Source organism: Streptomyces sp. NPDC001515, from assembly GCF_053597115.1.
Genome location: NZ_JBSFHN010000005.1, coordinates 110,613 through 168,283 on the forward strand (window position 1 = coordinate 110,613; position 57,671 = coordinate 168,283).

Sequence of the window (57,671 nt, forward strand, 5' to 3'; positions counted from 1 at the left end):
CCGATGCGTCCGCCCTGTTCGGCGATCCACACGTCGCGGGTCTTGTCGGCGTTGACACCGTCGTCGACGTGGCCGAACAGGACGCGGTCGAGCGGAAGCCCTTCCTCGCGGAAAATGGCGACGGCGTTCTCGGCGTCGATCGCGAGGTGGGTGAGGACGGGAACGCCCGTGGTGAGGGCGGCGCGGGCGGCGGCGCGGTAGATGCGCTTGTCCAGGTCGGTCATCCGACCGCCCCGGCTCACCCCGACCTTGATGACTCCGGCGCGGCTGCCGGTGTTCCCGATGCCGACGCCGGTCTCGTGGACGAACTGCCGTGTCAGGTAGTCCACATCGGCCCGCGCGAAGTGCGGCAGGGCGGTGTCGCCGCCGACGAAGCCGGTGCAGGCGACGATGTGGACGCCGGTCTTCGCGGACAGGGACCTGTAGTAGTCGATGTCGCGGCCGTTGCAGATGCCGGTGGCGTCGACGAAGGTGCCGCCGCCGTTCTCGTGGAAGGCGCGGAGCTTCGGCACGGTCTCGGCGTACCGCTCCTCGGGGGTCTTCCACCACTGTGTGTCCAGCTCGGAGCCGGGCATCCCGTAGCCGATGTGCTCGTGGACGGCCACGAACCCGAGTTCCTCGGCCGGGACCGCCCCGAGGACGGTGTTCACTCTCGACACTGCACTCACCTTTGAACGAAGGGACTTGAGGGGGTACGGGGAGCCGGGCTCAGCGCACGGACAGCAGGTCGCGCGGGTTGTCCACGAGAATCCGCCGGATGTCCTCCTCGCCGAGACCGTGCGTCCTCAGGAGCGGGAGGAACGCGGTCAGCACCTGGCTGTAGGGAAGGTCGTTGCCGGTGTGGCCCTTGGCGACCCCGGTGGCGCCGGCCGACAGCAGGAGGCGGCCGCCGTGTCCGTCGCGTACGAGGGCGGCGACCAGCGCGGCGCGAGCGGCGTCGTCGATGTGGTCGTCGTCCTCGGTGCCGACGTGGTCGAGCGCGACGTACGCGCCCGCGCGGGCGACCGCCTCGGGGGCGCCGGCGGCGACGGCGTCGCGGCGGTCGAGTCCGGCGACGGCGATCCGGCCGGCCGGCAGCCCCTCGTCCAGGGCGATGGCGAGGTCGTGGAGGGCGTCGCTCCCGAAGCGGACGGAGAGTGCGGCGCCGGTGGCGGAGGCGGTGCGCGCGGCACCGCGCAGCAGGCTCTCGTCGGTCGCGGTGGTGCCCGTGCGGGTCGCGGCGGTGGCGACGAGCCCGGCGGCGGCGCGGCGCTCGACCCGGGGGACGACCATGCCGTCGGTGATCTCGGCGGTGAACAGGGCCGCGAACTTCTCGGCGGGCCAGGGGGTCGGGGGGTTGGTCTGGGGGGTGAGGAAGTAGCCCCCGAGCATCTCCTCGGGGCCCTGGCCGGTGGAGGCGACGAGGTGGACGCCGGTGGTCCGGGACAGGGCCTCGTAGAGCGGGAGGTCCCGGCCGTGGAACATCCCGGTGCTGTCGACGACGGTGCCGCCGCCGTGTTCGCGGAAGTCCGTGAGCTTGGCGGCCAGGGTCTCGAAGATCTCGGCGCGGTCGATCGTGATGTCGAAGGCGTACTCCGCGCCCGGCACCACCGACAGCAGTGCCTCGTGGACCGCGACGACGCCCAGCTCCTCGGCGGCCACCGGTCCCAGGACGGTGTTGACGGTGTTGGTCTTGAGGCTCATGCCTGCCCTCACAAGTACGGGTGGGGTGCGTCGCACCTTGTGGCAGTCACCGTAGCTATTCGCTTTACACGGCGTCAATGAAACAGACACCAGGAAAAAATAATCACCCGACAGTGCATTGAGCTGCTGCGACGTCACGTCGCCACCCGCGCAGGGGGCCGCACGGGCGGCGCAGAGGGCAGGTCGCGGGCGTGCGTCAGAAGCGGTCGGCCGGATTCGGTCGACCGCGATCCACGGTGCGGCTCCTCGCGCTCGGGGCGCTACGGGAGGAGGGATCGGTGACGTGGGCGGCGAGGCGCGGGTGCGGGCCCGGCCGCCGGGGGGCGTCGGGCAGTCGTGAGCGGGACGCTCAGTTCAGCAGGGCGGTCCAGCTCGCGGTGAGTTCGCCGAGCATCTGCTCGCGCGTCAGCTTCCAGTCGGCCCGGTCCCAGTGCTGGGCGACGAAGTCGAGCTGCGCCATGGCCAGGACACCCCGGAAGTGCCGCTGGTGCGGCTCCAGCCGGCCGGCCTCGGTCAGCCCGTCCTCGATGTCGCCGACGGCCTCCTCCAGCCAGCGCTCCACGAGGTCGGTGAGGTCGGGGTCGACCACCGCCGCGTCCCGGCCGATTCGGATGATGGGCCGGATCGCCGGCCAGCTGTCGGCGGTCCGGCGCAGCCAGGCCGCGATCGCCTCCGGGGACCCGTCGGCGACGGTGGCCACCAGCCCGAGCGCGGTCGAGCCGTGCTCGGGCGAACCGACGCGCTGGAGCGTCTCGTTGAGCTGTTCGTCGATGAGCGCCTGCATCAGTTCGCTGCGCGAGGAGAAGTAGGCGTAGAACGTGGCGCGCGTGGTGCCCGCCGCGGTCGCGATGTCGTCGACGGTGGTGGCGGCGTACCCCTTCGTCGTGAAGAGTTCGAGGCCGGATTCCAGCAGCAGCCTGCGGGTCATCCGCTTCTGGGCCTCACGAAGGTTCGCCATGCACGGATCCTAACGCGCCGTCGCCCGCCGGCCGTACGCGCCGACTGCCCGGCACACAGGGCGTCGTCTCTCCTGACGTGGCGCACGGCAGCGGACGGCGGGGCGGCGGCTCACACCAGGTCGACGTCCAGCCGTTCGCGCAGGCCGGCGAGGGTGATGCCGTACGTCTCCAGGACCCTGACCCCGTCCGGGCCGGGCTCGAAGACCCCGTGGTCGGTGTAGACGCGGCTGACGCAGCCGGCCCCGGTCAGCGGGCAGGTGCAGGCGGGGACGAGCTTCGGCGCACCCTCGCGGGTGAAGAGCCGCATCATCACCAGCACCTCGCGCGCGCCCACGGCGAGGTCCATGGCGCCGCCGACGGCCGGAATCGCGTCGGGGTCCCCGGTGTGCCAGTTGGCGAGGTCGCCGCGGGCGGAGACCTCGAAGGCACCGAGGACGCAGACGTCCAGATGGCCGCCGCGCATCATCGCGAAGGAGTCGGCGTGGTGGAAGTAGGCCGCGCCGGGCCGTTCGGTGACCGGGACCTTCCCGGCGTTGGTGAGGTCCGGGTCGACGGCGTCGCCGGTCGCGGCGGGGCCCATGCCGAGCATGCCGTTCTCGGTGTGCAGCACGATGCCCGCCTCCGGCGGGAGGTGTTCGGCGATGCGGGTCGGCTGCCCGATGCCGAGGTTCACGTACGAGCCGGGCGCGATGTCCCGGGCGATGCGCGCGGCGAGTTCGTCGGTGCCCAGGGGCCCCCGGTCCGGGTGCTCGACGGGCAGGGCCCCGGTCGTGGTGGGCGTGGCGGTCATCAGCGGGCTCCCCGCACGGTCAGTCGCCGGGGTTCCGCCCGGACGAGTCGGTCGACGTAGATTCCCGGCGTGACCACGGTCTCGGGATCGATGGCCCCGACGGGCACGATCTCGGCGACCTGGGCGACGACCATGGTGGCGGCGGTGGCCATGACCGGGCCGAAGTTGCGGGCGGTCCTGCGGTACACGAGGTTGCCCAGGGTGTCGGCGCGGTGTGCCTGGATCAGCGCCACATCGCCCTTGATCGGGTACTCCAGGACGTGGACGCGCCCGTCGATCTCCCGGGTCTCCTTGCCCTCCCCCAGCGGGGTGCCGGCACCGACCGGGCAGTAGAAGGCACCGATCCCGGCCCCCTGGGCCCGCATCCGTTCGGCGAGGGTGCCCTGCGGAACGACGTCGAGCTCGACCCGTCCGGCGCGGTAGAGCCCGTCGAAGACATGGGAGTCGCTCTGCCGGGGGAAGGAACAGACGACCTTGCGGACCCGGCCCGCCGCGAGCAGCGCGGCCAGGCCCGCGTCGCCGTTGCCGGCGTTGTTGGAGACCACGGTGAGATCGCGGGCGCCCTGCCGGATCAGGGCGTCGATGAGGTCGAACGGCATGCCGGCCAGACCGAATCCGCCCACCAGGACCGTGGCACCGTCCTCGATGCCCGCGACGGCCTCGTCGGTGCTCTCGGCGAGGGTCGTGATCATGCCGCGACCTCCTGGTGACCGGCCGGCACCCGGGATGCGGCCGGGACGGAGAGGGGCGGGGCGGTGCGCGCGGTGCGCACCCCGGCGCTCGCGCCGGGGCCGCTGTCGGCGGGAGGGGTAGCGGAAACCATGGTGTCGTCCTCGGATCGCGGGGAGAGGGGGCGGGAGAGTCCGGCGCGCCCCGCCGGAGCGGGCCCAGCCTGCGACGGACCGCCTTGCGGAACAGGTAGATTCTGGAGAGCAGAACGCGTCTCCGGGGTGTGCGCGGGCCCGCCCGGCCCGCGGCCGGGGCCCGTCCGGTGCGAGGAGGCCCCGTGGACAAGCCGCTGAAAACGCCCCCGCCGTACCCGATCGCGAGCGTCGACCACGCGCTCAGGGCCGCGACGATGCTCCAGCTGGAGGGGGCGGCGACCGTCTCGCAGATCGCCGAGCGATTGGGCGTGGCCCGCTCCACCGCCCATCGGATCCTGGCGATGCTGGTCTACCGGGATTTCGCGGTGCGCGACGAGAGCCGGGTCTACCGGGCGGGCCCGGTCCTGGAACTGGCGGCGCACTCGCAGTCTCAGGTCTCCCGGCTGCGCGCGGCGGCCCTGCCCCATCTGCACCGGCTGGTGAGCCTGCTGGACGAGACGGCGAACCTGACGATCCGGACCGGGGACACGGCCCGTTTCATCGCCAGCGTGGAGAGCCGGCAGGCGCTGCGGGTGGGCTCGCGCGAGGGCATGGTGTTCGCCGCACACCGCACGACGGCCGGGCTCCTGCTGCTCGCCGCGCTGGACGACGACGAGCTGGCGGAGCTGTACGCGGAGACGCGCTACCGGGACCGCCCGGCGGACCGGCCGGACCTGGCGCGCCTCCGGCCGGAGCTGCGCCGCGTCGCCCGTACCGGCTTCGCCGTGAACCAGGAGCGCTCCGAACGCGGGCTGGTCGCCGTGGGCGTGCCCGTGCACGGCGAGGACGGCACCCCGCAGGCGGGCCTCTCGGTCTCGCTGCCCAGCGTGCGCTACGACGCGCACGATCTTCCGTCGCTCGTCGCGACGCTCGGCGCGGCGGCGCGCGCCATGGAGGCGGATCTGCGCACGGCGCAGTGATCGGCGCGGCGTTACCCCCGGGGCCGCCGCGCACACGTCCGCCGGCCCGGGCGGGGTGGAGTCGAAGGGGCCCGTCGGCATCACCGCGCTCGTCCTCGGCCTTCTCGGCTCCGTCGTGCCGGCGGTCTTCCCGCACGATGGCCTGACGCCGAGGTCATTCACCAGATGCCACGAACATTTCATTGACACAGTGTATGGCGAAGTGTCATTGTCCACGACACCGCGCCGGATCCGAGCCGTGTCTCCACCCCCGACCACGAGCACGACACCGGGCGCGCACGACGAGCGACGCGCGACGCGCGACGCTCCCCTCTCCCCCCTCCCCTCGCTACGGCCGTCGGCCGGAGCCCGTCCCGCCCGGTGGCGGGGCACCCACCCCTTCCCAGCCAGGGAGAAAGCAATGACGCTCAACAACGGGACGACGGTGTCCCACGGCCCAACCGCGGGGGCCGCCCGGAGACCGGGCTACGCGGGAACGCTGGCTGCCACCAGCTGTGCGGTGTTCGTGGCGCAGGTCGCCAACGCGCTGCCGGCCTCGCTCAACGGCCTGTTCCAGGAGGACCTGAACACCCACGGCTCCCAGCTGACCTGGATCACCTCGGCCTTCATGATCGCCGTGGTATGCTTCGAGTTCACGTTCGGCGTGCTCGGCGACCGCTACGGCCGCAAACGGCTGATCGCGGCCGGCGCCGCCCTCGTGGTCGTCGGCAGCTCCGTGGCCGCCCTGGCCCCGACCGTCCAGGTCCTCTGGGTGGGCGCCGCGCTCAACGGCCTCGGCGCCGGAGCGCTGTTCCCCGGCTCGCTCACCATGCTCGTCTCGGTCACCCGTACCGCCCGGGAGCGGGCCCAGGCCGTCGCGCTGTGGACCGGCTTCCTCTCGGCGGGCGCGGCCCTGTCCCCCCTGCTCGGCGGGATGTTCGCGGAGGTCGGCTCCTGGCGCGGCTCCTTCTGGGTCCTCGTCGGCCTCGCCGTCGTGAGCATGGTGCTCACACTCGCCCTGACGGCCGAATCGCGCGCGCCGGAGGGGCGCTCGCTGGACATACCGGGCCAGATCACGTTCGCCATCGGTCTGATCCTGGTGCTGTACGCGGCCGTCGAGGGCCCCGAGTCGGGCTGGACGACCCTGCCCGTCCTGCTGTCCGGAATGATCGGGCTGGTGGTCCTGGCGGGGTTCGTCCTGGTCGAGGTGGGCGCGCAGTCGCCGATCTTCGACCTGAGCCTGTTCCGCAACCGGGCCTTCACGGTCTCGTCCCTGGTCGCCGTGATCGGCATGCTCGCCTTCCTCGGCGCGTGCTTCGCGACCAGCATGTGGCTCGGCCCGGTCCAGCACCAGGACCCGCTGCGCGTCGCGGTCCCGTTCCTGCTGCTCCAGGGACCCGCGTTCGTGCTGATCCCGATCGTCTCGCGGCTGCTGCACCGGGTGGCCCCGACCTGGCTGCTGACGTCGGGCTTCGTCCTGATGTCCGTCGGCTGCTTCCTGTGCGCCGGCCTCGATGTGACGGACCCCGCGCTGACCGCGTTCGTCGTCCCGGACCTGTTGATCGGCATCGGCTTCGCGCTCTGCGTCAGCTCGGTGACCGCGGTGGCCCTGGACAGCGTGGAACCGCCCCTGGCGGGCATGGCGAGCGCGACCACCAACATGCTGCGCGACCTGGGCTTCGCACTCGGCCCCGTGGTCGTCGGCGCGGTCGCCCTGAGCAAGGCCGGTTCGGCGTTCACGTCGAAGCTGAGCGGTGCGGAGCTGCCCGCCGGGCAGCTCGGCGCGGCGCGCGGGATCGCCGCCGAGGGCGGCCCGATCGCGGTGAACAGCCTGCCGCCCGGCGCCCCCGGTTCGGCCGCGCACGACCTCGCGCTCGACGCCCTCGGCAGCGGCTTCGGCACCGCGTTCCTCGTCTGCGGTGCGGCGGCGGCGGTCGCCGCGGTCCTGACGTTCGTCGGGATGATCGGGCTCACGCACCGCACGGCGTGGGAGGGGACGGACGGCGAGCGGCCGGCCGCCGCCCCCTCACCGGCCGCCGTGTGACGGCCCGGCACCGGGTCCGGCGCCACCGGGTGCGCGGTGCCGGCCCGGTGCGGGGCGCCTCGTCTAGCGGCGGCGCCGCTGCGCCGCCGGGTCGCACTTGGCCTTGAGGGCCGCGAAGAAGACCGGCAGCTTGTCCACCATGGACCCGGGGACCGGGGTCGTCTGGACCGTGCCCCGGTTCACGTCCTGGAGGACGAGCGTGAACCCGCCGTTCTCCTCGACGAGTTCGGCGGCGTAGAGCAGCCGGCCGGCCGGGGCGTCCGCGTCGGCGTACGCCCCGGCCTCGTTCAGGGTCTCCGTCACGGCCGCCCTCCGCGTCCCTCCCCGGCCCCGGCCGAGGAGGCCGGGACCCGGGTGTCGTGGAGCCAGGCGGTCCACTCCTCGGTCGCCCGCTCCTCGTCGGCGTCCTCGGCGAACAGGTGGTGGCCCAGCCAGATCGGTACGTTCCAGCTGCTGCCGTTGAAGAAGCGGTACAGGGCGTCCGGACCGCGCAGCCCGAGGAAGTCGGGCCCCGTCCAGTCCACGACCGCCTCGACGGGCCCGCTCCCCGGGCCGGGGGCCAGGAGCGGGAAGCGGTCGCCCACCACGGCACCGTCGGGAACGCCCAGGCGCCGGCGCAGCGCGGCGAAGTCCTCCGGGTCGGCGGTGGGCGCGGGGCACTGGGCGCGGACGTACACGGCGCGGCGGCCGGCGAAGTGCGTGAGGTACTCCGCCAGGGCGTGCTGGTGGAAGTCGACGTACTTCTCGGCGACGTCCGTCTTGGCGTCCCACTGCCACGCCTCGTCGACGACGCCCGTGTGCACCCAGTGGATGCCCATGCGCAGATGGCTCGTGCCGTCGCCGGCCGGTTCCACGCGGTAGGTGAGGGTGTTGGAGAAGCCGCCCTCCTGGGTCGCCTTCACGGCGAGGTGGCGCGGCGGCTCCCAGGCCAGGACGGTGGCGTCGCCCCGGGTGACCCGGCCGCCGACGCGGGGCTCGATCTCCATCGGGTAGAGCCAGCCGAGGTTGCCGGGGCCGGTGGCGACCGCTTCCCAGACCTGGTCGGGCGGGGCGGGCAGCCGCTGTTCCCGGCGGACCTGGAACTCTCGGGCCATGGTCGGTTTCTCCTTCTCGTCGTCCGGCCGCCGGCGCACCGGCGGCCGTGGGGTCAGTAGGACAGCGGGAGGGCGGTGAGCCGCCGTTGCAGCGGGTTGTCCCGCCACTCCAGCTCCGCCCCTTCGGCGAGGCGGAGTCCGGGCAGCCGGCGCACCAGCGTGCCGAGGGCGATCTCGGCCTGGAGCCGGGCGAGCGGGGCGCCGAGGCAGAAGTGCGGGCCGTGGCCGAAGCTCAGGTGGCGGTGGCCGGGCCGGGTCAGGTCGAGCCGGTCGGGGTCCGCGAATGCCTCCGGGTCCCGGTTGGTCGCGCCCAGGACCAGGTAGACGAGTTCGCCCTGGCGCAGGGTCCGTCCGCCGATCTCCAGGTCCTCGGCGACGACCCGGACGATGGACTGGGTCACCGTGTCGTAGCGGATCAGTTCGTCGACGGCGCCGCGGATCAGCCCGGGGTCGGCGCGGAGCCGGGCCAGCTGGTCCGGGTGGCGGAGCAGGGCCAGCATCCCGTTGCTGATCACATGGGTGGTGGTCTCGTCCCCGGCGGTGATCAGGACGAAGCAGGTGGCGAGCAGTTCGGAGTCGGTGAGCCGGTCGTCCTGGGCCTGGGTGGCGACCAGGGCGCTGATCAGGTCGTTCCCGGGGGTCCGACGGCGCCGGCGGACGAGCCCGGCGAGATACTCCTCGTACTCCTTGATCGCCGTCTCGGACTTGTCGATGTCCTCGCTGAGCCGGCCGAAGCGGCGGAACCATCCCTTGACGCGGGGCCGGTCCTCGTCGGGGATGCCGAAGAGCTCGCAGACGACGGACATCGGCAGCGGGGAGGCGACGGCCTCGATCAGCTCCATGGCCGCTCCGGCGGCGCCGGCCCCGACGGCCTCGTCGACGAGTTGGTCCACGATCCGCTGGACTCCGTCGCGCAGGGCCTCGACGCGCCGGGCGGTGAAGGCCCGGTTGGCGAGTCTGCGCAGCCGGGCGTGGTCGGGCGGGTCGGTGTTGCTCATCACCCGGCCGAGCCGGTCGGTGAGCCGGCTGAACGCCTTGAGGTCGCCGCCGAGCGCCTCGTACGCGCGGGTCATCCTGTCCCGGTCGTTGGAGAGCCGCAGATCGCCGAGCGCCCTCTCCACATCGGCGTGCCGGGTGAGGTACCAGATGCCCTGGGCGCTGCGGTGGACGGGGTCCTCGCGGCGCATGCGGGCGTAGACGGGGTACGGGTCGCGGCGTGCCGCGGGGGCGAGCAGGGCCGCGGCGAGATCGCCGGGCCGGCCGGGGCCCGCGGTGGCGCGGGCCCCGGCCGCCGTGTCGGTGGTGGTCACCGCCGGGCTTCCATCGCGTCGGCGAGGCTCCGGGGCCGCATGTCGGTCCAGGACTCCTCGATGTGGGCGAGGCAGGCGGCGTGGGTGTCGGGGCCGTGGACGGCGGTCCAGCCGGCCGGTACGTCCGCGAACTGCGGCCAGAGCGAGTGCTGGTTCTCGTCGTTGACGAGCACGAGGAAGGTGCCGTCCTGGTCGTCGAAGGGGTTGGTCATGGGTCAGTCCTCCTGGTGGGCGGGGGTGGTGTCACCGGCGCGGCCGGTGGTGAGGGTGTCCGGTGCCGCGGGCGCGGCTCCGGTGGCTTCGGCGATGCGGGCGGCGAGGACCGGCCCGATCTGGGCGAGTGAGCCCGGCCGGGTCATGTGGTCGTGCCGGGTGGTGACCTCGTGGGACTCGATCCGGCCGGTGAGGTACGGGGCCCAGTGCTCCGGCCGGGCGTCGTTGGCCTCGCGGTCGATCGTGGAGTTGAAGAGCAGCAGGTCGCCGTGGTGCGTGCCGGGGACGAAGTCCACCGCCAGCTTCGAGTTGTTGATCATGATGTCGACGATCACCGCGACCTGCCGCTCGTTCAGCCCGGCCAGCGCGCTGCCGCGCCGGTCGAGGACTTCGGCGACCTCGGCGTAGGTGATCTCGCGGTCGCCCAGTTCGGCCGGGTCGACATCCAGCACCCCGACGAGCACGTCCCGCACGGTGGGCACCGGCTCGTCCGCGAGGCCCGCGTCCCTTACGGGGTAGGCGTCGAGGATGGCCAGCAGCGCCGTCCGCTCGCCGCGCGCGTGGAGTTCGCAGGCGAGCGCGTGGGCGATGAGCCCGCCGGCGGACCAGCCGAGCAGCAGGTAGGGGCCCTGCGGCTGGACCTTCTGGATGTGGTCGGCGTAGTCGGCGGCCATCTCCTCGTACGAGGCGGGCAGTTGCTCGGGCCGGCCGAGGCCGCGTGCCTGGAGGGCGTAGACCGGGTGCTGCGGGCCGAGGTGGTTGAGCAGTCCGCTGTACGACCAGCTGATGCCGCCGCCCGGGTGGACGCAGAACAGCGGGGTTCCCGTCCCGGTGGTGCGCAGCGGCAGCAGGACGTCGAGCGCGTCGTCCGGGTTGTTCATGGCCAGGCGTTCGGTGAGTCCGGCCACGGTCGGCGCCTCGAAGAGCATGCGCAGTCCCAGCTCCAGGCCGAGGGTCTCGCGGACCCGGGCGGCCAGCCGGGCGGCCAGCAGCGAGTGGCCGCCCAGGTCGAAGAAGCCGTCGTCGATGCCGACGTGCTCGCGGCCCAGGACTTCGGCGAACAGCCCGCAGAGCACTTGTTCCTGCGGGGTGCGCGGGCCGCGTCCTGCGCCCGCGGACCCGTACTCGGGAGCGGGCAGGGCCGCCCGGTCGAGCTTGCCGTTGGCCGTCAGGGGCAGCGCGTCCACGGTGACGAAGGCCGCCGGGACCATGTAGTCGGGCAGGTCGCGGCGGAGCCGGCCGGCCAGTTCGGCCGGTTCGGGCGCACTGCCGGGGGCCGCGACCAGGTAGGCGACGAGCCGCTTGTCGCCGGGCCGGTCCTCCCGGGCGACGACGGCCGCCTGGGCGACTCCGGGGCAGCCCGTCAGGACGGCCTCGATCTCGCCGGGTTCGATCCGCTGGCCGCGCAGCTTGACCTGGTGGTCGGCGCGGCCGGCGAACTCCAGGGTGCCGTCGGGGCGCCACCAGGCGAGGTCGCCGGTGCGGTACATCCGGCTCCCCTCCGGTCCGTACGGGTCGGCGGTGAAGCGCTCGGCCGTCAGTCCGGGCCGGCCGAGGTAGCCGCGGGCCACCCCCGTACCGGCGAGGTACAGCTCGCCGACCATGCCCACCGGCAGCGGTCGCAGCCGGTCGTCGAGGACGTAGGCGCGCATGTTGGCCATCGGTCCGCCGATCGGCACGGTGGCGGCGTTCTCGGGCAGGTCGTCGACGAGGTGGCGGGCGGCCAGGGTGGTGGCCTCGGTGGGTCCGTAGCCGTTGACCACCTGGATGCCGGGGCAGGCGGCGCGGACCCGGGCGACGGCGGCCGGGGAGACGACGTCGCCACCGGTCCACACCTCGCGCACCCCGGCGAGCAGCCCCGGGCGTTCCTCGGCGACGAGCCGGAAGAGCCCGGCGGTCAGCCAGAGTCCGGTGACCCCGCCCTCGGCGAGGGTGTGCTGGAGCAGGTCGAGATCGAGCTGCTCGGGCGGGGCGACGACGATCCGGCCGCCGTTCAGCAGCGGCACCCACAGCTCGTACGTCGACAGGTCGAAGGCCGTCGGGGAGTGCATCAGCACCCGCTCGTGGCCGCCGCCCCGCCATTCGGGAGTGAGGGCGAGACCGACGACGTCCTGGTGGGTGACGGCCACGCCCTTGGGCCGGCCGGTCGAGCCGGAGGTGTACATGATGTACGCCACCTGCTCGGGGACGCACGGCACATCGGCGGCCTCCCCGCCACCGTCCCCGGACTGCTCCAGGGCGGAGAGCACCTCCCGGGTGAGGACCAGGGCGGCTCCGCTCTCCCGCATGATCAGGTCGACGCGGGAGGCGGGGAAGCGCGCGTCGAGCGGTACGTAGGCGCCGCCCGCCCGGAGGATCGCCAGGATCGCCACGACGAGGTCCGCCGAGCGGTCCAGCAGGACGGCGACCGGGGTCTCGGGCCGCACCCCCTGCCGGACGAGCGCACCGGCCAGCCGGCCGGACCGCCGGTCCAGTTCGGCGTAGCTGAGCACGGTGTCGCCCGCCGTCACCGCGACCGCGTCCGGTGTGGCCCGGACCTGACGGGCGAACAGCTCGGTCACCGAGGCGTGCGGCAGGGGCGCGGCCGTGTCGTTGAACGCGTGCAGCAGCCGGTGGCGTTCGTCTCGGGACAGCAGGTCGATCGAGCCGATCGGCAGGTCCGGGTCGGTCACGGCGGCGCGCAGCAGCCGGACCCAGCGGGCGAACAGCGTCTCGACGGTTTCCGGGTCGTACAGATCGGTGGCGTACTCGACCGCGCCGAGGAGTCCGGCTGCGGCGCCGTCCGCGTGGAACCGCTCGGCCAGGCTGAAGGTCAGATCGACGCGGGCGGTGCCGGTGGGCGCCTCCACATGACCGGTCTCCAGCCCCGGCAGGGCGAAGTCGCCGAGCGGGGCGTTCTGGAGGGCCAGCATGATCTGGAACAGCGGGTGGTGGGCGAGCGAGCGCGCCGGGTTGGCGACCTCGACCAGGTACTCGAAGGGCACGTCCTGGTGGTCGTAGGCGGCGAGCGCCTTCTGCCGGACCCGTCCGAGCAGTTCGGCGAAGCCGGGGTCGCCCGCCGTGTCGGTGCGCAGCACCAGGGTGTTGACGAAGAAGCCGACGAGTTCGTCCAGGGCCTGGTCGGTGCGGCCGGCGATGGGGCTGCCGATCGGGATGTCCGTTCCGGCGCCGAGCCGGGTGAGCAGGGCGGCCAGACCGGCCTGGAGGACCATGAACATGCTGGCTCCGCGCGCGGTGGCCAGCTCGCGCAGCGCCTGGTGGAGTTCGGCGTCGATGCCGACCACGACCCGGCTGCCGCGCTGGGAGGCGACCGGCGGCCTGGGCCGGTCGGCCGCCGCCAGCACCTGCTGCGGGAGCCCCGTCAGCTCCTCCTTCCAGTAGGCGAGCTGGCGGGCGAAGAGGCTGTCCGGATCGTCGGTGTCGCCGAGCAGGTCGCGCTGCCAGCCGGTGTAGTCGGCGTACTGCACGGGCAGCGGGGTCCAGCCCGGCTCATCGCCCCGGCGGCGCGCCGCGTAGGCCGTCGCGAGGTCGGCGGAGAGGGGGCCCATGGACCAGCCGTCGGCGGCGATGTGGTGCACGACGACGAGGAGGACGTGCCGGTCGGGGGCGAGCGCGTACAGCTCGGCCCGTACGGGCGGTTCACCGGCCAGGTCGAAGCCGCGGCGGGCGGTCTCGGCCAGCCGCGCGGCCAGGGCGCTCTCCTCGATGCCGGTCACCGGGAGGGCGGGCCGGGCCCGGTCGGCGCTCAGCACGATCTGGTACGGCACGCCGTCGGTCTCGCGGAACACGGTCCGCAGGCTCTCGTGCCGGGCGACGACGTCGCCGAGCGCGGCGTGCAGGGCCGCACGGTCGAGTTCACCGGTCAGGGTCAGCGCCAGCGGCATGTTGTACGTGGCGCTCGGCCCGTCCATGCGGTGCAGGAACCACAGCCGGCGCTGCGCGAAGGACAGCTCGACCCGGGCGGGGCGCGGCCGGGCGGTCAGTGCGGGCCGTGCGGTGCCGGAGCCGTCGAGGCGGGCGGCGAGCGCGGCCACGGTCGGTGCCTCGAACAGGGTGCGGACCTCCAGCTCCGCACCGAGCGTCGCCCGCACCCGGGCGGCGAGACGGGTGGCGAGCAGGGAGTGCCCGCCGAGGTCGAAGAAGCTGTCGTCGACCCCGACCCGGGCCAGGCCGAGCACGTCGGCGAAGAGGGCGGCCAGGAGCTGTTCCTGCGGGGTGCGCGGGGCCCGCCCGGCGACGGCCGGGCCGAGGTCCGGGGCGGGCAGCGCGCGCCGGTCGAGCTTGCCGCTGGCCGTCAGCGGCAGCGCGTCCAGCGCCACGAACGCGGACGGGACGAGGTAGTCGGGCAGCCGTCCGCCCAGCCATTCCCGGAGGTCCCCGAGGAGTGCCCCGGTGCCCCTGGCGGCGGTGGGCCGGTTGGTGAGCGAGGCGACCGGGCGGGCGGCGCCGACGGTCCGGTACGGCTCGACGGGGGCGCCGCGCTCGGTTCCGGGACCGACGAGGACCACGTCCAGGGCGTCGGGCACGGTGGCCGACCAGGTGACGGAGACCCGGCGGCCGTGGGCGAGGCCCAGAGTGTGGAACTCCTCCGGGTCGGGGAGGCCGCCCTCCTCGGGGGCGTGCAGCCGCTCGACGAGTGCGGTCAGCGGGGTGTCGCCGGCGTGCAGGTCCCGGGCGAGTGCGGCTTCCCGGGCGACGCGGCCGTTGGGGACACCGGTGATCCGCAGGGTGCCGGCCGGTTCGGCGGCGAGCAGGTCCCGCAGTTCGGCGGTGCCGCCGATGTGCCGCCCCCAGACCAGCTCGGTGGTGCCCGCAGGGTCCTCGGCCGGGGCGGCGGGGGTCTTGCGCAGGGTCACGTCGTAGCGGTAGCGGGTCAGTTCGTTGTGGTGGTGGCCGCGCTTGATCTCGATGTCCACGGCCGCGATGTCCGCGCCCCGGTCGCGCAGGACGGTGAAGAGGTCGGGGTCGACCAGGAGTTCCTTCTCGACCCGGACGGTCTGTTCGACCGCGCGGCGTACCTCCGCGAGACCGGTGGCGTCGTCGGCCCGGTGCAGGTGGACGGCGGTGGCCAGGGAGCGCAGGAGACGCAGGTTGCGGACGTCGCCGACGAAGAGGGCGCCACCGGGGGCCAGGAGCCCCATGAGCCGTTCGACGACGTCCACGAGGTAGTCGGCGGACGGGAAGTACTGCACCACCGAGTTGATGACGATGGTGTCGAAGCGGCCTGCGGGCAGTCCCTCGGTGTCGTGTGCCGGGCGGGTCTGGAGGTGGACACGGTCCGCCAGGTCCGCCCGCCCGGCGACCTGCGCGGTGAGCGCGTCGATCGCGGTGGCGGAGAAGTCGGTGGCCCAGTAGGACGCGCAGTGCGGCGCGATCTGCGAGAGCAGGAGTCCGGTGCCGACCCCGACCTCCAGGACCCGGCGCGGGTTCAGCTCCAGGATGCGGGCCACGGTGGCGTCCCGCCATTCCCGCATCTGCTCGACGGGGATCGGGCCGCCGTCGTAACTGCTGTTCCAGCCCACGAAGTTCTGCCCGAACGCCGCCTCCTCGGGGGCGATGGGCAGGGCGTCGTAGATGTCCTGCCACTCGCCCACGTGGTCGGCTTCCACGGCGTCGTCCCGGTCGGTGTCCCGGTACGGGACGACATAGCCGACGAGCCGGTCGTCCTGGGCGAGGACGACGGCGCGGTCGACGGCGGGGTGGTCGGTGAGCGCGGCCTCGATCTCGCCGGGCTCGACGCGGAAGCCGCGCACCTTGACCTGGTCGTCGGCGCGGCCGGCGTACTCCAGCTCACCGGAGGCGAGCCAGCGCACCAGGTCTCCGGTGCGGTACATCCGCTCGCCGTGGGCGAAGGGGCTGGCGACGAACCGTCCGGCGGTGAGGCCGGGCCGGTTCAGATAGCCGCGCGCCAGACCGGCGCCCGCGACGTACAGCTCGCCGGCGACGCCCGGCGGTACCGGCCGGAGCCGGTCGTCCAGGACGTACACCCGGGCGTTGGCGATCGGACGGCCGATGGGCGGGACGCCGGAGCCGGGGGCGAGCGGGTCGCTCATGGTCGCGCAGACGGTGGTCTCCGTCGGCCCGTACGCGTTGATCATGCGCCGGCCGCCCGCCCAGCGGTCCACCAGCTCCGGCGGGCACGCCTCACCGGCGACCACGAGGGTGGACACGGTCACCGAGCCGTCGGGCACGGCGGCCAGGACGGACGGGGGCACCGTCGCGTGGGTGACCCGCAGGCCGGGATCGGTCAGCGCGGACAGCGGTTCGGCGGCCGGAGGCAGCACGAGGGCGGCGCCGCTCAGCAGGGCGGTGCAGATCTCGGAGACCGAGGCGTCGAAGCTGGGCGAGGCGAACTGGAGGACCCGGCTGCCGGGTTCGATCGCGAAGCGCTCGATCTGCGCGGAGACGAGGCTCGCCACGCCGCTGTGGCTGACGACGACGCCCTTGGGACGGCCGGTGGAGCCGGAGGTGTAGATCACGTACGCCGGGTGCCGCACATCGAGAGCCACCCGAGGAGCGCTCGTCGGCCACTCCCCCGCGTCCACCACCGACGGATCGTCCACCACCAGCACCGGCCGCGCGTCCTCCAGCATGTACGCGATCCGCGCCTTCGGATACGACGGATCGACCGGCAGATACGCCGCCCCCGCCTTCAGCACACCCAACACCGCGACCACCGACTCCACCGAACGCGGCAACGCCACCGCCACCACCCGCTCGGGACCCACCCCACGAGCCATCAACGCATGCGCGAACCGGTTCGCCCACGCGTCCAACTCCCGATACGTCAACTCCCTCCCGTCACCCACCAACGCGACCGCATCGGGCGTCGCCGCCACCTGCGCGGCGAAGGCGTGCGGGACGGGGACGGACGCCACCTCGCGGGCGGTCGCGTTGCCGCGTTCCAGCAACTGGTGCCACTCCTCGGCGTCGAGGAGGTCGATGCGCCCGATGGGCCGGGCGGGGTCGGCGGTGACCGCTTCCAGGAGCAGGACCCAGCGCCGGACCAGGGCCTCGACGGTCGTGCGGTCGAACAGGTCGGTGGCGTACTCCACCGCGCCGGCGATTCCCGCGGGCGTGCCGTCCGGGGCGAACCGCTCGGCCAGGCTGAAGCCGAGGTCGAACTTGGCTGTGCGGGTCGCCACCGCGCGGGTGTCCACGTCCAGTCCGGGCAGCGAGAACCGGCCCATCGGGGCGTTCTGCACGGCGAGGACGGTCTGGAACAGCGGGTGGTGCGAGAGCGACCGCGAGGGGTTGAGCACCTCGACCAGGTGCTCGAAGGGCACGTCCTGGTGGGCGTACGCGGACAGGGCCGTCTCCCGCACCCGGCCCAGGAGTTCGGCGAAGCTCGGATCGCCGCTGGTGTCGGTGCGCAGCACCAGCGTGTTCACGAAGAACCCGACCAGATCGTCGAGCGCCTCATCGGTACGACCCGCGATCGGACTCCCGATCGGAATGTCCGTCCCCGCACCCAGCCGCGTGTACAACGCGGCCAACGCCGCCTGGAGCACCATGAACAGACTCGCGCCCGAACGCCGCGCCACGCCCGCGAGCGCGGCGTGCAGCTCCGGGGTCAGTTCGAGCCCGACGTGGTCGCCGTGCCGGCCCGCGACGGCCGGGCGGGGCCGGTCGGTGGGCAATGGGAGCAGATCGGGAAGACCGGCGAGCTGGTGCTTCCAGTAGCCGAGCTGTTCGGCGAAGCGGCTCTCCGGGGCGGCGGGGTCACCGAGGAGTTCGCGCTGCCACAGGGTGTAGTCGGCGTACTGGACGGGCAGCCGGGACCAGTCGGGGTCCCGGTGCTCGCAGCGGGCGGCGTACGCCTCCGCGAGGTCGCGGGCGAGGGGCCCGGTGGACCAGCCGTCGCCGGCGATGTGGTGCATCACCAGGAGCAGGACGTGCTCGTCGGGCGCGAGGGCGAACAGTTCGGCCCGCAGCGGCAGGTCCGTGGACAGGTCGAAGGGCCGCTGGGCGGACTCGGCCAGCCGCTCGGGCAGTTCGGCGGACGTGGTCGCGGTCCGCGTGAGCGGGGGCCGGGCCCCGGCCGGGTCCAGGACGCGCTGGCACGGGACGCCGTCGCGTTCCCGGAACACCGTCCGCAGGCTCTCGTGCCGGGCCACCACATCGGCCAGTGCCCCCTCCAGGGCGTCCCGGTCGAGCGTTCCGGTGAGCTGGAGGGAGAGCGGGATGTGGTAGGTCGCGCCCTCCCCGTCCATGCGGTGCAGGAACCAGAGGCGGCGCTGCGCGAAGGAGAGCGGCACCGCGTCGGGCCGCTGCCGCACGGTCAGCGCCGGGCGGGCGCGGCCGGCCTCCGAGAGCGCCCGTGCCAGGCCCGCCACCGTGGGCGTCCGGAACAGGGCGCGCAGCCCCAGCTCCACGCCGAGCGCCGAACGCACCCGTGCGACCAGCCGGGTGGCGAGCAGGGAGTGCCCGCCCAGCTCGAAGAAGTCCTCGTCCACCCCGGCCCGGGGCAGCCCCAGCACCTCCGCGAACAACGCGCACAGGATCTGCTCCTGCGGCGTACGCGGAGCCCGGCCCACCCCCACCGCGGCGGCCTCCGGAGCCGGCAGCGCCGCCCGGTCCAGCTTCCCGTTCGGCGTCAACGGCAGCACGTCCAGCACCACGAACGCGGACGGGACGAGGTAGTCGGGGAGCCGGTCGCGCAGGTGCGCGGCCAGGTCCTCGGGGCTCACGGCGGTTCCGGGGCGGGGCACGGCGTAACCGATGAGCCGGTCGTCCCGGGCGAGGACGGCGGCGCGGGCGACGTCGGGGTGTTCGGCCAGCGCGGCCTCGATCTCGCCGAGTTCGACGCGGAAGCCGCGCACCTTGACCTGGTCGTCGGCGCGGCCGAGGTACTCCAGCTCGCCGTCGGTCCGGCGGCGCACCACGTCCCCGGTGCGGTACATCCGCTCGCCGTGGGCGAAGGGGCTGGCGACGAACCGTCCGGCGGTGAGGCCGGGCCGGTTCAGATAGCCGCGCGCCAGGCCGGGCCCGGCGACGTACAGCTCGCCGGCGACGCCCGGCGGGACGACGCGCAGCCGGGCGTCCAGGACGTGGACGCGGAATCCGGCGACGGCCCGGCCGATGGGCGGGACGCCGGAGCCGGGGGCGAGCGGGTCGCTCATGGTCGCGCAGACGGTGGTCTCCGTCGGCCCGTACGCGTTGATCATGCGCCGGCCGTCGGCCCACCGCGCGACCAGCTCGGGCGGGCACGCCTCACCGGCGACCACGAGGGTGCCGACGGTGAGGTCGGCGCTTTCCAGGGCCGCCAGGGCGGAGGGCGGGAGGGTCACATGGGTGACGTCCAGCCGGCGGTCGGTCAGCGCCTCCAGCGGGTCGGCGGCCGGTGCGAGGACCAGGGCGGCTCCGGTGAGCACGGCGCTGCACAGGTCCCAGAAGGACGCGTCGAAGCTGGGCGAGGCGAACTGGAGGACCCGGCTGCCGGGTTCGACGCCGAGCCGTTCCGCCTGGGCGGCCACCAGGCCGGACACGCCGCTGTGGCTGACGACGACGCCCTTGGGACGGCCGGTGGAACCGGAGGTGTAGATCACGTACGCCGGGTGCCGCACATCGAGAGCCACCCGAGGAGCGCTCGTCGGCCACTCCCCCGCGTCCACCACCGACGGATCGTCCACCACCAGCACCGGCCGCGCGTCCTCCAGCATGTACGCGATCCGCGCCTTCGGATACGACGGATCGACCGGCAGATACGCCGCCCCTGCCTTCAGCACACCCAACACCGCGACCACCGACTCCACCGAACGCGGCAACGCCACCGCCACCACCCGCTCGGGACCCACCCCACGAGCCATCAACGCATGCGCGAACCGGTTCGCCCACGCGTCCAACTCCCGATACGTCAACTCCCTCTCGTCACCCACCAACGCGACCGCATCGGGCGTCGCCGCCACCTGCGCGGCGAGCAGGGTCGGCAGGGTGTCGCCGGCCGTCGTGGGGGCCGGGGCGGGCAGCAGGTCCCGCCGCTCCGCGTCGGTGAGCAGATCCACCTCGCTGATCGGCAGGTCCGGGTCGGCGGCGACGGCGGCGAGCAGCCGGGTCCAGCGGCCGACCAGGGCCTCGACCGTGGCCGGGTCGAACAGGTCGGTGCTGTATTCCACGGCGCCGCTGATCCCGGCGGGGGCGCCGTCGGGGCCGTGTTCCTCCGCGAGGCCGAAGGTCAGGTCGAGCCGTGCGGTCTCGGTGGGGAGCGGGACTCCCGACACCCGCAGTCCGGGGAGGGCGAAGTCGCCGCCGGGGGCGTTCTGCACGACCAGTCCGGTCTGCACGAGCGGGTGGTGCGAGAGCGACCGCGAGGGGTTGAGCACCTCGACCAGGTGCTCGAAGGGCACGTCCTGGTGGGTGTACGCGGACAGGGCCGTCTCCCGCACCCGGCCCAGGAGTTCGGCGAAGGTGGGGTCGCCGCTGGTGTCGGTGCGCAGCACCAGCGTGTTCACGAAGAACCCGACCAGATCGTCGAGCGCCTCGTCGGTACGCCCCGCGATCGGACTCCCGATCGGAATGTCCGTCCCCGCACCCAGCCGCGTGTACAACGCGGCCAACGCCGCCTGGAGCACCATGAACAGACTCGCGCCCGAACGCCGCGCGAGCCGGGCGAGGGAGGCGTGCAGTCCGGCGTCGATGCGCAGTTCCCGCAGGCCGCCGCCGTAGGACATCACGGCCGGGCGGGGCCGGTCGGCGGGCAGCTGGAGCTGCTCGGGGAGCCCGGCCAGCGTCTCCTTCCAGTACGCGACCTGGCGGGCGAAGAGGCTGTCGGGGTCGTTCTCGTCGCCCAGGATCTCGTGCTGCCACAGGGTGTAGTCGGCGTACGTGACGGGCAGCGGCGGCCAGGCGGGGACGCCGCCGCGCCGCCGGGTGGTGTAGGCGGTGGCGAGGTCGCGGGCGAGCGGGCCCATGGACCAGCCGTCGCCGACGATGTGGTGCATCACCAGGAGCAGGACGTGCTCGTCCGGGGCGAGAGCGAGGAGCTCCGCGCGCAGCGGGACGTCGGAGGAGAGGTCGAAGCCGCGCACCGCCGCCTCGCGCAGCAGGGCCGGCACCTCGGCCTCGCCCGCCGGGCGGACGGTCAGCGGGACGGCGGCCTCGGCCGGGTCCAGCACCCGCTGGTGCGGGATGCCGGCGACCTGCGGGAAGACCGTGCGCAGCGTCTCGTGCCGGGCGACCACGTCAGCGAGCGCGGCGCTCAGCGCGGCCCGGTCGAGGTCGCCGGAGAGCCGCAGGGCGAGCGGCATGTGGTACGTGGCGCTGGGGGCGCCGAACTGCTGGAGGAACCAGAGCCTGCGCTGGGCGAACGACAGCGGCATCGGTTCGCGGCGGGGACGCGGGACCAGGGCCTGCCGCGCGGTGGCGGCGTCACGGAGTCCGGCGGCGAGCCCGGCGGGTGTCGGCGTACGGAACAGCGCCCGCAGGTCCAGCTCGACGCCGAGGGCGGCGCGGACCCGGGAGACGAGCCGGGTGGCGAGCAGGGAGTGCCCGCCCAGCTCGAAGAAGTCCTCGTCCACCCCGGCCCGGGGCAGCCCCAGCACCTCCGCGAACAACGCGCACAGGATCTGCTCCTGCGGCGTACGCGGAGCCCGGCCCACCCCCACCGCGGCGGCCTCCGGAGCCGGCAGCGCCGCCCGGTCCAGCTTCCCGTTCGGCGTCAACGGCAACGCCTCCAGCACCACGAACGCGGACGGGACCATGTAGTCGGGGAGCAGGGTCCGCAGATGGGCGGCGAGCACGGGGGCCGTGGCCGGTTCCTGGGCCGACGGCACGACGTAGGCGACGATCCTGGTCTCGTTCCGCTCCTCGCGGGCGAGTACGGCGGCCTGGGCGACGCCCGGGTGTGCGGTCAGCTCGGCCTCGATCTCGCCGGGTTCGATGCGGAAGCCGCGCACCTTGACCTGGTGGTCGACGCGGCCGGCGAACTCCAGCTCGCCGTCGGCGCGCCAGCGGACCAGGTCGCCGGTGCGGTACATCAGCGCGCCGGGCGGGCCGTACGGGTCGGCGACGAAGCGGGAGGCGGTGAGGCCGGGCCGGTTCAGATAGCCGCGCGCCAGGCCGGCGCCCGCGAGATACAGCTCTCCCAGGACACCGGGGGCCACCGGTCGCAGCGCCGCGTCCAGCACATAGGTGCGGCAGTTGTCGACGGGGCGGCCGATCGGGACCGGCTGCGGGCAGTCGGCCGGGTCGTCCGGCAGTGCGTAGGCGGTGATCACATGGGTCTCGGCGGGACCGTAGTGGTTGTGCAGGGCGCGGTGGCCCGGCCGGCGGTCCTGGAGCCGGCGCAGGGCTCCGCCCAGCCGCATCGCCTCGCCGGCCTGGGCGACGACCCTCAGGTGCGGCAGGTCGAGACCGGCCTCGTCGGCCGCCTCGGCGACGGCCTCGATCACCAGGTCGGGCGCGAACAGCTCCCCGACCTCGTGCCGGTCCAGCCAGTGGGCGAACAGTTCGGCGCTGCGCCGCTGCTCCTCGGTCGGCACGACAAGGGTCTTGCCGTACAGCAGCGCGGACAGGGTCTCCTGCACGGAGACGTCGAAGCTGATCGCGGTGAACTGCGCGGTGCGGGTGCCGGGTGCGCCGCCGATGGTGCGGTGGTGCCAGTCGAGCAGGTTCAGCAGACCGGAGGCGGGCATCACCACGGCCTTGGGGCGGCCGGTGGAGCCCGATGTGTAGATGACGTACGCCGGGTGGCGCGGGTCGACGGCGGTGTCCGGGTCGTGGTCCGGCAGGTCCTCCTCGGGGAGCACGTCCGCCGGGTCGTCCAGGACGACGGCGGGCCGGGCGTCGTCGAGCATGTACGCGATGCGGGCGGCCGGATAGCCGGGGTCGACCGGGAGGTACGCGGCGCCCGTCTTGAGGACAGCGAGCACGGCGACGACGAGTTCGGCGGAGCGCGGCAGCCGCAGGGCGACGAGCCGCTCCGGGCCGACACCGCGCGCGATCAGCGCGTGGGCGAGGCGGTTGGCCCGGCGGTTCAGTTCGCGGTACGTGAGGACGGTGTCCTCGAAGACGACCGCCGGGGCGTCCGGGGTCTCCCGGACCCGGGCCGCGAACAGGCCGGGCAGGGAGCCGGAGGGCACCGGGCACGCGGTGTCGTTGCGCGTGACCAGCAGGTCGTGGCGTTCCTCCGGAGTGAGCACGTCGATCCGGCTCAGCGGGCGGTCCGGGTCGGCGGCGACCTCGGCGAGGAGCCGCAGCCAGCGGGCAACGAGGGTCTCGACCGTGGCGGGGTCGAACAGGTCGGTGCTGAATTCGACGCGTCCGGTGATGCCCTCGGCCGTGCCGCCGCCGGAGCGCTCCAGCAGGTGGAAGCCCAGGTCGAACATGGCCGTGGGGGTCCGGACGAGCAGGACCTCGGAGCGCAGGCCGGGCAGGGCGAACGCGGTGCGGGGCACGTTCTGCAGGGCGAGCAGCACCTGGAACAGCGGCTGGCGGGCGAGCGACCGGGACGGGTTGAGGGCTTCGACGACGTGCTCGAAGGGCAGGTCCTGATGGGCGTAGGCCCCGAGCGCGTCCTCCCGGACCCGGACCAGCAGGTCGGCGAAGGTCGGGTCGCCGCTGGTGTCGGTGCGCAGCACCAGCGTGTTCACGAAGAAGCCGACGAGATCGTCCAGGGCCTCGTCGGTGCGTCCGGCGATCAGGCTGCCGACGGGGATGTCGCTGCCGGCGCCGAGCTTGGACAGCAGGGCGGCCAGGGCGGCCTGGAGGACCATGTAGACGCTGGACCCGTGGGCGCGGCCCAGCCGTACGAGCGCCGCGTGCAGTTCCGCGTCCAGTTCGACGGGGAGCTGTCCGCCCCGGTGGGTGGGGACCGCGGGGCGGGCCCGGTCGGCCGGCAGCGGGATCTGCTCGGGCAGCCCGGTGAGTTTCCGCGTCCAGTAGGCGGTCTGGCGGCGGGACTCGCTGTCGGGGTCGTCGCGGTCCCCGAGGATCCGGTCGTGCCACAGGGTGTAGTCGGCGTACTGCACGGGCAGCGGCGCCCGGTCCGGCTCCGCGCCCCGGCGGCGCGCCTCGTAGGCGGTGGCCAGATCGGCGGCGAGCGGGGCCAGGGACCAGCCGTCCCCGGCGATGTGGTGGAGCACCAGGAGCAGGACGTGCTCGTCGGGGGCGAGGGCGAACAGCTCGGCGCGCAGCGGGGGTTCGGTGGCGAGGTCGAAGCCGCGGGCGGCGGCGCCGGCCAGCAGCGCGGGCAGCGCGTCCTCGTCGGCCGGGGTGACCGGCAGTACCGGCCGTACCGCTCCGGCGTCCAGCACCCACTGGTAGGGGGTGCCGTCGGAGGCGGGGAAGACGGTGCGCAGGGTCTCGTGCCGGTCGACGAGGTCGCCCAGGGCCTCGGTCAGGGCCGCGTGGTCCAGGGGACCGGAAAGCCGCCAGGCGAGCGGCATGGTGTAGACGGAGTGGGTGTCCTCCAGTTGCCGCAGGAACCACAGGCGGCGCTGCGCGGCGGACAGGGGCAGCCGTTCGGGTCGGGTGGCGGGGGCGAGGGCGGGGCGGGCCTGCCCGGCGGCGTCGAGACCGGCGGCCAGCCCGGCGACGGTCGGGGTGCGGAACAGCGTGTGCAGGGCCAGTTCGACGCCCAGCGTGGTGCGGACCCGGGCGACCAGGCGGGTGGCGAGCAGGGAGTGCCCGCCCAGGTCGAAGAAGTCGTCGTCCACGCCGACCCGGGGCAGCCCCAGGACTTCGGCGAACAGCCCGGCCAGCACGTGTTCCTGGGGGGTACGCGGCTCACGGCCGGCCCCGGTGGCGGCGGCGTCGGGTTCGGGCAGGGCGCGCCGGTCGAGTTTGCCGTTGGCGTTCAGCGGCAGCGTGTCGAGGGGGACGAAGGCGGCGGGCACCATGTAGTCCGGCAGCCGCTCGCGCAGATGGGCCCGCAGCTCCTCGGGGCGGAGTTCGGCGCCCGGCGCGGGCACCGGGTAGGCGACGAGGCGGGGGTCGTGCCCCCGGTCCTCGCGGACGACGACGGCGGCCCTGCGGACCTTCGGATGCTCGGTGAGCGCGGCCTCGATCTCGCCGAGTTCGATGCGGAAGCCGCGGACCTTGACCTGGTCGTCGGTGCGGCCGAGGAAGTGCAGATGTCCGTTGGTGCCCCAGCGGACCAGGTCGCCGGTGCGGTACATCCGGGTGCCCGCGGGGCCGTAGGGGTCGGCGACGAAACGGCCGGCGGTGAGCCCGGGGCGGTGGAGGTAGCCGCGTCCCAGGCCCGCTCCGGCGATGTACAGCTCGCCGGGCACGCCCAGGGGGACGGGGCGCAGGGCGGCGTCGAGGACGTGCAGCCGGACGCCGGTGATCGGCCGGCCGATCACCTCGTGCGGGCTGGAGTCCAGTGTCGCGACGACGGAGTCCACGGTGCATTCGGAGGGGCCGTAGCAGTTGAGCGCGGCCACCCCGTCGGTGGTGCGCAGCCGTTCCCACAACTGCTCCGGGACGGCCTCGCCGCCCAGCCCGATGCCGATCGGCCGCTCCAGCAGGCCGTGTTCGACGAGGACCTGGAGGTAGGAGGGGGTGCCGCCGATGAAGTCCAGTCCGGTGCGGGCCGCGTGGGCGACGGCGGCGTCCGGGTCGGTCCAGGTCTGCTCGTCGAGGACGTGCAGCTCGTGGCCGGCGAAGAGCGCGAGAAGCTGGTCGCAGGAGGCGTCGAAGGACACCGAGGTGGTGAGGGCGATCCGCCGGGGCTCCCCGGACGGCCGGGCGAGGAAGGTCCGGCGGTGGTGGGCGAACAGGTTGAGCAGACCGCCGTGCGTGGCCACGACGCCCTTGGGGCGGCCGGTGGAGCCGGAGGTGTAGATGACGTAGACGGGGTGGGCCGGGTCGATCACCGTCCCGGGGTCGGTGGCCGGGCGGTCCGCGAGGCGCGCGGCCGTCGCCTCGTCGTCCAGGACCAGCCAGGAGGCGGACGCGGTCTCCGGGAGGGCGCTCCGGGTCCGGGTGTCGGTCAGGCCGAGGGTGGGCCGGGCGTCGTCCAGGAGGTAGGCGATGCGCGCCTCGGGATAGGCGGGGTCGACCGGCACGTACGCCGCGCCGGACTTCATGACCGCGAGGATCGCCACGACCAGTTCCGCCGACCGGGGCAGCGCCACGGCCACCAGACGCTCCGGACCCGCCCCCCGGGCGATCAGCTCGTGCGCCAGCCGGTTGGCCCGCTCATCCAGCTCCGCGTACGTCCACGACGCATCCGGCCCCACCACCGCCACCGCGTCCGGACCCTCCGCCACCCGCGCACGGAACACCTCCGGCAGGCACTCGCCCCCCGCCTCGGCCTCCGGACCGCTGCCCAGAGCCGTCAGCGCCGCGGTCTCCTCGGCGGCGAGGAGGCCGTATCGGCTGAGCGGGCGTGCCGGGTCGGTGACGGCGGCGCGCAGCAGGCGCACCCAGCGCGTGACCATCAGGGCGACGGTGGCCGGGTCGTAGAGGTCGCTCGCGAACTCGACGTAGCCGTCGATCCCCTCCGGGGTGCCGTCGTCGCCGTGCCGTTCGGACAGGGTGACGACCAGGTCGAGCTTGGCGGTGGTCGTGGTGAGCGGCATCTCGGCGGTGCGCAGACCGGACGGGGCGAAGTCGGCCCGGGGGGTGTTCTGGAGGACCAGCATCACCTGGAACAGCGGGTGGTGGGCCAGTGAGCGGGCCGGGTTCAGCACCTCGACCAGATACTCGAAGGGAAGGTCCTGGTGGGCGTATCCGGCGAGGGAGGTGTCCCGGACCCGGCCGAGCAGTTCGCCGAACGTGGGGTCGCCGGAGGTGTCGGTGCGGAAGACCAGGGTGTTGACGAAGTAGCCGACGAGGTCGTCCAGCGCCTCGTCGGTGCGGCCGGCGACGGGGCTGCCGACCGGGATGTCGTCGCCGGCGCCGAGCTTGCTGAGCAGCGCGGCGAGACCGGCCTGGAGCACCATGAACAGACTGGTGCCGTGGGTCCGGGCCAGTTCCCGCAGCCCGGCGTGGAGTTCGGCGTCCAGCCCGGCGGGCACGAAGCCGCCCCGGTGGGTGGCGACGGCCGGGCGGGGGCGGTCGGTGGGCAGTTCGAGGCGCTCGGGGAGCCCGGCGAGCTGCCGGGTCCAGTAGGCCGCCTGTCCGGCGAGGAGGCTGTCGGGGTCGGTGGCGTCGCCCAGGAGCGCGTGCTGCCAAAGGGTGTAGTCGGCGTACTGGACGGGCAGCCCCGCCCAGTCCGGTGCCTCGCCCCGGCAGCGGGCCGCGTAGGCGGTCGTCAGGCCCTGGGTGAGCGGGCCGAGCGACCAGCCGTCCCCGGCGATGTGGTGCAGCACCAGCTGGAAGACGTGCTCGTCGGGGGCGAGCGCGAACAGCTCGGCGCGCAGCGGGGGTTCGTCGGCCAGGTCGAAGGGGCGGGCCTTGGCACGCTCCAGCAGCGCGGGCAGCTCTTCCTCGGTCGCGGGGCTCACCCGCAGGACCGGGCGGGACGTCCCCGGGTCCAGGATCAGCTGGTGGGGCGTCCCGCCCACCGACGGGAAGACGGTGCGCAGGCTCTCGTGCCGTGCGCTCAGGTCCGCGAGGGCGGCCTCCAGGGCGGGGCGGTCCAGCGGGCCGGAGAGCCGCCAGGCCGGGGCGATGTGGTAGGTGCTGCCGGCTCCCTCCAACTGGTGCAGGAACCAGAGCCGCCGCTGCGCGAAGGAGAGCGGGACCGTCTGGGGCCGGGAGCGGGGGGTCAGCGCCTGCTGGGCGGTGCGGGCGCCCGCGAGGGCGGCGGCGACACCGGCCGGCGTCGGGGTCTCGAAGAGGGTGCGCAGCTCCAGCTCCACGCCGAGGGTGGCGCGGACCCGGGCGGCGAGCCGGGTGGCGAGCAGCGAGTGCCCGCCGAGGTCGAAGAAGCTGTCGTCGGCGCCGGTCTCGGTCACGCCCAGGACCTCGGCGAACAGCTCGCACAGGACCTGTTCCCGGGCCGTGCGCGGGGCGCGTCCGGCCCCGGCGGGGGCGAGATCGGGCTCCGGCAGGGCCCGCCGGTCGAGTTTGCCGTTGCCGGTGAGCGGCAGGGCCTCCAGGGTGACGAACGCGGCCGGCACCATGTGCTCCGGCAGCCGCTCGCGCAGGGCCGCCCGCAGGGCGGACGGGCGGGGCGCGGCGCCGGGGGCGGGCACCAGATAGGCGACGAGCCGGGTGTCGTCGGCGCGGTCCCGGCGGGCGACCACGGCGGCCTGGGCGACGTCCGGGTGGCCGAGCAGTCCGGCCTCGATCTCCCCGAGTTCGATGCGGAAGCCGCGGACCTTGACCTGCTGGTCGGCGCGGCCGACGTAGTGCAGTCCGCCGTCCTCGGCGCGGCGGACGACGTCGCCGCTGCGGTACATCCGGTCCCCCGGCGCGCCGAACGGGTCGGCGACGAACCGGCCGGCGGTCAGGGCGGGCCGGTCCAGATAGCCGCGCGCCAGGCCGGCCCCGGCGACGTACAGCTCCCCGGGCACGCCCGGCGGCACCGGGCGCAGACCGCTGTCGAGGACATATGTCCGCAGGTCCGGGAGGGCGGTGCCGATCCGGCCGGCGGGGGCCGGGGCGCGGTCGAGCGCGGCGTGCGTGACGTGCACGGTGGTCTCGGTGATGCCGTACATGTTGACCAGGCGCGGGGCGTCCTCGGGGTGGCGCTCGTACCAGCTCGCGAGCCGGGCGTGCTCCAGCGCCTCGCCGCCGAACACCACGGTGCGCAGGGCGAGACGGCGCCCGGTCTCCGGGTCCTCCTCGTCGGCGCGCATCAGCGGGTAGAAGGCGGACGGTGTCTGGTTGAGGACGGTGACGCCCTCGCGGGCGAGGAGTTCCAGGAAGCGGCCGGGGGCGCGGCTGGTCGCGTGGTCGACGACCACCAGCCGGCCGCCGTACAGCAGCGCGCCCCACAGCTCCCAGACGGAGAAGTCGAAGGCGTAGGAGTGGAAGAGGGTCCACACGTCGTCGGCGGTGAAGCCGAACAGGTCCTCGGTGGTGTCGAAGAGGCGCACCACGTTGCGGTGCGGGACGACGACGCCCTTGGGGTTGCCGGTGGAGCCGGAGGTATGGATGACGTACGCGGCGTGGGCGGGGTCGACGCGCAGCTCCGGGTCGGTCGCGGGGTACGCGTCGAGTCCGGCGGTGTCCAGCGGCAGCCGTTCCACGCCGTCGGCTCCGGGCAGTTCGCCGGTGGCGCCCGTGGTCACGAGCAGCGAGGGCCGGGTGTCGGCCAGCAGATAGGCGATACGGGCGGCGGGGTAGCCCGGGTCCACGGGGACGTAGGCGGCGCCCGCCTTGAGCACGGCGAGGACGGCCACGACCAGGTCGGCCGAGCGGGGCAGGGCCAGGGCGACCAGGTCCTCGGGGCCCGTGCCGCGTGCGATCAGGGCGTGCGCGAGCCGGTTGGCGCGGGCGTTCAGCTCCCCGTAGGTCAGCCGGGTCCCGCCGTCCGTGACCGCGACGGCGGCCGGGTTCTCCCGCACGCGTCGTTCGAACAGGGTGGTGAGGGAGGCGTCGGGGAGTTTCCGGGCGGGGGCCTGGGGGGCGGGGAGCAGCGCGCGGAGTTCGTCGCCGGACAGCAGGTCGACGCGGCCGACGCGCCGGCCCGGATCGGCGGCGACGGCGCGCAGCAGCCGCAGCCAGCGCTCCACGATCGAGGACGCGGCGGGGGCGTCGAACAGGTCGGTGCTGTACTCCAGGACGCCGGTGAGCCCGTCGGGCCGCTCGGCCAGGACGAACGTCAGATCGCACTTGGCCGTGCCGGTGGGGACGAGATCGGCGGCCACGGTCAGCCCCGGCAGGTCGAACGCGCCGAGCGGGGCGTTCTGCAGGGTCAGCATCGTCTGGAAGAGCGGGTGGTGCGCCAGGGTCCGGGACGGGTTGAGCGCCTCGACCAGATGCTCGAAGGGGACGTCCTGGTGGGCGTACGCGGCGAGCGCGTCGGCGCGCACCCGGCCCAGCAGTTCGCTGAACGACGGATCGCCGGACAGATCGGTGCGCAGCACCAGCGTGTTGACGAAGAAGCCGACGAGGTCGTCCAGCGCCTCGTCGGTGCGTCCGGCGACGGGGGTGCCGACGGGGATGTCGGTGCCGGCGCCGAGCTTGTGCAGCAGGGCGGCCAGTCCGGCCTGGAGGACCATGAACAGACTGGTGCCGTGGGTGCGGGCGATCTCCCGCAGGCCCTGGTGCAGTTCCGCGTCGATGTGCAGCGGGAGCTGGGCGCCCCGGTAGCTCATCACCGCGGGCCGGGGCCGGACGAAGGGCAGTTCCAGCTGGGCGGGGAGGTCCGCGAGCCGGTCCCGCCAGTAGGCGAGCTGGGTGTTCAGCAGGCTGTCCGGGTCGCCGCCGTCGCCGAGCAGGGCGTGCTGCCAGAGGGTGTAGTCGGCGTACTGGACGGGCAGCGGCGACCACTGCGGTGCCGCGCCCCGGGTGCGGGCGGCGTAGGCGGTCGCCAGGTCCCGGGAGAGGGGCGCGGTGGACCAGCCGTCTCCGGCGATGTGGTGCACCGCCAGGAGCAGGACGTGCTCCTCGGGGCCGACGCGGAACAGCTCGGTGTGCAGCGGCGGTTCCTGGGCGAGGTCGAAGTCGTGCCGGGCCGCTTCCGCCAGCCGCTCCGTCAGCGCGGATGCGGCGACCTCGGTGAGGCGCGGCCGGGGCCGGGCCGCCTCGGCGTCCAGCACCCGCTGGTACGGCACGCCGTCGGCGGTCGGGAAGACGGTCCGCAGGCTCTCGTGGCGTTCCACCACGTCCGCGAGGGCGACGCGGAGGGCCGGTACGTCGAGGTGTCCGGACAGCCGCAGGGCGAGCGGGATGGTGTACGTGGCGCCGGAGCCCTCCATGCGGTCCAGGAACCAGAGGCGGCGCTGCGCGGAGGAGAGCGGAACCGTTTCCGGCCGGTCGTGTGCGGTGAGGGCGGGGCGGGCCCGGCCGGCCACGTCCACGGCGGCGGCCAGTCCGGCGACGGTCGGTGCGTCGAACAGGTCGCTGAGGCGCAGTTCCACGCCGAGGATCCCCCGGGCGCGGGCGACCAGGCGGGTGGCGAGCAGGGAGTGGCCACCGAGGTCGAAGAAGCTCTCGTCGGCGCCGACCTCGGACACCCCGAGGAGTTCGGCGAACAGCCCGGCCAGGAGGCGTTCGGTGGTGGTGCGCGGGGTGCGGCCGGGGGCGGCGGTCCGGTGCTCCGGTGCGGGCAGGGCGCGCCGGTCGAGTTTGCCGTTCGGGGTGAGCGGCAGGGTGTCCAGGACCATGAACGCGGCGGGCACCATGTGCGCGGGGAGCCGTTCGCGCAGATGGTCGCGGAGTTCGTCGCCGGTCACCCGCGTTCCCGGGGCGGGCACGGCGTAGCCGACGAGCCGGGGTTCCCCGTCGGTCCGCAGGACGACGGCGGCCCGGACGATCCGGGGGTGCTCGGCGAGGACGTTCTCGATCTCGCCGAGTTCGACGCGGAAGCCGCGCACCTTGACCTGGTCGTCGGTGCGGCCGAGGAAGACGAGGGTGCCGTCCGCGTCCCGGCGGACCAGGTCGCCGGTGCGGTACATCCGGGCACCCGGAGGGCCGAACGGGTCCGCGACGAACCGGCCGGCGCTGAGCCCGGGGCGGTTCAGATAGCCGCGCGCCAGCCCGGCCCCGGCGATGTACAGCTCACCCGGGGTTCCGGCCGGCTGCGGGCGCAGCGCGCTGTCGAGCACATACGTCCGGGCCCGGGTGACCGGCCGGCCGATGACCGGGCGCGGACCGGTGTCCAGGTCCGCGACCACGGAGTTGACGGTGCATTCGGAGGGTCCGTAGAGGTTGAGGCAGGTCACAGCGTCGGCGTCGCGCAGCGCCTCCCAGAGCTTCTCGGGGACGGCCTCGCCGCCCACCGCCACGGTCGTCGGGCGGCGCCCGGGGTCCGCGAGCAGTCCGTGGGCCAGCAGGACCTGGAGGTAGGACGGGGTCGCTTCGACGACGTCGATCCGGTGGTCGGCCGCGTAGCGCACGAAGGCGTCCGGGTCGGTCCAGGTGGCGTGGTCGGGGACGTGGAGTTCATGGCCGGCGAAGAGGGCGAGCAGTTGGTTCCAGGAGGCGTCGAAGGACACCGAGGTGGTCAGCGCCACCCGCAGCCGCCGGTCCTCGCCGTCGCCCCGCCGTGCGTACACCCGGCGCAGATCGGCGAAGAGGTTGAGCAGGCCGCCGTGGGTCGGGGTGACGCCCTTGGGGCGGCCGGTGGAGCCGGAGGTGTAGATGACGTACGCGGGGTGGGCCGGGTCGATCACCGCCCCGGGGTCGGTGGCCGGGCGGTCCGCGAGGCGCGCGGCCGTCGCCTCGTCGTCCAGGACGAGCCGCCTCGCATCCGCTTCCCCGGGCAGCCGGGCGGCGGAGGCGGTGTCGGTGACCACCAGGGCGGGGCGGGCGTCGTCCAGGAGGTAGGCGATGCGCGCCTCGGGATAGGCGGGGTCGACCGGCACGTACGCCGCGCCGGACTTCATGACCGCGAGGATCGCCACGACCAGTTCCGCCGACCGGGGCAGCGCCACGGCCACCAGACGCTCCGGACCCGCCCCCCGGGCGATCAGCTCGTGCGCCAGCCGGTTGGCCCGCTCATCCAGCTCCGCGTACGTCCACGACGCATCCGGCCCCACCACCGCCACCGCGTCCGGACCCTCCGCCACCCGCGCACGGAACACCTCCGGCAGGCACTCGCCCCCCGCCTCGGCCTCCGGACCGCTGCCCAGAGCCGTCAGCGCCGCGGTCTCCTCGGGCGCCATGAGCTCGATACGGCCGACGGCGCGGTCCGGGTCGCAGTCGGCGACGGTGTCGAGGAGGGCGAGCAGCCGTTCCTGGTGCGCGGCGAGGGCGTCGTCGCCGTGGGCCTCGGGTGCTCCGTGCAGGCGCAGGAGCGGGGGGTTGCCGTCGCGGTAGTCGAAGACCCAGACCGCGAGGTCGGTGGTCGAGCCGGAGACGAAGTGGTGGACGTCGGCGGGGTGCCCGGCGAAGGTGGGGCGGGCGTTGAAGGCCATGATGTTGACGATCAGCGGGAACGCGGTGCCGATGCCGCCGGGGGCGCCGAGGTCGCGCAGCAGGTCCTCGCTGCGGTAGCGCTCGTGCGCGACGGCGGCGTCGACCTCACGGGCCGTCTGCGCGAGGAGTTCGCGCCAGGTCATCCCGGGGCGCACGGTCAGCCGCAGGGGCACGACGTTGGACAGGGTGCCGGGGACTGCCGTCAGGTCACGTGCGGCGCCCCGGCGGGCGGGGACGGGCAGGGCGAGCACCACGTCCTGGGCGCCGCTGAGCCGGTGGGCGTAGAGCGCGGTCGCGGCGACGACGACGCGCGACCAGCGGACCCCCGCCCGGCCGGCCGCCTCGCGCAGTGCGCCGGCGCTGCGCAGCGGCCGTTCCTCGGCCACGCGCAGGCTGCGGTGGGGGTCGGTGACGGCGGGGTCGCCGAGCCGGGTGGCGGCGGGCAGGTCGGCGAAACGTTCGGTCCAGTAGGCGCGGTCGGCGGTGAAGTCGGCGGAGGACCGGTAGGCGGTGTCGCTGTCGACCAGATCGCTCAGGGGGCCGAAGGGGCAGGGCGGAACGGCGCTTCCCTCGGCCAGCGCCGAGTACACCTCACCGAGCCGCTGCCGGACCATGGAGCTGCTGATCGCGTCGAGCACGATGTGGTGGTAGGTGAGGTACCAGAGGTACTCGGTGGCCGAGAGCCGGATCAGCGCATGGCCGAACAGCGGATCACGGGTGAGGTCCAGCGGGCGGGCGAGGTCCCGTTCCATCCAGGCCAGGGCGGCCGCCCGGGGGTCGGACTCGGTGGCGAGGTCGAGATGGGCGGGCTCCCAGTCCCAGCTCTCGCGCAGGATCTGGCGGGGGTCGTCGCCATCGTCCGCGAAGGTGACGTGCAGGGCGTCGACCTCGTGCACGACCCGGCGGAGCGCGGTGTCGAACAGCGCGCGGTCGACGGGGCCGTGGATCGCCAGGCACTCTCCGACCCGGTAGCCGGGGATCGGCGTGCGCGAGCCCTGCTCGGCCAGCCAGATCTCCCGCTGGGCGGCGGTCAGGGGCAGGACGTCGCCGTCGCGACGGGACATGGGGGTACCTCCAGGGAAGTGAACAAGGTGAGGGCGCAGGGCAGGCCGGACCGGGCCGGCCGCGGTGATGTCACGCGGCGGGCCGGCGGTGCGGCGTTCTCTGCGGGGGGGTGTTGGCGCGGTGGCCGTCAGGCGGCGATGTCGCCGGCCTGGAGCTTCCAGAGGGATGCGTAGAGGCCCTGCCGGGCGACGAGTTCGTCATGGGTGCCCTGTTCGGCGACGATGCCGCCCCGGTCCATGACGTAGATGCGGTCGGCATGGCGGACCGTGGAGAGGCGGTGGGCGATGACGATCATGGTGCGGCCGTCCGCGAAGTCGCGCAGGGTCCGCTGGATGGCGGCCTCCGTCTCGTTGTCGACGGCGGAGGTGGCCTCGTCGAGGATGACGACCGGTGAGTCCTTGAGGATCGCGCGCGCCAGGGCGATGCGCTGGCGCTGGCCGCCGGAGAGCGCGGCGCCGCGCTCTCCGATGAGGGTGTCGTAACCGTCCGGCAGTGCGGAGATGAAGGGGTGCGCCTCGGCCATGGTCGCGGCATGGACGACGGACTCGTCGGTGGCGTGGAAGCTGCCGTAGCGGATGTTGTCGGCAAGGGTGCCGTCGAAGAGGAACGGGTCCTGGGCGACGAAGCCGATGGCGTGGCGCAGATCGTGGCGGCGCAGCCGGCGGATGTCCTGGCCGTCGAGCCGTACGGTGCCGGATTCGGCGTCCTGGAACCGCATCAGAAGCTTGGCGATGGTGGTCTTGCCGGAGCCGGTGGCACCCACCAGGGCGGTGACCTGCCCGGCGGGGATGGTCAGCGAGAGGTCGTCCAGGGCGGCCGGGCGGCCGGGGTAGGCGAAGGTGACGCCGTCCAGGGCGAGTTCTCCCTTCACCCGGCCGGGGTCGAGGGGCATGTCGCCGTCGTCGGTCTCGACGGGCAGCGCGCGCAGCCGCTGGACCCGGTCGTAGGAGGCGAGGGTGCGCTGGTACTGGTCGACGATGCCGCCGAGCCTGCTCATCCGGACCAGCAGCATCTGCGGCAGTCCGATCAGCGGGTTGAACACCTCGAAGCTCAGGGTGCCGTTGAGGACGGAACGTCCGCCGATGAGCAGGATTCCGGCCATGGAGGCGGTGGTGCAGGCGCGGAGGGTCTCGGCGTGGCGGATGGTGGTGCGGTCGGTCGCCCGGCTGCTGTCCTGGGCCTGGGCGCTCAGCGCGTCGATGCGGTCCGCCTCGTACTCCTCGGCGCAGAAGCTCTTGACCGTCGCGCCGGCCTCCAGCGCGTTGATGACCTGGCTGCCGAGCCTGGCACGGTCCTCCCCGGCGGCGGCGTATCCGGCGGCGGACCGGGACTGGTGGTCGAGCGAGAGCCAGGCGATGACGGGGACGGGCAGCAGGGCGATCCAGGCGATCTGCGGGGCCAGGAAGAGGAAGGCGGGCACCAGGAGGACGATGCTGGTGCCGAGTTGGAGGATGTCGCTGGCCGGGCCGGCGAAGAAGGAGCCGAACTGGCCCACGTCGGTGGTCAGCGCCCCGGCGATCCTGCTGGTCCGCTCGCCCTCCAGATGCTCCATCTCCAGGTGCTGGACGTGCCGGTAGGTGCGGCCGCGCCAGTCGTGCTCGATGTCCTGGCCGAGCCTGCGCCACTGGATGCCCGAGGCGTACGAGAGGCCGGCGACGGCGGCGCAGGCGGCGGCCACCAGTGCGGCCAGGCCCCAGAGTTGGGCGGAGGCCGTGGTGAGCCCGAGAGCGACGAGGGGGGCCGCCTCGCCCTTGATGAGGACGAGGCCGGTCCAGCCGAGGAAGGTGCCGAGTGCCATCTCGGAGAGCTGGCAGGCGATGGAGAGGGCGCCGGCGCGGTAGAGACGGCCCCGGTGGGGGCCGACGATCTCCAGCAGCGGATGGCGTCCGGGGCCCTGGCCGTCCGGCCCGGCCGCTTCGCGCGAGACCTCGGTGGCGCGGCGCCAGCCCTTGCGGACGACGGCGGCGGTGGCCGCGGCCACGCCCCCCGCCGCGACGAGCTGCTTGCTCAGCGCGGAGCCCTTGACGAGGGCGATTCCGGCCGCGAAGCCGCCGCCGACGGCGATCACCGGGCGGGCGACGGTGGAGATGCCGGCCCTCGGGGCGGGCACGGCGGCGGGGCGGGCCGGGGCCCGGTGCGCCGTTCCGGCCACGCGGTCGGCGACGAGGGCGACCGCCCTGCGGACGACCCGGCCGACCTCCGCCGCACCCATCCGGGCGTCGTGCCGGACGAGCACCCTCCCGGTGACCGGGTTGGCCGCGGCCTCGGTGATCCCGGGGACGCGGCGCAGCGCGGCGGCGAGGATCTCCGCCGACCCGGGCCGGCCGAGCACCAGCCCGACGTCCCAGCGCTGCCGGCCCGGAGTGACCGAGCGCGGGCTCGCTGCCCTTTCGACGGGGCGGAGTCCGGCCGGGGCATCGAGGAGCGATGGCATGTGTAACGGTCACCTGTTCGCGGAGGTCGCGGAAATCTGTCGGGAATTCGACGGAGCGGAGCGACGGAGCGGGAATTCGAATCGATGAGAAAAGGAGAAGGAACGGTCCGCGATCGGCCGCCGCCCGCACACATACGGCCGAAACCTTTCGGCCCGTGTGTCCGGCGACGGCCTCAGGTCCTTAAGCGGACCTTCAGTGCGCCTTGGCGGCGGTCGCCCGGATCTTCGGGGTCTTCGCGTCCCCCTTGGCCGCACCCGGGGATTCACCCCCGGCGGCGTGGCGGTCGTCGGGCGAGGGGATGTCGATCTCACCGGCGGCCATCTGGGTGGCGACGACGTCGGCGGCCACCTCGACCGCGAGGTCGTGGATGTTCTCCCCGGCCTCGTGGGCCGCCTTCTTCACCTCCATCGCGATGCCGACGGACGTCTTGACGACACCACGCACCAGTGGCTTGATGAGGCGCTTGGCCAGTGGCGCGACGATGAGGCCGACCAGGAAGGGCGGTACTACGGGAGGCATGATGCTCCGTCCTCTCTACGCATGGGAATGACAGGGAACCCTGGCCCCGCGAACAACGGAGCAGTGGAGCCGGGCGGAGAGAAGCATTCCATCTCGGAATTCCGGATTCGTCCGCCGAGTCGGATTCTCGAACCACCGGCAAGTGCCGTCCGACCCCTTGATCACGGTAGTCGAACCACGGCCTCCTGAGCCAAATGGATGTCGTTCGATTCACTCGTGTGAGTGTTCCTTGACTTATCCCCCGTCACCTGTTTCTCCACAGGCACCACCAACACCCATGCGCTTATCGTATTTCCATTCTCGCGAATCCCTCTTTTCCGCATCTGCGGCACGGGGTGCACCGCACCCCGAACGGATGAATCACGACGCCCCCGCCCGCACCGCTCCCGGCCGCTCCCGGCCGCTCCCGGCCCGGTGGGCGGGTGGTTCGGCCGTTTCGAACGCGCTTGCCGCACACGTCAGTTGGCACCGCGTGCCCTCTCGCCGGTGGCACGATGGCGCCATGCCCCGACGCACCCCACCGGTCGTCCTGGCGGCCGCGCTCGCCGCCGCGCTGAGCGGATGCGGCAGCGGCGCCACCTCCTCCACGACCACCCCTCTGGTGGACCGCGGCACCGTCCGGATCGCCGAGTCCAGCGAGACACCGAGCTTCGACCCCTACTCCGCCTTCGGCGCCTCCCAGGCCCGTTACGCCTACGACTCCCTGGTCAACCTCGCCCCCGACGGCACCCTGGTCACGGGTCTGGCCACCTCCTGGCGGGCCACGGCCACCACCGCCTCCTTCACCCTGCGCCCCGGCGTCACCTGCTCCGACGGAACCCGCCTCACCGCCTCGGCGGTGAGGCGGGCCCTCACGTACGCGAGCGACCCCGGCAACCGGCTCGCGGGTGCCCAGACCGTCCTGCCGAACGTCCCGTTCACCGCGTTCGCCGACGACCGGGCCGGCACGGTGTCCGTGCGGGCCTCCGCGCCCTTTCCGTTCCTCACCCGCACCGTCGGACTGCTGCCGATCGTCTGCCCCGCCGGACTCGACCACCCCGGTCTGCTGGAGCGCACCACCCGGGGCACCGGGCCGTACGTCCTGACCCGCTACACCCCGGGCGGTCCCTACGAGTTCACCGTGCGCGAGGGATACGCCTGGGGACCCGCCGGGGCGACGACCGCCGCACGGGGTCTGCCCGCGCGCCTGGTGCTCACGGTGGTGCCGCAGACCTCCACGGCGGCCAATCTGCTGCTCACCGGCGGCATCGAGATCGCGCATGTGAGCGGACCCGACCGGGCCCGGCTGGACGGACACGGACTGGCCACCACCGAGGTGGCCTCCGTGGTCGGGCTGACCTTCTTCAACCAGCGCCCCGGGCGGGCCCTCTCCGATCCGGTGCTGCGCCGCGCCCTCGTCGCCGCCCTCGACCGCCGGGGACTGGCCAATGTCGCCGTCGGCGGCCGGGGCAGCCCCGCGGGCGACTTCGGCGCCGTGGGCGCCGTCTGCCACGCGGCGCTCGCCGACGCCCATCTCCCCTCCTACGACGCCGCCCGCGCCCTGCGACGCGCCGGATGGGCCCGCACGGGCGGCGGCCCGCTCACGCGCGACGGCCGGCCGCTGCGGCTCCGGCTGATCACCAGCGCCGACCTGGGCCCGACGCTCACCTCGGTCGCGGAGCTGATGGCCCGGCAGTGGACGGCGCTGGGCGCGAAGGTCGACCTGGTCACCGAAAGCCTGCCGGCCCTGGTCAACGCCATGTACCGGACGGCCGACTTCGACGTGGTGGTGGGCAGCACCCCGGGCTTCGCCCTGCCGGTCGGCTTCATCCCGTTCTTCTCCGGACCGGCCCCCGCCCGGGGCCTCAACTTCGCCGGGGTCGCCAATCCCGCGTACGACGCCCTCGTGGCCCGCGCCCTGCGCGAGGCCGACACCTCGGGGTGCGCCACCTGGAACCGGGCCTCGGCCGCGCTCTTCCGCTCGGCCGACGCCCTGCCCGTCGCGGAGGGCCGCAGCGGGGTGTACGGCCACCGCACCACGTTCACCACCACGTTCGGCGGCCAGTTGGTGCCCACCAGCATCCGCCTCCACCAGTGATCCGGGGCCCCCATGTCCGTACTTCCCCTGCTGCGGCACCCCTGGACGGTGTTCCTCGGCCGTCGCGGCGCACGGCTGCTGCTCTGCCTCGCGGTGGTGCTCACCGCCTCGTTCGCGATGATCCGGCTCGTGCCCGGTGATCCGGTGCGGGCCGCGCTCGGTGTCGACGCCTCCCCCGGTCTCGTCGCCGCCCGCCGTCAGGCCCTGGGGCTCGACGCCCCGCTGCTCTCGCAGTACGGGCGGTACCTCGGCGGCCTCCTCCACGGCGACCTCGGCACCTCCCTGGTCACCGGAACCCCGGTCGCCGAACTGGTCCGCACCCGGCTGCCCGCCACCCTGGAGATCGCCGGCCTCGCCTTCCTGACCACGCTCGCCGTGGCCCTGCCCGGCGGCCTGATCGCCGCCGTGCGCACCCGGGACGGCCGCCGCCCGCGCACCGAGACGGCGTTCACGGTGGGCACCGCCGGGCTGGCCGGCGTCCCGGACTTCGTGCTGGCCGCCGGGCTCACGGCCCTGCTCTCCGTGGGCCTGCGAGTGCTCCCGGTGGCGGGTGCGGCGGGCGTCGAGTCCTTCGTCCTGCCGGTCCTCGCGCTCTCCCTCGCCCCGACCGCCGTCCTGCTGCGCGTCGTCCGGGTGGAGGCGCTGAAGGTGCTCGGCGAGGACTTCATGCGCACCGCGCGCGGCAGACGCCTGTCCCCCGCGCGCCGGCTGCTGCGCCACGCGGCGCCGAACACGGCCACCGCCGCGCTCACCGTCGCCGGAAGCCTGCTGCCCGCGCTGATCGCCGGAACCGTGCTGGTGGAGAAGGTCTTCGCATGGCCCGGCATCGGTTCCGCCCTGGCCCAGTCCGTGGTCGCGCAGGACTATCCGGTGGTCCAGGCGATGGTGCTGGTGCTGGGGACCTCGGTGCTGCTGGCCGGGCTGCTGGTCGACGTGGTGCTGGCCGTGCTCGATCCCCGCTCGGCGATCCGGGAGATGTGACGATGAGCCCTCGCGTACGGCTGCCGCGTTCACCCATGGCCTGGCTGACCGCGCTGATGCTGGCCTCACTGGTCGCGGTCGCCGTCGCCGGCCCGCTGCTCTGGGGGGCCGAGGCCGACCGGCCGGACACCTCGGCCGTGCTCCGGGGCCCCTCCGCCGCGCATCCGTTCGGCACCGACAACCTGGGCAGGGACCTGCTCGCCCGGGTGCTGGCGGCGGCCCGGTCCTCGCTGCTGCTGGCGCTGGGGGCCGATCTGCTGGGCGCGGGCGCGGGCATTCTTCTCGGGGCCTCCACGGCGGTGCTCGGTCCCCGGGCCCGCCGGCTGGTCGCGGGGCTGATCACGCTGCTGCTGGCCTTCCCGGCGCTGCTGGTGGCGATGTTCCTCGCGGTGGTGCTGGGCGCGGGCGCGACCGGGGCGATGCTGGCGCTCGCGGTGGCCGGTGTCCCCGGCTTCGCCCGGCTCGCCCAGACCCTGGCCGCCGGGGTCGCGGGCACCGACCACCTCGCGGCGGCCCGGGTCCTCGGACTGAGCCGGATGCGGCTGCTGGTGCGTCACGTCCTGCCGAACATCGCCGAACCGCTTCTGCTGAGCACCACCACGGCGGCGGGCACCTCGCTCGTCGCCCTCTCCGGGCTGAGCTTCCTGGGCCTGGGGGTGCAGCCGCCCGGCTACGACTGGGGGCAGCTGCTGAGCCAGGGCCTGGACCGGATCTACGCCGAGCCGCTGTCGGCGCTCGCCCCCGGGCTGGCCGTCCTCTACGCGGCCCTGGCCTTCCAGTTGCTCGGTGAGGTGCTGGCCGGGCGGGTGGCCGGGCGCGGCCCCACACCGCGCGTGCCCGCGCGGCTGCCGTCCCCGCGCCGCCCCGGGGACGGGGTCCCCGGGGGCCTCGCCCACGGTCCGGCCGAGGACGACGAGGTGGTGTGCGTGGAGAACCTGAGCGTCGAACTCCCCACCCCGGACGGCCCCGTGCGGCCGGTGCGCGGGGTGAGCCTGTCGCTGCGGCGGGGCGAGGCGGTGGGCCTCGTCGGGGAGTCGGGGTCCGGCAAGTCACTCACCGCGCTGGCCGTCGCCGATCTGCTGCCCCACGGTGCCCGGACGTCCCGGCGCACCCTGCGGGTTCTGGGGGCCGATCCCGCCGCCCTGCCCCGCAGGGAACGGGACCGGCACCTCGGGACCGGGCTGGCCCTGGTGTTCCAGAATCCGGCGTCGGCGCTCAATCCGGCGCTGCGGATCTCCACCCAGCTGACCGAGGCCGTCCGGGCCCATCGCGGTGCGAGCCGTGCCGAGGCCCTGCGGCAGGCGGCGGATGCGCTGCGCCGGGTCGGCCTCGACCCCGCGCTGCTGCGCGTCCGTCCCCACCAGCTCTCCGGCGGGCAGCGGCAGCGCGTGATGATCGCCGCGGGGCTGATGACCCGGCCGGGGCTGATCATCGCGGACGAACCGACCACCGCGCTCGACACCACCGTGCAGCGGCAGATCCTGCGGCTGCTCACCACCATCCGCCGCGACGACGCCACGGCGGTCCTGTTCATCAGCCACGACATCGCGCTCGTGGGCGAGTTCTGCGAACGGGTCCTGGTGATGTACGCGGGGACGGTCGTCGAGGCCCTGCCCGCGCACCGGCTCGCCGACGGCGCCCGGCACCCGTACACCCGTGCCCTGGTGGCATCGGTCCCGGCGCTCTCCGCCGACCGGGACGCGCCGCTGCCGACGGTCCCGGGGCCGCCGCCCGATCCGCGCGCGCCCGCGCCGGGATGCCCCTTCGAGCCGCGCTGCCCGCGCCGGGTGGACCGGTGCGCCGAACAGGCCCCGCCGACGGTGGAACCGGCCGCCGACCACCGGGTCGCGTGCTGGTCCCCGGTGCCGGTGGACGACGGGGCGGTGAGCCCGTCATGACGTGTCTCCGGGTGAGTGACCTCACCGTCCGCCACCCCGGCCGGCCCGGTCCGCGCACCGCCGTGGACGGCGTCTCGCTGGAGATCCCGTCCGGCACCACGCTCGGGCTCGTGGGCGAGTCGGGTTCCGGGAAGTCGAGCCTGGCCCGCGCGATCGTCGGCCTGGTCCCCGCGCACGGTGGACGGATCCTGATCGACGGGCGCGAGGCGCGGACGCGTACGGTGCGCGGCCGGCGACGGCTGGCCCGGCTGGTCCAGGTGGTGCTCCAGGACCCGGACACGGCTCTGGACCCCCGGATGACGGTCCGCCGCACGCTCGTCGAGGCGGCCACCGTCTTCGAACGGCTGGACGCGACCGCGCGCGACGCCCGCGTCACCGAACTCCTCGGACTCGTCGGCCTGGACCCCGCCCTCGCCGGCCGGCTGCCGCGCGGACTGTCCGGCGGCCAGCTCCAGCGGGTCGCCATCGCCCGCGCCCTGGCCGTCCGGCCCGGACTGCTCATCGCGGACGAGATGACCTCCGCGCTCGACGTCTCGGTCCAGGCCGACGTCCTCAACACCGTCCGCTCGCTCAAGCGACGGCTCGGTCTGTCGATGCTGTTCATCGGCCACAATCTGCCGGCCGTCCGCCATGTCTCCGACCGGGTGGCGGTGATGCGGCACGGCCGCATCGTCGAGACCGCGCCCACGGACGACCTGCTGCGCGCGCCCCGGCACCCGTACACCCGGGAGCTGCTCGCCGCCGTGCCGAGCCTGCGCCCGCCCCTGCCCGATCGGAGTCCCCCGTGACCGACGTCCCGCACTGTCCGCACCACGTCCCGTTCGGCCCGGAGGGCGGGCACGGGCCCGGCGAGCCGCCTCCCGGGGCCGGGGCGCCCGCCGGCGCTCCGCCGTGGCCGGTCAGCCGACCGGTGCGGGATCCCGCGGCCGCGTACGTCTCCGAACCCGGGCTGCGGGCGGGTGACTTCGCGCTCTCGCCGGGTGGGCTCAGCGCCGCGCGGCGGCGCGGGGCGATCTGCGCGCTGGAGCTGTACCTGGCGGAGCGGCGGGACCACTTCCTCGGCTACCAGGCCACGCAGGACATGCGGGACTCGGTGCTGGATCTCGCCCGGTTCATGCCGAACAACATCAACAACCTCGGTGACCCCTTCCGCAGCGGTGGTTACAAGCTGAACACCAAAGTGGTCGAACGGGCCGTCCTGGACTACTACGCGGCGCTGTGGAACGCCACGTGGCCGCACGATCCGGAGAACGGCGAGTCGTACTGGGGCTATGTCCTGTCCATGGGGTCCACCGAGGGCAACATGTACGGGCTGTGGAACGCCCGCGACTACCTCGGCGGCAAGCCGCTGCTGCGGCCGGAGCGGGCCGAGGGCGCGGCGACCGGTCCGGCTCCGGTCCGGTCCCGCGCGGAGCGGTCCGTCGCGTTCCGGCCGGTGGCGTTCTACTCCGAGGACACCCATTACTCGGTGACCAAGGCCGTGCACGTGCTGGGCATCGAGACCTTCCACGACGTGGCCGGGGCCCTCTACCGGCCCGAGGACTGCCCGCTCACCGACGCGAGCGGCGCGGTGCTTCCCTGGCCGCGCGAGGTGCCCTGCGAGCCGGGTCCGTCCGGCGGCTCCGGCGACGGCAGCGGCCGGATCGACGTGGAGGCACTGGTGAAGCTGGTCGACTTCTTCGCCGGGCGGGGCCATCCCGTGCTGATCAGCCTCAATCTCGGCAGCACGTTCAAGGGCGCGCACGACGAGGTCGACACCGTGTGCGCGCGGCTGCTGCCGGTCTTCGAGCGGTACGGCATGCTGGACGGGGTCCTCGACCTCGGCACGGACCCGGAGACCGGGGAGCGGATCACCGAACGCCGCCGGCGCTTCTGGATCCATGTCGACGGCGCGCTGGGTGCGGCGTACGTCCCGTTCGTACGGATGGCCCGCGACACCCCGCACGGAGACGGCCCGTGCCGCACCGATCCGGCCGATCTCGATCTGCCGGCGTTCGACTTCGGGGTGGCACCGGTCAGTCCCGTGGAGGGGCGCGGGGTGGACATGGTCGCCTCGATCGCGATGAGCGGGCACAAGTGGCCCGGGGCGCCGTGGCCGTGCGGGATCTACATGACGAAGGTCAAGTACCAGTTGGAGCCGCCGGCGCGGGCCCCGTACATCGACACCAGGGACACCACGTTCGCCGGTTCGCGCAACGGCCTTTCGCCGCTGATGCTGTGGGACCATCTCGCGCGCCACTCGTACGAGGACCAGATCGCGCTGATCCGACGGGCCCAGCGGCTCAGCGGCTATCTGCTGGACCGGCTCGACGGTCTGCGCAGGACGCACGGGATCGATCTGTGGGCGGCCCGCAGCCCCGGGGCGATCACGGTCCGGTTCCGCAGGCCCGGTGACGCGACGGTGGCCAAGTGGTCGCTGTCCTGCCAGGACGTCCTGACCGACCCGGGGGATCCGGGGGGCCCGCGCGCGTACGCGCATGTCTTCCTCATGTCCTCGGTCACCAAGGAGCGGATCGACGCCCTGGTCGACGATCTGGTGCGGGACTTCACCGCGCCCGCGTGCCCGGTGACCGCGCCCGCCGTGCGGACGGGCGTTCCCGGGGCCCGGCGGGCCATGGCGGCCCGCCCCTGAAGGTCTTCGGAGGCCGAGTGCGTCCGGACCGGAAGGTCCGCGACCCGCAGGTCACCTCACCGCCGCACCCGTTCACGGACGAGTGAACTCATCATCAACTCGCCTTCACCTAAAGGGCGTTGGCACAAGCATGGAGGAATGATCATCAAGCACGCCCGCGCCGAGAGGGCCGAACGGGCCCGTCGGACCGCTGCCAGGCTCGCCGCCGACGGAATCGACGGGGTGGTGTTCGGCTGGGTCGACAACGCCGGTCTCACCCGGGTCAAGTCCGTTCCGCTCGCCCAGCTCGAACACGCCGCCGCGTACGGGGTCGGCGCCGCACCCTGCTTCGACGTCTTCCTGGTGGACGACTCGATCACCGACTACCCGGACGGCGGGGGGCCGGTGGGCGATCTCCGGCTCGTCCCCGACCTCGACCGCCTCACCCCGCTGCACGCCCAGCCCGGCTGGGCCTGGGCGCCCGCCGACCGCCTCCGCCAGGACGGCACCCCGCACCCCGGCTGCCAGCGCCGCTTCGCCCGGCAGACCGTCGGGGAACTGGAACGGCGCGGTCTGTCCGTACGGGCGGGCATCGAGGTCGAATGGATCGTGGCCGATGCCGCCGGTGCCCCGGCCACGGAGGGGCCCGCGTACGGGATGACGCGCTTCGTCGAGCTGTCGGACTACCTCCGCGACGTCATGCGCGCCCTCACCGCCCAGGGTCTGTCCGTGCTCCAGCTCCATCCCGAGTACAGCGCCGGGCAGTTCGAGGTCTCGGTGGCCGCCGAAGGACCGGTGGAGGCGGCCGACACGACGATGCTCGTCCGGCACACCGTCCGCGCCGTCTCCGCCCGGCACGGTCTGCGGGTCTCCTACGCGCCGGTCTTCACCGAAGGCGCCGTCGGCAACGGGGGCCATCTCCATCTGAGCCTGTGGCGCGACGGCCGCAACCTCGGACACGGCGGACCCGGCCGCCACGGTCTGCACCCCGAGGCCGAGCACTTCCTCGCCGGCGTCCTCGCCGAACTCCCCGCCCTGATCGCGGTGGGGGCGCCCACCGCGGCCTCGTATCTGCGTCTCGTCCCCTCCCACTGGGCGGGGGCGTACCGCTGCTGGGGGCTGGAGAACCGCGAGGCGGCGCTGCGCCTGATCACGGGCTCGGCGGCCGGGCAGGCCAACGCCGAGCTGAAGTGCTTCGACGCGGCCGCCAATCCGTATCTGGCGCTGGGGGCGGTGCTCGCCGCCGGAACGGCCGGGCTCGACGCCGGGCAGTCGCTCCCGCCCGAGACCACCGCCGACCCGGCCTCGCTCGACCTCGCCGAACGCCTCCCGGCGTCGCTGCCCGAGGCGATCGACGCCTACGAGAAGTCCGTGCTGCTCCGCGAGGCGTTCGGCCCGCGGCTGTACGAGGCGGTGCTGGCGGTGCGGCGGGCGGAGGCCGAGCTCTTCGCCGGCTCCTCCGACGCGGACATCGCCGAGGCCGTCCGCTGGCGGTACTGACCCGGTCGCGTACGTGACCGCTCCGGTCGCCGTACGCGACCCGGCGCGACCGCGCTCTCCCCGGCGTGTGCCGGGCCACTCACGAACCGAAGGATGGGATACGGACCATGGCAGCTCTTCGAGGCGGACCGGCGGCACCCGGGCGGAGCGCGGCGGCATGACCCTCGCGCCGGACAGCACGCTGTCCCACCAGACCGGTGCCGCGCTGGCCGTGCCGTTCGCGGTGGCGGGCACCGGGGTGCACCTGCCGCCCCGGGTCGTCACCAACCAGGAGCTGACCCGCACGCTGGACACCAGCGACGCCTGGATCACCAGCCGCACCGGAATCCGCGAACGGCGCAGGCTGGCCCCGGATCTGGCGACGTCCGACATGTGCGTCGCCGCCGCCCGCCCGGCCCTGGAGTCCTCGGGGGTCGCGCCGGAGCGGCTGGACGCGGTCATCGTCGCCAGCTACACCGGGGACCAGCCGCTCGTCTCCACCGCCCTGATCGTCAAGGACGCGCTGGGCGCCCACCGCGCCCTGTCGCTGGACGTCACCCAGGCGGCCTGCGCGTCCGGTATCCAGGCGCTGCTGATCGCCGCCCATCTGCTGCAGAACCCGTCGATCACCACCGTTCTGCTGCTGGCCGCCGACTGCGCCTCGCGCGTCACCAACCCGGACGACCGGACGGCCGGGGTGTTCTTCGGCGACGCCGCGGCGGCCGTGGTCCTCACCCGCTCGGGCACCCCGGGGGCGGGCCTGCTCTCCTACGACCTGGGCTCGCACCTGTCGTACGACGTCCAGATCCCGGCCGGCGGCTCCCGGCGTCCCACGACCGCCGCGACGGTGGCGGCCGGGGACCACTATCTGTTCATGGACGGTCGCGCCGTCTGGAACACCGCGACGGTCCGGTTGCCGGAGAGCATCGCGAACGCGGCCGGGCGGGCCGGGGTGCCGGTCGACGAGATCCGCCACTTCTTCCTGCACCAGGCCAATCTGAACATCGTCAACGCCGCCATGACGGCCCTCGGCGTCCCCCACGACCGGGCCCCCATCACCGTCGACCGGCTGGGCAACACCGGTTCGGCCGGGGCGTTCACCGCGCTCCACGACGCCCGTGCCCGGGGCGATCTGCTCCCGGGCGACACCTATGTGCTCTCCGCCATCGGCGCGGGCTTCCAGTGGGGAACGCTCTGTCTGCGCCACGCCTGAGGCGGGTCCCCGGCCGCCCCGGGAGCGGCCCGGCTACGCCGGGCGCTCCAGGGCCGGGTCCGGGTCCCAGGCCGCCGCGCACAGGGCCTCGGACACGGCGGCCGCGTACCGGGCTGCGGCGAGCCAGTGGGTGGCGAACCCGTCGGTGTCGGCGGGCAGCAGACGGCCGAAGGAATCACGTCCCCGCTCGGCGGCCGAGGCCCCGAGGGCGGTGAGGAGACCGGCGGCGGTGGGAAGTCCGCCGCGCCGGATCCTGCGCGACTCTTCGCCGAGGCCGCCGAGCATGCCGAGGGCGGCACGCCCCGCCGTGACCGCCTGCTCGACGCGGCGTTCCAGGAGATACAGCGGCGAGTGCGTGTCGGTGACGCCCGACCGCGCCGGGGCGGGGTGCGCACCGCGCGCCGTGGGGGCACTGGTCGCCGGGGCGGGGAAGTCGGCGCGGCGCAGCCGGTCGAGGCCCAGGTCGACCGTGCCGTCCTCGGTCGGGTGCGAGCAGGCGAGGAGCGCGAGCCGGGGGTGCGGGGCGGGGACCATCCGGCCGATGATCCTCAGCCGTGTCCCCGGAGCGGAGGCCAGCAGCGTCAGATTGTCGCGGTGGGCGAGGGCGGGCGCGTCGTCGGCCACGGCCAGCCGGATGACCGGGCCGCCTCCTTCGCACCGTGCGAGCAGGCAGGTTCCGGCCGGTTCCGGTACGGCGCCGAGCAGGTCGACGTCCAGGAACAGCAGGTCGCCGCCGCCTCCGGCCGGCTCGGTGTAGCGACCGGTGGACCGCAGGGCGCGGGCGGCCTGGCGGGCCGGCGGGGTCTGCCACAGCGCGGCGAGCGGCGGTTCCGTCCAGGCGACCCCGCGTGCGGTGACGGCCTTGACGTTCTTCCCGGCGCCGAGTCTGCCGTCGGGCGAGACCGTCGCCCCGGAGACGGCCAGACCGGCCCGGCCCAGCTCCCGGTGCGTGACCGCGCTGTCCCCCAGGCGTACGGCCCGGTCCGCCACGCCCACGGCCCGTCCGGCGCCGCCCGGAGCCACGTCCCCGACCGTGAACAGGCGGCCGTCGGCCGCGGCCACCCAGGTCCGGACGCCGCCGTGTCCCGAGTCGGTGACCACGGGTTCGGTGAACAGTCCGTAGAGGCGGAGCGAGCCGTCCGGGCTGTACGGGCGGCGGGCCCGGCCGCGCACGGCCTCCAGCTCCGCCCCGGACGCCCGGCCCACCCGGTGCGCGGTGCCCAGGAGTTCGCCCAGGGCCGTGACCAGATCGGCGGTGCGGTAGGACGCGTCCCCGGAGCGCGCGGCGCGCAGCAGCGTGACGACGGAGATCGCCGCTCCGGCGGCGCGGTGCAGTTGCCGGAGCCGCGCCGTGTGGGCGGCACGGAGCAGAACCGCCTGCGTCACGGCGCCGGCTCCGTCGACCCCCGCCTCCAGCACGGCGGCCCCGGCCGACCACAGCGCGGCGGCGGCGTCGCGTTGGGCGGGGGTCGCCGTTTCGGGCTCGGGGGCGGGGGTCGGGGTGGTGTCCGAGGTGGCACCGAGCGGGGCGGGCCCCGGGCCGGTGCCGGCCGGCGGGGTGGCGGGTGCCGGTGCCGCTGCCGCTGCCGCTGCCGGGGACCGGATGGCCGGAGTTGCCGTCGACGGCTCCGTGGCTGGTTCCGTCGTCGGCTCGTCGGTCGGACCGGCTGTCGGTTCTCCGGCCGGCAATCCGGCCGGAGCGTCCGTCACTTCCTCCGCCGGTTCGGCCGCCGGTTCGGCCGCCGGGGCCGCGCATGCGGCTGCGGCGCGGTGGACGCAGGCGGGGGCGAGGAGACAACCGCAGGTGATGCCCTCCACGGTGGCCACGCAGCCGCCCGGGGCGTGCAGGCGCAGCTCGGTGTCGTCGTCGACGGCGACGGTCACCGTGTCCCCCTCCCGGTGCACCGGCCGGGCGGCGAGCTTGGCGACCGCCGCGTCCAGGCGTTTGCGCAGCCGGGGCGAGAGGTCCTCCACGAGCGAGGCCGTCACGTCGGGTGCGACGGGGGGCAGCAGGGTGTCGGTCATGCGGTCTTCTCCCCGATCCAGCGGGCCAGTTCGAGCGGGCTGAGGGCCGCGACGGGCATTCCGGCGGCCACGAGCTGTCCGGCGACGCCCGTCGAGTAGCGCGGCCGGCCGGCGTCGTCGAGACTCGCGCACCCGAGCACATGGCAGCCGGTGGTCACCAGGGCCCGCACTTCGGCGAGCAGCCCGCCGAGCGGTGCCCCCTCCTCGAAGTCGCTGATGACCACGACGAGGGTGCGCGTGGGCACCGTGATCAGGCTGCGGGCGTGCCGCAGCCCGGCGGCGATGTGCGTACCTCCGCCCACGCTCACCTCCAGGAGGAGGGAGAGGGGGTCGTGCACATGGTCGGTGAGGTCGACGACCTCCGTGGAGAACGCCAGGAAGTGGGTGCTCAGCGTCGGCACGCCCGCGAGGACGGACGCGGTCAGCGCGGACCAGATCGTGGACGCCTCCATCGACCCGGAGACATCGGTGACCAGGATCAGCCGCCAGTCCGCCGACCGGCGGACCCGGCTGCGGAAGATCGGCTTCTCCGGAATCACCCGAACCGTGCCTTCCGCCGTGCGCCGGGCCGTCGCCAGGTTGGCCCGCAGCGTGCGCGGCAGGTCCAGCCGGCCCCCCGGGCGGCGGGTCGGACGGGCCGCCATCGGACCGGTGAGCGCCGGCCGCAGCCGGGTGGCGAGCTGACGGGTCAGCTCCTCGACCAGCCGGCGCACCAGCGGCCGGAGCGCCGCGATCCGGGCTTCGGGAAGTCCTCCGGCGTACCGCAGAATCGTCCGCAGCAGCTCCACCGACGGGGTGGCGGCAGCCGGGTCCAGCTCCGCCAGCACGTCCTGCCGCCCCGTCCCGGCCGCGGCGGCCAGGACCTCCTCCCGTACTCCGGGGCCGAACAGCGCGGCCAGTTCCTCGGACCACTCGCGCACCCCGGGGAACGACGGTTCCCGTCCCCCGCGCGCCCCCGGGCCGCCGCCTCCCGGCAGGCCGCCCCGGGATCCCTCGCCTCGCCCCGCGCCGTACAACTCGTCCAACGCGGTCGCCAGCCGGGCCGCCCCCGGCGCCATCCGCTCCGACCGACGCCCGAGCACCAGCCGCCAACGGTCCGCGGGCCCGAGCGCCCGCGCCAAAACCCCTTCGCCCGCGACCCCGGCCTCCCACCCGTCGTGCCGACCGGATGCCCCGCCGGGCGAGGCCGCGTCCACCGAGACGGAGACCGACCCTTCGCCCGCCGCACCGGAACGGGACGCCTCCGCAGGCGAGTTGCGCGGCCCCGAATGCTCGACCGGGACGTCTTCGTCCGTCACTTCCGCCGCCGTGTGGGGCAGGCTGCCGCCGGCCGACGACCCGGCCGACCCGGCGGAGCCGCGTGGTGCGTCCCCTGACGCGTCCGCCGGAGGCGTCGGGACCGGTAGGTCAAGCGCGGCCAGGAGCGTGCGGGCCGTGAGGTCGGCGGTCGTGCGGCGGGCCAGTTCGGCCGGGTCGTCGGCGTCGAGGGTGCCGACGCGTTCGCCGAGGCGTTCCTCGACCATGTCGAGGAGGCGGTCGCGGGCGGCCGGGCTCAGGGTGTCGAAGCCGCCGCGCAGGGCGGGCAGCCGGGCGAGGAAGGCGTCGTCGTCCAGCTCGACGACCCGGCGGAGCAGGGGGTCCAGGGCGTCACCGACGACGGTCAGGAGCGGGCCGGCCACGGTGAGGACGCCGGTGAGGCGGGCCGTGAGCGCGGTCCGGGAGGCGCTGTTCACGGCGCCGTCCACCCAGGAGGCGACGCGTCCACCGAAGCCCTCGGCCTCCTCATGGCCCATGAGCACCCTGACCGCGCCGGCGGCCGCCGCGATCAGCGGGGTGCCGTCGGCGGCGAGCCGGGCGAGGGCGGCGGTGAGCCGGATACCGCCCAGCCGGTCGGCCCGCTGGGCGAGTTCGAGCAGGGCACGGGCGTCAGCGGGCTCCTCCGAACCCGCCAGCCCCTCCACCTGGCGGACCGCGGCCGAGGTCAGGATCTCGGCCGTCCGGCCGGTGCGTCCGGCCCGGACCGTGTCGGAGTCGCCGGGGACGGGGACGTCGTCGGACACGGCCGTGACCGGCAGATGGCCCGCGTCGATGCGGTCCAGCAGGGCGAGCCCGGCGAGGAGTTCGGGCAGGGTACCGCTCGACGGAAGCACGGACGCCAGTTCCGCGAGGCGTTCGTCGGCGAGGGCGGGGAGCCCGCATTCGGCGGCGTCGGTGAGGCCGCGGACGACCTCGGCCGCCGTCGGGCCCCCCGCCCCGCGCTCGGACGCGTGGCGCTGCCGCAGCGTGCCCTCGGCCGCCTGGGCCGGGGTGACACCGCGGACCCCGGCCGCGGTGAGCATCGCGGCCGTCGCGGGGGTCCACCGGACCTGCCAGCGCGTGGTGATCCCCTCGGTGCCCGCCGCGCCGGTCACGCCCTGCTCCTCGGCGTACGGAATACCGCATACCGCGAGCCTGCGGAGCAGCAGTTCGCGGCGCCGGTCGAGGGCGGAGCGCGCCGGGTCGAGCCGGAGGTCGCGCGGCTGCTTGGCGTGCGCGTCGTCCGGTCCGGGAAGGGAGAGGGCCTCGGTCTCGGCCTCGACGGCGGGGCCCAGACCGCCGCGCGGCGCGGTGGGTGTGGGCCGTCCGGTCCGGTCACCGACGAGGACGCGTTCGAGGGCCTGGGCGACGGCACGCCCGGTGCCGTACGTCTCGCCACGCCCCAGCACCGTCTGCACGGCTTCCAGGAGTTCGCCGCGTCCCGGGGCGGGCAGCCCGCGCAGCCGGGCCAGGTCGCCGGCCACCCGGACGACTTCGCGCCCGTCCGCCGGGCCGTACGGGTGGCCCTGCTCGCGCAACGCGGCGCAGACCCGGACCGCCGTGCGGACCAGCGCCTCGTCCAGCGCGGCCGGGTCCCCGGCGGCGTCGAGGACGGTGTGCTGCCATTCGGGGTCCCGGATCCCCGCCGGGTATCCGGAGCGCGAGTCGAGCAGGGCGTAGGTGTACGGAACGAGGGAAACCGTGCACGCCGCGTCCCCGGCGGAACCGGCCGTCCCGGGCGCCGTCTCGCGGGCAGCCGCCTCGTGGGCGGCGGGCCGGGGCGCGACATCGGCGGGGTGCCCGGCGTGCTGCCCGGCGGGGTGTCCGTCCGTGCGACCGCCGGCCGGGCCGGTGCCGGACCGCTCGGGTGCGGTGCCCGCCGTTTCGGACGTTCCGGAGGTCCTGGGCGCGTCGGGAGCCGAGGTGCCGGGTGTGGGGGGAGCCGAAGTCCCGGACACGTCGGGCGCCGAGGTCCTGCGCGCGTCCGGCACCGAGGTCCCGGGCGCGTCGAATGCCGGCATCCCGGGCGCATCGGGCCCCGAAGTCCCGGGCGCGTCAGGCACCGCAGTCCCTGCCTCGTGGGGCGCCGAGGTCCGGGGCGCGTCCTGCCCCGGGTCCCGCGCGTCCGTGCCGGAGGGCAGCAGGGCCGGAGTGTGGAAGGCCCCCACCACGACGGCGGGCCGCCGCCCGTCCGCCAGGGCCTCGGCGACGCACCGGCGCATCCATGCCTCGCGCGCCCGGTCCGTCCGGGACACCCCGTCCCGGGCCTCCGTCTCGCGGCGCAGCGCCCAGCCGGTGAGCAGGGCGGCGCGGCGGATCGCCTCGGGAGTCGAGCCCGGGGCATGGGCCTCGACGAGGCGGTCCCAGAGGTCGTCGCCGTCGCGGCCGGTGAGCCCGGCCCTGAGGGCGTCGGAGAGGCCGTCGCCCTCTCCCGCCGCCGGTGCGGGCGCCGGAAGCGGGGCGGGGGCTGCTGAACCGCCCTCCGCCCAGGCCCGGTCGGCCAGTGGGAGATCGCAGGCCACGGCCGGGACGCCGTTGCGGGCCGCCCAGCGCAGCGCCACCAGTTCGGGCGAGAAGTCCGCGAACGGGTAGAAGGCCGGGCCGCGTTCACCCGGCGTCCCGGGGCCGGCCCCGGCGGCGGGCACGGCGGCCAGCGCCACCGGGGCCCTGGTCTCCTCATGGGCGAGCAGACCCAGCCAGGGCTGGAACTCGGCGGGCAGTTCCACGAGCAGGACGTCCGGGGCGGCCTCGTCCAGCAGCACCGGGAGCGCCGCCGCCAGCGAGGGCGCGTGGTGGCGCACACCGATCAGGAACGGTGCCCCGGGGCCCGTCGCCGCGAGCGCCGCCACCGCGGCCTCGGGGACGGCGGGCCCGTGCGTCAACGACTGGCTCATCGCTCAGTTCTCCAGGACCGCGCGCAGGTCCCACAGGGCGCGCCAGGTGGCTGTCCCCTGTTCGGCGCGCCTGCGGACCGGACCGTCCCAGTACCCCAGCAGCCGGGCGGCGTCCGCGGGGTCGTCCTTGCGGACGACGCCGAGCAGGTGGCCGGGCAGCAGCGAGAGGACGTCCCGGTCGCCGGGGAAGTAGGCGGCGGCCAGTCCGAGGGCGCCCGCCACGGAGACGGCCTCCGCCGTACTCATCACCGTCGAGGGGCGTTCGACCTCCCAGCCCTCCACGGAACGGCCCTCCCTCAGGTCCCGGAAGGCGGTGACCAGGGCTTCGAGGACCGCGTCGTCCACCTGGTAGGCGGCGCCGACGCGTTCGACGGCGGCCTTCGCCTGGCTCCGTACGAGCGCGGTCTCCGCGTCCACGTTCCCGATGGGACCCACGGTCTCGAAGTTGAAGCGGCGCTTGAGCGCGGCGGACATCTCGGAGACGCCCTTGTCCCGCAGGTTGGCGGTGGCGATGAGGGTGAACCCGGGGGCGGCGTGCACCTGGGCCCCGGGGCCGCCCGCGAGTTCGGGTACGGCGATGCGGCGCTCGGAGAGCAGGGACACCAGGGCGTCCTGGACCTCCGGCAGACAGCGGGTGATCTCCTCGACGCGGGCGACGGCTCCCCGGGTCATGGCGGTGAGCACCGGTGAGGGCACCAGGGCCTGTTCGGTGGGGCCCTGGGCGAGCAGCAGCGCGTAGTTCCAGCCGTACTTGAGCTGGTCCTCGGTGGTGCCCGCCGTGCCCTGCACCGTGAGCGCGCTGGTCCCGCAGACGGCCGCCGAAAGGAGCTCGGAGAGAAGGGACTTGGCGGTGCCGGGCTCGCCCACGAGGAGGAGTCCGCGTTCCCCGGCGAGGGTGACCACGCACCGTTCGACCAGGGCGCGCTCGCCGACGAACTTCTGCTCGATCACCAGGCGCGGTGGTATTCCGTCCGCAGGACGGGTGCCCTTGGGCAGGCTCAGCGCCTCGCCCGCGCTGCCCATCACGAAGGTGACGACGGCCCTCGGGGTGAGGAGCCAGCCGGGCGGCCGGGGTCCGGCGTCGTGGGCGGCGAGGAAGGCCAGCTCGGTGGCGTAGCGGTCCTCGGGCGGCGTGACCTGGCGGTGCTGCTCCGGGCCGGGGGCGGTGGCCCGGCCGGGAGCTCCGTCCGGGGCGGTGGGGCCGTTCATGGGAGGGGTGCCGTTCCTGGTGGTGTCGTTCATGGCGGTGGTGTCGTGTGTCATCGGCGGCGGCCCTTCCGGGACGCGCGGGTGTCCAGTTCCTCGAAGCCGGGCGCGTCGCCGCCCCGGACCCGTGCCCAGGCGACTTCGTACAGCGCGGGCACGGACAGGTGCGGGAGCGTGCGGGAGCTGCCCGCCACGGGGTACAGGTTTTCCTTCCAGGTCTCCAGCGGCAGTCCGGGTGCCGATCGTTCGATCCAGCCGCAGGGGAGGAACAGGGTGCGGCCGGCCCGGGAGCGCTTCGCCTCCACGACCAGGTCGGTGGCGGCGAGTTCGGCGCGGGCCTTCTTGACGCGGGCGGGCTTCCACCCGGTCCAGCGGACGCAGTTGCGGTCCGTCGGATCGGGCAGGGCCAGGAGCATCAGGTAGAGGGCGGCGGCGTCCGCGCTCAGCCCGAGCGTCCCGGCGGCCTCGGCCACCAGCTCCGGGACCGTGCGGGTGGGGTCCTGGGCCGGGTGGTGCGGGGTGCCGTCCGGGGCACCGGCCGAGACCATCGTGTCGGCGTCCGCCGCCAGGAGGGCGCGCAGGGCGTGCAGGTCCTCCGTGCCGTGACCGCCGACCGTGCCCTCGACGAGGCCGAACGCGGGGTCGTCGGGGCCGGTCAGACCGGCCGGGCGGATCAGCAGCTTCTCGCTGTCGCCGTGGCCGGGGGCGAGGAGCAGGGCCTCGCCCGCGCGGACCAGTCCGTCGGGGCCGGCGCCGCCGGACTCGGGGAGTCCGTGGGCGGCACGGATCACGGGACCGATCGAACCTCCCGACTCGGTCCAGTCCATGCCGAGTTCCAGCACCAGGGCGGGGTCGGCCAGACGGTCGCGCAGCGCCGCCAGCCCGACGGGCAGGTGGGCCCGCAGCGGGTGCCCGTACGGCAGGGCATAGGCGAGCGCGCGCAGCGCGGTGTAGGCGGAGGTCAGTTCGCTCCGTGCGCCGACGCGGAGCAGGCCCTTGCTCCCCGTGCCGTCGGCGGCGTCGATGCTCCGGGTGAGCCATTTCCGGGAGCCCGTGTTCAGGACCAGGTCGACGGACTCGTGGGAGGTGCCCGACAGGTCCAGGTCCAGTTCCTCGGGGACGCGGACCAGGGAGGACAGACGCTCCTTCCAGACGTCGGCGGCGGCCCGGACGTCGGGGCCGGTGGCCCAGAGCGCGGCCGGGTCCTCGGGCAGCAGGGCCTGGAGAACGGCGTGCTGCTCGTCGTGGGGCAGGGCATCGACCCTGGACCGGGCAGCCTCGAAGGCACGGGTCTTGACGCCGAGCAGCGCGAGCGCGTCGGTGCCCGGCTCGCTGACGGCCGCCGACAGCAGGGCGACGGACTGGAGGGCGCCGATCCCGGTGGCCTCGTGGAACGCCTCGGCGGCCTCCGGACGCCAGGGGGCCGGTCCCTGTACCCGTATCAGGGAGGTGTACCGGGTGAGGCGGTCGCGGGAGATGCCGTGGCGGTACACGTGCTCGCGGTCCACGGTGAAGCCGGGGACGGGGCCGAAGGCGCCGCTCGGGTCGTGCTCCAGGGCGCACCAGCGCACCTCGTCGCTCCAGTAGTACCGGCCCCGGTCGGCGATGATGACGACGGTGCGGTCGCCCTTGCGCAGCACGTGGCCGAGCCGCTGGGCGGACTCGGGCCGGCCGCTGGACCCGGCGGCCTCGGGCACCGTCTCGACGAGGTCCATCCGTCGGAGCGTGCCCGCCGGACCGGCGAGCGGGCCAGCCGCCAGGGTGTCGAGGAGTTCCACGAGCCCGGCGCGGTGCTCGGGCGGGGTGGTCTCCGAAGCGGCCCGGAAGACCAGCTCCGGCAGGAGGTCGAGGGCCATGGTCCAGGCCGCGGCGTCGCCGGGCACGGTGTACTCGTCGCGCTGCCAGCCGTCCGCGGGTGTGAACGGGACCTTGGAGGAGATCTCCCGGCCGAACGCCGGTGCGCCGCCGAGCACATGGTTGACGGCGAGGATCTGCTGGATCGCGCTCCACCGCTTCCCTCCGCCCCACCAGCCACCGTACATCCGGTCGGAGCCCCAGGCGGAGGCGGTGCGCAGGGTCTCGTCGTCGGCGTGCTCGGGCTCGCGGTCGAAGAACATGCCCTTGGTGCGGGCGGTGTCGCGGGGCTTCGCGGGCTGCGCGGGCGCGGGCGGTTCCACGTACCGGCGGGCCGAGTGCGACCGGTCGACGGCGGTCCGGACGAAGGAGGTGACGCCCTCGAGGAGCCGGGGGTCGGTCACTTCGGGGAGCAGCCGGGCGACGGCGTCGCGGGTCATCTCCGCCGCCGAGGGTCCGGTGTAGTCGTCGGCCTCCCGGAACGCCCGGTGGTGGCGGGCGAGCGCTTCGGCGACCGCGCCGAACAGCTCGCCCGCCCGGGTGTCCGTCATGGCGCGCAGGGCGGCGGAGCCCTGCTCGTCCCTCGGGCGCAGGGCGTGCCAGAAGGCGAGCGGCGGCACGTAGGGGGTGCCGGCGGCGTCGTTGTCGCCGGAGGTGCCGGGGGTGACGGACCAGAGGGTGCCGCCGGTGCCGTCGGTGTCGGCGGGGTGGGCCTGCACGGTGCGCTGGTTCAGCGCCACGACCGGCCGTGCTCCGCCGGGCAGGGCGAGGGTGCCGAGCGGCACCGGGGCGCTGCCGTCGGGCAGCGGGTGCGGCAGGGAGACCGTCCGCCCGTCGGGGGTGCCGGCGACGATGCGGTGCCCGTCGGCGGGGTCGGCCGTGCCCGGTTCGGTGACGGTGCGACGGACCCAGCGGCCGAGGATGGTGCCGTCGGTGCCGAACGGGGTGGTCTCCAGGCCGGGCTGGAGCGGCAGCACCTGGCACGCGCCGGTGAGCAGCCTGGCTCCGTCGCGCACCGCGGAGGCGAGGAAGGCGGGGAGGGAGGCGCGGCCGTGCGTGCCGGCTGCCGGGTCGTACTCCAGCCAGACGTGCTGGGTGCCCTGCCGGCCCTCGCGCCAGTGGCCGGTGCCGTCGGAGATGACGGGGCGCTGCGGCGGGAGGACGGTGTCCCCGGCGTGCAGGGCCTTGCCGCCGGTGGCGCGGCCGCCGCCGGGGAGCGGGACGCAGACCTCGTCGGTGGAGCTGTAGCCGCCCCAGCGGGGGGTCTGTTCGCCGGTGACGGTGAAGATCTCGGTGGGGCGGTGGGACCAGTAGCCGCGTTGCTTGCCCTCGTCCCACCAGATGAC

The 57,671-nt window shown here is 74.6% G+C and carries 26 protein-coding genes (2 of these 26 cut by a window edge); 9 read left to right on the forward strand and 17 right to left on the reverse strand.

Features of this window, described 5'->3' with window-relative positions:
• The 6 genes from ACWCXC_RS08275 to ACWCXC_RS08300 form a co-directional block, all read right to left on the reverse strand.
• Positions 1-659 carry the 5' portion of a phosphotriesterase family protein gene (locus ACWCXC_RS08275; RefSeq protein WP_450685923.1) on the reverse strand. Its footprint begins 301 nt before the window's first position, so the window shows 659 of its 960 coding nt (coding positions 1-659); its start codon is at positions 657-659; the stop codon falls past the left edge of the window.
• Between the two features lie 49 nt (positions 660-708).
• On the reverse strand, positions 709-1,683 hold the full coding sequence (locus tag ACWCXC_RS08280; RefSeq protein ID WP_450887434.1) for a phosphotriesterase family protein: 975 nt from the start codon (positions 1,681-1,683) through the stop codon (positions 709-711).
• Between the two features lie 349 nt (positions 1,684-2,032).
• Positions 2,033-2,641, reverse strand: coding sequence for a TetR/AcrR family transcriptional regulator (locus tag ACWCXC_RS08285; RefSeq protein WP_450887436.1), 609 nt, complete (start codon positions 2,639-2,641; stop codon positions 2,033-2,035).
• Between the two features lie 110 nt (positions 2,642-2,751).
• On the reverse strand, positions 2,752-3,432 hold the full coding sequence (locus tag ACWCXC_RS08290; RefSeq protein WP_450887438.1) for a 3-oxoacid CoA-transferase subunit B: 681 nt from the start codon (positions 3,430-3,432) through the stop codon (positions 2,752-2,754).
• Positions 3,432-4,124 carry a 3-oxoacid CoA-transferase subunit A gene (locus ACWCXC_RS08295; protein ID WP_450887440.1) on the reverse strand — a complete coding sequence of 231 codons (693 nt, stop codon included), beginning with the start codon at positions 4,122-4,124 and terminating at the stop codon, positions 3,432-3,434. The genes ACWCXC_RS08290 and ACWCXC_RS08295 overlap by 1 nt, the downstream gene beginning before the upstream one ends.
• Positions 4,121-4,255, reverse strand: coding sequence for a hypothetical protein (locus ACWCXC_RS08300; RefSeq protein WP_450887442.1), 135 nt, complete (start codon positions 4,253-4,255; stop codon positions 4,121-4,123). The genes ACWCXC_RS08295 and ACWCXC_RS08300 overlap by 4 nt, the downstream gene beginning before the upstream one ends.
• 183 nt (positions 4,256-4,438) lie before the next feature.
• On the opposite strand from ACWCXC_RS08300, the gene ACWCXC_RS08305 reads away from it, so the two are divergent.
• Together ACWCXC_RS08305 and ACWCXC_RS08310 are read left to right on the forward strand one after the other, a co-directional pair.
• A complete protein-coding gene (locus ACWCXC_RS08305) occupies positions 4,439-5,215 on the forward strand; it encodes an IclR family transcriptional regulator (RefSeq protein ID WP_450887444.1) in 777 nt (258 codons plus the stop codon).
• 400 nt (positions 5,216-5,615) lie between these two features.
• The gene (locus tag ACWCXC_RS08310; RefSeq protein WP_450887446.1) at positions 5,616-7,238 is read left to right on the forward strand and encodes an MFS transporter; all 1,623 of its coding nucleotides are present in this window, start codon (positions 5,616-5,618) and stop codon (positions 7,236-7,238) included.
• Between the two features lie 63 nt (positions 7,239-7,301).
• On the opposite strand, the gene ACWCXC_RS08315 is transcribed toward ACWCXC_RS08310, so the two are convergent.
• The 7 genes from ACWCXC_RS08315 to ACWCXC_RS08345 form a co-directional block, all read right to left on the reverse strand.
• Positions 7,302-7,541: a hypothetical protein gene (locus ACWCXC_RS08315; protein ID WP_450887448.1), complete on the reverse strand. Its 240-nt coding sequence runs from the start codon at positions 7,539-7,541 to the stop codon at positions 7,302-7,304.
• Entirely contained in the window at positions 7,538-8,332 is a 795-nt protein-coding gene (locus ACWCXC_RS08320) for an SRPBCC family protein (protein WP_450887450.1), read from the reverse strand. The genes ACWCXC_RS08315 and ACWCXC_RS08320 overlap by 4 nt, the downstream gene beginning before the upstream one ends.
• Before the next feature lie 53 nt (positions 8,333-8,385).
• Entirely contained in the window at positions 8,386-9,642 is a 1,257-nt protein-coding gene (locus ACWCXC_RS08325; protein WP_450887452.1) for a cytochrome P450, read from the reverse strand.
• Positions 9,639-9,854 (reverse strand): MbtH family protein, encoded by a 216-nt coding sequence (locus ACWCXC_RS08330; protein ID WP_450887454.1) that lies wholly within the window; start codon positions 9,852-9,854, stop codon positions 9,639-9,641. The genes ACWCXC_RS08325 and ACWCXC_RS08330 overlap by 4 nt, the downstream gene beginning before the upstream one ends.
• A 3-nt stretch (positions 9,855-9,857) precedes the next feature.
• The gene (locus tag ACWCXC_RS08335) at positions 9,858-33,836 is read right to left on the reverse strand and encodes a non-ribosomal peptide synthase/polyketide synthase (RefSeq protein ID WP_450887456.1); all 23,979 of its coding nucleotides are present in this window, start codon (positions 33,834-33,836) and stop codon (positions 9,858-9,860) included.
• Positions 33,837-33,964: 128 nt separating this feature from the next.
• Positions 33,965-36,271 carry an ATP-binding cassette domain-containing protein gene (locus ACWCXC_RS08340; RefSeq protein WP_450887458.1) on the reverse strand — a complete coding sequence of 769 codons (2,307 nt, stop codon included), beginning with the start codon at positions 36,269-36,271 and terminating at the stop codon, positions 33,965-33,967.
• Positions 36,272-36,464: 193 nt separating this feature from the next.
• Complete coding sequence (locus tag ACWCXC_RS08345; protein ID WP_450887460.1) at positions 36,465-36,791, reverse strand: DUF5132 domain-containing protein; 327 nt, start codon at positions 36,789-36,791, stop codon at positions 36,465-36,467.
• A 502-nt stretch (positions 36,792-37,293) separates the two neighbouring features.
• On the opposite strand from ACWCXC_RS08345, the gene ACWCXC_RS08350 reads away from it, so the two are divergent.
• From ACWCXC_RS08350 to ACWCXC_RS08380, 7 genes are all read left to right on the forward strand, one after another.
• Positions 37,294-38,868, forward strand: a complete 1,575-nt coding sequence (locus ACWCXC_RS08350; protein ID WP_450887462.1) for an ABC transporter substrate-binding protein — start codon at positions 37,294-37,296, stop codon at positions 38,866-38,868.
• Positions 38,869-38,880: 12 nt separating this feature from the next.
• Complete coding sequence (locus tag ACWCXC_RS08355) at positions 38,881-39,849, forward strand: ABC transporter permease (RefSeq protein WP_450887464.1); 969 nt, start codon at positions 38,881-38,883, stop codon at positions 39,847-39,849.
• 2 nt (positions 39,850-39,851) lie between these two features.
• The gene (locus tag ACWCXC_RS08360; RefSeq protein WP_450887466.1) at positions 39,852-41,747 is read left to right on the forward strand and encodes a dipeptide/oligopeptide/nickel ABC transporter permease/ATP-binding protein; all 1,896 of its coding nucleotides are present in this window, start codon (positions 39,852-39,854) and stop codon (positions 41,745-41,747) included.
• 11 nt (positions 41,748-41,758) lie between these two features.
• Complete coding sequence (locus tag ACWCXC_RS08365; RefSeq protein ID WP_450887468.1) at positions 41,759-42,535, forward strand: ABC transporter ATP-binding protein; 777 nt, start codon at positions 41,759-41,761, stop codon at positions 42,533-42,535.
• Entirely contained in the window at positions 42,532-44,379 is a 1,848-nt protein-coding gene (locus ACWCXC_RS08370) for a pyridoxal-dependent decarboxylase (protein ID WP_450887470.1), read from the forward strand. Before ACWCXC_RS08365 ends, ACWCXC_RS08370 begins: the two co-directional genes overlap by 4 nt.
• A 138-nt stretch (positions 44,380-44,517) precedes the next feature.
• Complete coding sequence (locus ACWCXC_RS08375) at positions 44,518-45,858, forward strand: glutamine synthetase family protein (RefSeq protein ID WP_450887472.1); 1,341 nt, start codon at positions 44,518-44,520, stop codon at positions 45,856-45,858.
• 157 nt (positions 45,859-46,015) lie between these two features.
• Positions 46,016-47,050, forward strand: a complete 1,035-nt coding sequence (locus ACWCXC_RS08380; protein ID WP_450887474.1) for a 3-oxoacyl-ACP synthase III family protein — start codon at positions 46,016-46,018, stop codon at positions 47,048-47,050.
• A 33-nt stretch (positions 47,051-47,083) separates the two neighbouring features.
• Here ACWCXC_RS08380 and ACWCXC_RS08385 read toward each other — a convergent pair whose 3' ends face one another.
• The 4 genes in view from ACWCXC_RS08385 to ACWCXC_RS08400 are tightly spaced (at most 3 nt apart) and all read right to left on the reverse strand, a layout consistent with a single transcriptional unit that may run on beyond the window.
• Complete coding sequence (locus ACWCXC_RS08385; protein WP_450887476.1) at positions 47,084-49,075, reverse strand: hypothetical protein; 1,992 nt, start codon at positions 49,073-49,075, stop codon at positions 47,084-47,086.
• The gene (locus ACWCXC_RS08390; RefSeq protein WP_450887478.1) at positions 49,072-53,265 is read right to left on the reverse strand and encodes a DUF5682 family protein; all 4,194 of its coding nucleotides are present in this window, start codon (positions 53,263-53,265) and stop codon (positions 49,072-49,074) included. Before ACWCXC_RS08390 ends, ACWCXC_RS08385 begins: the two co-directional genes overlap by 4 nt.
• A gap of 3 nt (positions 53,266-53,268) precedes the next feature.
• Positions 53,269-54,528, reverse strand: coding sequence for an ATP-binding protein (locus ACWCXC_RS08395; RefSeq protein ID WP_450887480.1), 1,260 nt, complete (start codon positions 54,526-54,528; stop codon positions 53,269-53,271).
• Positions 54,525-57,671 carry the 3' portion of a hypothetical protein gene (locus ACWCXC_RS08400; RefSeq protein ID WP_450887482.1) on the reverse strand. The gene runs 2,019 nt beyond the window's last position, so the window shows 3,147 of its 5,166 coding nt (coding positions 2,020-5,166); the start codon falls outside the window, past its right edge; its stop codon occupies positions 54,525-54,527. Before ACWCXC_RS08400 ends, ACWCXC_RS08395 begins: the two co-directional genes overlap by 4 nt.

What these genes read in the sequence shown, in the direction of transcription:
- ACWCXC_RS08280 (WP_450887434.1), bottom strand. Translation starts at nt 1,683, where the DNA reads ATGAGCCTCAAGACCAACACCGTCAACACCGTCCTGGGACCGGTGGCC.
- ACWCXC_RS08285 (WP_450887436.1), bottom strand. Translation starts at nt 2,641, where the DNA reads ATGGCGAACCTTCGTGAGGCCCAGAAGCGGATGACCCGCAGGCTGCTG.
- ACWCXC_RS08290 (WP_450887438.1), bottom strand. Translation starts at nt 3,432, where the DNA reads ATGACCGCCACGCCCACCACGACCGGGGCCCTGCCCGTCGAGCACCCG.
- ACWCXC_RS08295 (WP_450887440.1), bottom strand. Translation starts at nt 4,124, where the DNA reads ATGATCACGACCCTCGCCGAGAGCACCGACGAGGCCGTCGCGGGCATC.
- ACWCXC_RS08300 (WP_450887442.1), bottom strand. Translation starts at nt 4,255, where the DNA reads ATGGTTTCCGCTACCCCTCCCGCCGACAGCGGCCCCGGCGCGAGCGCC.
- ACWCXC_RS08310 (WP_450887446.1), top strand. Translation starts at nt 5,616, where the DNA reads ATGACGCTCAACAACGGGACGACGGTGTCCCACGGCCCAACCGCGGGG.
- ACWCXC_RS08320 (WP_450887450.1), bottom strand. Translation starts at nt 8,332, where the DNA reads ATGGCCCGAGAGTTCCAGGTCCGCCGGGAACAGCGGCTGCCCGCCCCG.
- ACWCXC_RS08330 (WP_450887454.1), bottom strand. Translation starts at nt 9,854, where the DNA reads ATGACCAACCCCTTCGACGACCAGGACGGCACCTTCCTCGTGCTCGTC.
- ACWCXC_RS08335 (WP_450887456.1), bottom strand. Translation starts at nt 33,836, where the DNA reads ATGTCCCGTCGCGACGGCGACGTCCTGCCCCTGACCGCCGCCCAGCGG.
- ACWCXC_RS08340 (WP_450887458.1), bottom strand. Translation starts at nt 36,271, where the DNA reads ATGCCATCGCTCCTCGATGCCCCGGCCGGACTCCGCCCCGTCGAAAGG.
- ACWCXC_RS08345 (WP_450887460.1), bottom strand. Translation starts at nt 36,791, where the DNA reads ATGCCTCCCGTAGTACCGCCCTTCCTGGTCGGCCTCATCGTCGCGCCA.
- ACWCXC_RS08350 (WP_450887462.1), top strand. Translation starts at nt 37,294, where the DNA reads ATGCCCCGACGCACCCCACCGGTCGTCCTGGCGGCCGCGCTCGCCGCC.
- ACWCXC_RS08355 (WP_450887464.1), top strand. Translation starts at nt 38,881, where the DNA reads ATGTCCGTACTTCCCCTGCTGCGGCACCCCTGGACGGTGTTCCTCGGC.
- ACWCXC_RS08360 (WP_450887466.1), top strand. Translation starts at nt 39,852, where the DNA reads ATGAGCCCTCGCGTACGGCTGCCGCGTTCACCCATGGCCTGGCTGACC.
- ACWCXC_RS08375 (WP_450887472.1), top strand. Translation starts at nt 44,518, where the DNA reads ATGATCATCAAGCACGCCCGCGCCGAGAGGGCCGAACGGGCCCGTCGG.
- ACWCXC_RS08380 (WP_450887474.1), top strand. Translation starts at nt 46,016, where the DNA reads ATGACCCTCGCGCCGGACAGCACGCTGTCCCACCAGACCGGTGCCGCG.
- ACWCXC_RS08385 (WP_450887476.1), bottom strand. Translation starts at nt 49,075, where the DNA reads ATGACCGACACCCTGCTGCCCCCCGTCGCACCCGACGTGACGGCCTCG.
- ACWCXC_RS08390 (WP_450887478.1), bottom strand. Translation starts at nt 53,265, where the DNA reads ATGAGCCAGTCGTTGACGCACGGGCCCGCCGTCCCCGAGGCCGCGGTG.
- ACWCXC_RS08395 (WP_450887480.1), bottom strand. Translation starts at nt 54,528, where the DNA reads ATGACACACGACACCACCGCCATGAACGACACCACCAGGAACGGCACC.